The sequence below is a fragment of the Parasaccharibacter sp. TMW2.1890 genome (assembly GCF_023337645.1).
Lineage (GTDB): Bacteria > Pseudomonadota > Alphaproteobacteria > Acetobacterales > Acetobacteraceae > Bombella > Bombella apis.
This window is the reverse complement of sequence record NZ_NWUV01000005.1, coordinates 1-57,671: the sequence shown is the minus strand read 5'-3', so window position 1 is coordinate 57,671 and position 57,671 is coordinate 1. Positions and strand designations below refer to the sequence as shown.

46 protein-coding genes, 3 tRNA genes and 1 riboswitch (1 of these 50 running past the window's edge) are annotated in these 57,671 nt (G+C 60.3%); of the genes, 34 read left to right on the top strand and 15 right to left on the bottom strand.

Translation table 11 applies throughout. The features are described from left to right. The 7 genes from CPA54_RS09020 to CPA54_RS08990 all read left to right on the top strand — a co-directional run. Positions 1-104 carry the 3' portion of a peptidase domain-containing ABC transporter gene (locus tag CPA54_RS09020; protein ID WP_154981322.1) on the top strand. 2,047 nt of this gene lie to the left of the window's left edge, so 104 of the gene's 2,151 nt are visible here — the last part of the coding sequence; its start codon lies beyond the left edge, outside the window; its stop codon occupies positions 102-104. Beyond that, positions 101-1,591 carry an HlyD family type I secretion periplasmic adaptor subunit gene (locus tag CPA54_RS09015; protein ID WP_086442227.1) on the top strand — a complete coding sequence of 497 codons (1,491 nt, stop codon included), beginning with the start codon at positions 101-103 and terminating at the stop codon, positions 1,589-1,591. Before CPA54_RS09020 ends, CPA54_RS09015 begins: the two co-directional genes overlap by 4 nt. Before the next feature lie 22 nt (positions 1,592-1,613). Beyond that, positions 1,614-3,443 (top strand): tetratricopeptide repeat protein, encoded by a 1,830-nt coding sequence (locus CPA54_RS09010; protein WP_249080545.1) that lies wholly within the window; start codon positions 1,614-1,616, stop codon positions 3,441-3,443. A gap of 2 nt (positions 3,444-3,445) precedes the next feature. Beyond that, entirely contained in the window at positions 3,446-6,427 is a 2,982-nt protein-coding gene (locus CPA54_RS09005; RefSeq protein WP_249086183.1) for a glycosyltransferase, read from the top strand. 134 nt (positions 6,428-6,561) lie between these two features. Continuing rightward, positions 6,562-7,452 carry a hypothetical protein gene (locus tag CPA54_RS09000; protein ID WP_103765337.1) on the top strand — a complete coding sequence of 297 codons (891 nt, stop codon included), beginning with the start codon at positions 6,562-6,564 and terminating at the stop codon, positions 7,450-7,452. Between the two features lie 49 nt (positions 7,453-7,501). Next, positions 7,502-8,755, top strand: a complete 1,254-nt coding sequence (locus tag CPA54_RS08995) for a glycosyltransferase (protein ID WP_227449782.1) — start codon at positions 7,502-7,504, stop codon at positions 8,753-8,755. Then, the gene (locus tag CPA54_RS08990; protein ID WP_086431843.1) at positions 8,752-9,291 is read left to right on the top strand and encodes a hypothetical protein; all 540 of its coding nucleotides are present in this window, start codon (positions 8,752-8,754) and stop codon (positions 9,289-9,291) included. The genes CPA54_RS08995 and CPA54_RS08990 overlap by 4 nt, the downstream gene beginning before the upstream one ends. Positions 9,292-9,454: 163 nt before the next feature. Here CPA54_RS08990 and dps read toward each other — a convergent pair whose 3' ends face one another. After that, positions 9,455-9,961 carry a DNA starvation/stationary phase protection protein Dps gene (gene dps / locus CPA54_RS08985; protein ID WP_043559660.1) on the bottom strand — a complete coding sequence of 169 codons (507 nt, stop codon included), beginning with the start codon at positions 9,959-9,961 and terminating at the stop codon, positions 9,455-9,457. 156 nt (positions 9,962-10,117) lie between these two features. Continuing rightward, positions 10,118-12,622, bottom strand: coding sequence for a glycosyltransferase (locus tag CPA54_RS08980; RefSeq protein WP_248630869.1), 2,505 nt, complete (start codon positions 12,620-12,622; stop codon positions 10,118-10,120). 255 nt (positions 12,623-12,877) lie between these two features. Here CPA54_RS08980 and pstC point away from each other — a divergent pair, with 255 nt between their 5' ends. Genes pstC through phoU form a run of 4 tightly spaced genes read left to right on the top strand, consistent with a single transcriptional unit; the run spans position 12,878 to position 16,300 of the window. Next, positions 12,878-13,822, top strand: coding sequence for a phosphate ABC transporter permease subunit PstC (gene pstC / locus CPA54_RS08975; RefSeq protein ID WP_081562574.1), 945 nt, complete (start codon positions 12,878-12,880; stop codon positions 13,820-13,822). After that, positions 13,819-14,727: a phosphate ABC transporter permease PstA gene (gene pstA / locus CPA54_RS08970; RefSeq protein ID WP_043559651.1), complete on the top strand. Its 909-nt coding sequence runs from the start codon at positions 13,819-13,821 to the stop codon at positions 14,725-14,727. The genes pstC and pstA overlap by 4 nt, the downstream gene beginning before the upstream one ends. Before the next feature lie 20 nt (positions 14,728-14,747). Beyond that, entirely contained in the window at positions 14,748-15,554 is an 807-nt protein-coding gene (gene pstB / locus CPA54_RS08965; protein ID WP_198027217.1) for a phosphate ABC transporter ATP-binding protein PstB, read from the top strand. Positions 15,555-15,574: 20 nt separating this feature from the next. Beyond that, positions 15,575-16,300 (top strand): phosphate signaling complex protein PhoU, encoded by a 726-nt coding sequence (gene phoU, locus CPA54_RS08960; protein ID WP_249086161.1) that lies wholly within the window; start codon positions 15,575-15,577, stop codon positions 16,298-16,300. Positions 16,301-16,408: 108 nt separating this feature from the next. Here phoU and CPA54_RS08955 read toward each other — a convergent pair whose 3' ends face one another. Continuing rightward, positions 16,409-17,827: an amino acid permease gene (locus tag CPA54_RS08955; RefSeq protein WP_043559646.1), complete on the bottom strand. Its 1,419-nt coding sequence runs from the start codon at positions 17,825-17,827 to the stop codon at positions 16,409-16,411. Between the two features lie 172 nt (positions 17,828-17,999). Next, entirely contained in the window at positions 18,000-18,629 is a 630-nt protein-coding gene (locus CPA54_RS08950; RefSeq protein ID WP_052349008.1) for a TetR/AcrR family transcriptional regulator, read from the bottom strand. A 264-nt stretch (positions 18,630-18,893) separates the two neighbouring features. On the opposite strand from CPA54_RS08950, the gene CPA54_RS08945 reads away from it, so the two are divergent. From CPA54_RS08945 to CPA54_RS08930, 4 genes are read left to right on the top strand one after another with little or no spacing between them, the layout of a single operon-like run. Beyond that, positions 18,894-20,069, top strand: coding sequence for an efflux RND transporter periplasmic adaptor subunit (locus CPA54_RS08945; protein WP_081562571.1), 1,176 nt, complete (start codon positions 18,894-18,896; stop codon positions 20,067-20,069). 6 nt (positions 20,070-20,075) lie between these two features. Further along, complete coding sequence (locus tag CPA54_RS08940) at positions 20,076-23,219, top strand: efflux RND transporter permease subunit (protein WP_283162748.1); 3,144 nt, start codon at positions 20,076-20,078, stop codon at positions 23,217-23,219. Positions 23,220-23,221: 2 nt separating this feature from the next. After that, complete coding sequence (locus CPA54_RS08935; protein WP_408902124.1) at positions 23,222-24,709, top strand: efflux transporter outer membrane subunit; 1,488 nt, start codon at positions 23,222-23,224, stop codon at positions 24,707-24,709. A gap of 26 nt (positions 24,710-24,735) precedes the next feature. Next, positions 24,736-25,089 carry a hypothetical protein gene (locus tag CPA54_RS08930; RefSeq protein WP_052349007.1) on the top strand — a complete coding sequence of 118 codons (354 nt, stop codon included), beginning with the start codon at positions 24,736-24,738 and terminating at the stop codon, positions 25,087-25,089. A 25-nt stretch (positions 25,090-25,114) separates the two neighbouring features. On the opposite strand, the gene pnuC is transcribed toward CPA54_RS08930, so the two are convergent. The 3 genes from pnuC to CPA54_RS08915 are packed head-to-tail and all read right to left on the bottom strand — an operon-like array spanning position 25,115 to position 29,049. Continuing rightward, positions 25,115-25,690, bottom strand: coding sequence for a nicotinamide riboside transporter PnuC (gene pnuC / locus CPA54_RS08925; RefSeq protein ID WP_249086159.1), 576 nt, complete (start codon positions 25,688-25,690; stop codon positions 25,115-25,117). 3 nt (positions 25,691-25,693) lie between these two features. Then, on the bottom strand, positions 25,694-26,818 hold the full coding sequence (locus tag CPA54_RS08920) for a phosphotransferase enzyme family protein (RefSeq protein ID WP_249086157.1): 1,125 nt from the start codon (positions 26,816-26,818) through the stop codon (positions 25,694-25,696). A 2-nt stretch (positions 26,819-26,820) separates the two neighbouring features. Next, positions 26,821-29,049: a TonB-dependent receptor domain-containing protein gene (locus CPA54_RS08915; RefSeq protein WP_249086156.1), complete on the bottom strand. Its 2,229-nt coding sequence runs from the start codon at positions 29,047-29,049 to the stop codon at positions 26,821-26,823. 250 nt (positions 29,050-29,299) lie between these two features. Continuing rightward, positions 29,300-29,414, bottom strand: a riboswitch (TPP riboswitch). Positions 29,415-29,573: 159 nt separating this feature from the next. On the opposite strand from CPA54_RS08915, the gene rpe reads away from it, so the two are divergent. Continuing rightward, positions 29,574-30,248, top strand: a complete 675-nt coding sequence (gene rpe / locus CPA54_RS08910; RefSeq protein WP_081847690.1) for a ribulose-phosphate 3-epimerase — start codon at positions 29,574-29,576, stop codon at positions 30,246-30,248. A gap of 3 nt (positions 30,249-30,251) precedes the next feature. Then, the gene (locus CPA54_RS08905) at positions 30,252-31,895 is read left to right on the top strand and encodes a heparinase II/III family protein (protein ID WP_052349005.1); all 1,644 of its coding nucleotides are present in this window, start codon (positions 30,252-30,254) and stop codon (positions 31,893-31,895) included. A 72-nt stretch (positions 31,896-31,967) separates the two neighbouring features. Here CPA54_RS08905 and tyrS read toward each other — a convergent pair whose 3' ends face one another. Both tyrS and CPA54_RS08895 read right to left on the bottom strand, forming a co-directional pair. Further along, positions 31,968-33,218, bottom strand: a complete 1,251-nt coding sequence (gene tyrS, locus CPA54_RS08900) for a tyrosine--tRNA ligase (protein ID WP_043559705.1) — start codon at positions 33,216-33,218, stop codon at positions 31,968-31,970. Positions 33,219-33,263: 45 nt separating this feature from the next. Beyond that, on the bottom strand, positions 33,264-33,956 hold the full coding sequence (locus CPA54_RS08895) for an alpha/beta hydrolase (RefSeq protein ID WP_043559620.1): 693 nt from the start codon (positions 33,954-33,956) through the stop codon (positions 33,264-33,266). Between the two features lie 323 nt (positions 33,957-34,279). On the opposite strand from CPA54_RS08895, the gene CPA54_RS08890 reads away from it, so the two are divergent. The 5 genes from CPA54_RS08890 to putA all read left to right on the top strand — a co-directional run bounded on the left by CPA54_RS08890 (position 34,280) and on the right by putA (position 41,989). Continuing rightward, entirely contained in the window at positions 34,280-35,488 is a 1,209-nt protein-coding gene (locus CPA54_RS08890) for a cysteine desulfurase family protein (RefSeq protein ID WP_249086155.1), read from the top strand. A 7-nt stretch (positions 35,489-35,495) separates the two neighbouring features. Beyond that, positions 35,496-36,629, top strand: a complete 1,134-nt coding sequence (locus CPA54_RS08885; protein WP_081563366.1) for a cysteine desulfurase family protein — start codon at positions 35,496-35,498, stop codon at positions 36,627-36,629. 32 nt (positions 36,630-36,661) lie between these two features. Then, positions 36,662-36,976 (top strand): ferredoxin family 2Fe-2S iron-sulfur cluster binding protein, encoded by a 315-nt coding sequence (locus CPA54_RS08880; RefSeq protein ID WP_043559617.1) that lies wholly within the window; start codon positions 36,662-36,664, stop codon positions 36,974-36,976. A gap of 11 nt (positions 36,977-36,987) precedes the next feature. Beyond that, positions 36,988-38,064: a tRNA 2-thiouridine(34) synthase MnmA gene (mnmA, locus tag CPA54_RS08875; RefSeq protein WP_043559613.1), complete on the top strand. Its 1,077-nt coding sequence runs from the start codon at positions 36,988-36,990 to the stop codon at positions 38,062-38,064. A gap of 289 nt (positions 38,065-38,353) precedes the next feature. Then, entirely contained in the window at positions 38,354-41,989 is a 3,636-nt protein-coding gene (gene putA / locus CPA54_RS08870; protein ID WP_086431851.1) for a bifunctional proline dehydrogenase/L-glutamate gamma-semialdehyde dehydrogenase PutA, read from the top strand. Positions 41,990-42,136: 147 nt separating this feature from the next. Here the strand turns inward: putA and CPA54_RS08865 are convergent, their stop codons facing one another. Next, positions 42,137-43,084 carry a hydrogen peroxide-inducible genes activator gene (locus CPA54_RS08865; RefSeq protein WP_043559608.1) on the bottom strand — a complete coding sequence of 316 codons (948 nt, stop codon included), beginning with the start codon at positions 43,082-43,084 and terminating at the stop codon, positions 42,137-42,139. Between the two features lie 233 nt (positions 43,085-43,317). Between CPA54_RS08865 and ahpC the strand changes: the two genes are divergently transcribed. Beyond that, entirely contained in the window at positions 43,318-43,890 is a 573-nt protein-coding gene (gene ahpC, locus CPA54_RS08860; protein WP_043559605.1) for an alkyl hydroperoxide reductase subunit C, read from the top strand. Positions 43,891-44,037: 147 nt separating this feature from the next. Continuing rightward, positions 44,038-45,603, top strand: coding sequence for an alkyl hydroperoxide reductase subunit F (gene ahpF, locus CPA54_RS08855; RefSeq protein WP_043559602.1), 1,566 nt, complete (start codon positions 44,038-44,040; stop codon positions 45,601-45,603). A gap of 91 nt (positions 45,604-45,694) precedes the next feature. Here ahpF and CPA54_RS08850 read toward each other — a convergent pair whose 3' ends face one another. After that, entirely contained in the window at positions 45,695-46,564 is an 870-nt protein-coding gene (locus CPA54_RS08850; protein WP_249086154.1) for a restriction endonuclease, read from the bottom strand. Positions 46,565-46,593: 29 nt separating this feature from the next. Beyond that, positions 46,594-46,668 (bottom strand) — tRNA-Thr (locus CPA54_RS08845). A 116-nt stretch (positions 46,669-46,784) separates the two neighbouring features. Between CPA54_RS08845 and CPA54_RS08840 the strand changes: the two genes are divergently transcribed. The 3 genes from CPA54_RS08840 to CPA54_RS08830 are packed head-to-tail and all read left to right on the top strand — an operon-like array spanning position 46,785 to position 50,569. Next, complete coding sequence (locus CPA54_RS08840; protein WP_081562561.1) at positions 46,785-48,227, top strand: paraquat-inducible protein A; 1,443 nt, start codon at positions 46,785-46,787, stop codon at positions 48,225-48,227. After that, positions 48,224-49,906: an MlaD family protein gene (locus CPA54_RS08835; RefSeq protein WP_249086153.1), complete on the top strand. Its 1,683-nt coding sequence runs from the start codon at positions 48,224-48,226 to the stop codon at positions 49,904-49,906. Before CPA54_RS08840 ends, CPA54_RS08835 begins: the two co-directional genes overlap by 4 nt. 3 nt (positions 49,907-49,909) lie before the next feature. Further along, positions 49,910-50,569 carry a membrane integrity-associated transporter subunit PqiC gene (locus CPA54_RS08830; protein WP_086442251.1) on the top strand — a complete coding sequence of 220 codons (660 nt, stop codon included), beginning with the start codon at positions 49,910-49,912 and terminating at the stop codon, positions 50,567-50,569. A 162-nt stretch (positions 50,570-50,731) separates the two neighbouring features. Here the strand turns inward: CPA54_RS08830 and nusG are convergent, their stop codons facing one another. The 3 genes from nusG to CPA54_RS08815 all read right to left on the bottom strand — a co-directional run bounded on the left by nusG (position 50,732) and on the right by CPA54_RS08815 (position 51,675). Further along, positions 50,732-51,265 carry a transcription termination/antitermination protein NusG gene (gene nusG / locus CPA54_RS08825; RefSeq protein WP_043559594.1) on the bottom strand — a complete coding sequence of 178 codons (534 nt, stop codon included), beginning with the start codon at positions 51,263-51,265 and terminating at the stop codon, positions 50,732-50,734. A 9-nt stretch (positions 51,266-51,274) separates the two neighbouring features. After that, positions 51,275-51,529: a preprotein translocase subunit SecE gene (gene secE, locus CPA54_RS08820; RefSeq protein ID WP_081562558.1), complete on the bottom strand. Its 255-nt coding sequence runs from the start codon at positions 51,527-51,529 to the stop codon at positions 51,275-51,277. A 69-nt stretch (positions 51,530-51,598) separates the two neighbouring features. Beyond that, positions 51,599-51,675 (bottom strand) — tRNA-Trp (locus tag CPA54_RS08815). A 189-nt stretch (positions 51,676-51,864) separates the two neighbouring features. On the opposite strand from CPA54_RS08815, the gene CPA54_RS08810 reads away from it, so the two are divergent. The 7 genes from CPA54_RS08810 to atpC all read left to right on the top strand — a co-directional run bounded on the left by CPA54_RS08810 (position 51,865) and on the right by atpC (position 57,207). After that, positions 51,865-51,939: transfer RNA gene (locus tag CPA54_RS08810), tRNA-Gly, on the top strand. 27 nt (positions 51,940-51,966) lie between these two features. Further along, complete coding sequence (locus CPA54_RS08805) at positions 51,967-52,251, top strand: hypothetical protein (protein WP_143539988.1); 285 nt, start codon at positions 51,967-51,969, stop codon at positions 52,249-52,251. A gap of 15 nt (positions 52,252-52,266) precedes the next feature. Further along, positions 52,267-52,842: an ATP synthase F1 subunit delta gene (gene atpH / locus CPA54_RS08800; RefSeq protein ID WP_081562556.1), complete on the top strand. Its 576-nt coding sequence runs from the start codon at positions 52,267-52,269 to the stop codon at positions 52,840-52,842. Further along, positions 52,842-54,377 carry a F0F1 ATP synthase subunit alpha gene (atpA, locus tag CPA54_RS08795; RefSeq protein ID WP_043559586.1) on the top strand — a complete coding sequence of 512 codons (1,536 nt, stop codon included), beginning with the start codon at positions 52,842-52,844 and terminating at the stop codon, positions 54,375-54,377. Before atpH ends, atpA begins: the two co-directional genes overlap by 1 nt. 12 nt (positions 54,378-54,389) lie before the next feature. After that, positions 54,390-55,286 (top strand): F0F1 ATP synthase subunit gamma, encoded by an 897-nt coding sequence (locus tag CPA54_RS08790; RefSeq protein ID WP_043559583.1) that lies wholly within the window; start codon positions 54,390-54,392, stop codon positions 55,284-55,286. Positions 55,287-55,308: 22 nt separating this feature from the next. Then, positions 55,309-56,772, top strand: coding sequence for a F0F1 ATP synthase subunit beta (atpD, locus tag CPA54_RS08785; protein ID WP_043559688.1), 1,464 nt, complete (start codon positions 55,309-55,311; stop codon positions 56,770-56,772). A 3-nt stretch (positions 56,773-56,775) separates the two neighbouring features. Continuing rightward, positions 56,776-57,207 (top strand): ATP synthase F1 subunit epsilon, encoded by a 432-nt coding sequence (gene atpC, locus CPA54_RS08780; RefSeq protein WP_043559580.1) that lies wholly within the window; start codon positions 56,776-56,778, stop codon positions 57,205-57,207. Positions 57,208-57,671 lie beyond the last annotated feature (464 nt).

The following is a 57,671-nucleotide window of genomic DNA, read 5'->3' as shown; positions in this document are numbered from 1 at the left end:
TGGAACGCTGCGACGTGTACCGTACCTTGTGGCTCCAGCAGAACCGGCATCTTTCGCAGGATGCACAGGCAGGTGATGGTCCGTCTTCAGGAGGGCAGGAATGATGAGCGAGAGCAGGCATACCGGGTCTGGCCCCGCACAGGAGACAGAGCAGCAGGCTGCCCCCAACATGGATGAGGACAACCACAAGGGGCCACGCAAGGCGGATGATCCGTTTGCCCCGGAGGACATGCCCATAGCCCTGCTGGAGTTCCATTCTCCTACGCTGGGGATGGTCAATCTGCCCATGACGGCCTCGGCACGCTACATCACGTGGCTTGTAGGGTCGCTGGTGCTGGCCAGCGTGGCGGCCATGGCGCTGTTCCCGCTCAACAAGGTCGTGACCGTCACGGGGCGGATCATCTCGACCGCTCCCATCGTGGTGGTACAGCCTGTGGCCCAGGGGCGTGTCAGATCGATCAATGCCCGGGTTGGCGAATATGTCCATAAAGGGCAGGTTCTGGCCCGTCTGGATCCGACACTGAGCAATGTGGACATGGAGAATCTCTCCGCCCAGATGCAGTCCCTTCAGGCGGAGGTGTCCCGGCTCAAGGCGCAGGCCTCCGATGGGGACTATCAGGCAGACATGAACGTGCCAGCCTCCATCCAGCAGGCGCAGGTCTTCATGCAGATGAAGGTGGATTATCAGTCCCACGTTGCGGATTTTGACCGTCGCATCGCCGGAATGCAGAACGACCTTCAGGCGGCCAGGGCCAGTGCGGCCATGTATGCCAGCAAGCTGAAGGTCACGCAGGCCGTGCTGGACATGCGGGAACGGGAGCAGAAAGAAGCCGTGGGGTCCCGTCTTTCCACCCTCGGGGCACAGGACGCCGTGATGGATACGGAGCGGGCGCTGATCTCTGCCCAGCAGACGGCTGGTGCTACGGAAAACCGTCTGAGCGCCCTCAAGGCCCTGCGGGAAAGCTATATCCAGTCATGGAAGACGAAGATCTATGAAATGCTTGTGGTTGGCGAGCGGCGGCTGGATCAGCTGAGGAGTGACTACCGCAAAGGGCGTGTCCAGCAGAAGGAAATCGATCTGCGGGCCCCACAGGATGGTGTCGTGCTGACCATAGCCCCCATTTCTGTCGGAGCGACGGTGGAACCCACCCTGCGGGTGATGACGCTGGAGCCGACCGACAGCGGGCTGGAGGTGGAGGCTCTCATGAGCCCGCAGGACAGCGCCTACGTACGGCAGGGCCATCATGCCATCATCAAGTTTGCCAGCTTCCCTTATGTCCAGTATGGCGGGGCGAAGGGAACGGTCAGCATCATCAGTGCCGATACGTTCCTGCCACCTGAAATGGTCGAGGGGAACATCAGGGCCGGGATTGATCCTTCTGCCATGATGAAACAGGGTGATTCTGTCATCTTCTATCGTGTCCGGCTAAGAATTGACAAATATACCCTTCATGGTCAGCCTTCTTTCTTCCATCCCAGTGCGGGTATGCCAGTGACGGCCGATATTGATGTCGGCAAGCGGACGATCCTGAAATATCTGTTCAGTCGCGTTGTACCCGCAGCAACAGAGGGTATGAGAGAGCCCTCTTAAAGGCGGAGGTTGGCTCATGGCCATGGCACGCAGGCTTGCCATTTTTGACACCAAAGCTCGCAGGCTTGCCCGGGCAACCCGGTTGCTGGAAGAGGGGAAAACGCCACAGGCTTTTTCCCTCTTCGCAAAACTTGCAAATGCGGGCGTTCCAGAGGCGGCATACAGGGTTGGGCAGTGTTATCTGTCCGGTCAGGGGACGCCTTCTTCGTTGGAGGAAGGTGCCCGCTGGACGTTTGTTGCGGCGGAGGCTGGTCTTGGCGAGGCCAGTTTTACGCTGGCCACGCTGTTCGCCATGGGTGTGCCGGACGGATTTGACCCGGCCAGGACCGTTCCCGCAGGCAGTGGTCTCTATGAGCGTTTTGATACGGATGCCATGGATGCCCACAAGCCGGATTTTGCCCGGGCCCGCATATGGGCGGAAAAAAGTGCCGCCGCCGGGCATGTCGAGGCCCAGGCCCTTTTGGGGCATATTTTCAATCATGGTCCTGATGACCTGCAGGACAGGCAGGCTGCACGTCACTGGTATGGCGAAGCTGTGCGGGGCGGGTCATTGCAGGGGGCGCTCGGGTTGGGACTCATCCTGTTGGATGAGGCTGAGGATGACAGTCAGCGGGCGCAGGCTGTGGAGCTTCTCCAGCGGGCCGCAGAGGGTGGCATCGGTCTGGCCAATGCTGCCATGGGGTGGATTTACGAGCATGGTGCCAGTGGTCAGGCCCGTGATGCCGGGAAGTCTGCCAGTCATTATCTGAAAGCCGCCGAGCAGAACATTCCGTCTGCCCAGGCCCGGTACGGGCTGATGCTCCTGAAAGGCGTTGGGGTAGAGGTCAATGTCATCCAGGGGGAAAGCTGGCTGCGCCGGGCAGCCTATGGCGGGGATGCCGAGGCAGCGGCCCTGCTGGGAGACCTGTACATCCGGGGGGAAGAACTGCTCCGGCGCCCGATGGAGGCCGCCCGCTGGTATCAGCTTGCTGCTGAACAGCATCATACCCCTGCGGCCCGTGTGCTGGCCGTGCTGTATCTGACAGGAACCGGCGTCCCACGGGATGAGAGAAAAGCGGCCCAGTGGTTCAACCATGCTGCCATGCTGGGGGACCATATGGCCGATGCAGACCTTGGCAATCTGGTGCTGGCCGGTGTGACCCGCCCGGAAGATGAACAGCGCAGCCTCCAGCAGCGTCTCAGGCAGCAGGCGGAAGGTGGAAATCTGCTTGGTGCCTTCAATCTGGGCGTCTGTCTTGCGCAGGGTGTAGGGGGCACGGCAGATGAGACGGAGGCCTTCTACTGGCTGGGTCTGGCACGGGAAGGTGTCGTCAACGCACAGTACTGGTATGGCCGTATGCTGTTTGAAGGGCGTGGCGTGGCACAGAACAGGGAAGATGGTTTTCTCTGGATGGACAAGGCCGCCCGCCAGGGTATGCCGGAAGCCTGTGTCAGTGTGGCGCAGCTGCTCGTGACAGGGCAGGTGGGCGGAGGCCGGGACCATGCAAGGGCGCTGGAGCTGTACCAGAAAGCCGCCGAGGCCGGGTTGCCAGAGGCCTATTTCTCCCTTGGTGCCATGCATGGGGGTGGTCACGATGTGCCGGTCGATCTGGAGCGGGCCCGTGAATGTTTCGAGGAGGCCGCACAACGGGGGCATGGTCTGGCCCAGATGATGCTGGGGCGCTACCTGCTCCGGGGGCTGGGTGGGCCTGAGAATGGCGAGCAGGCCCGGTATTGGCTGGGGCAGGCTGCACGGCAGGGAATTGAACAGGCGCAGACCCTGCTGGACAGTCTGGCAGACCCTTCTGCTGAGGCCTCGCAGGACCCCGCCTTGATGGACATGGCGGCAGTGGAGACCGGGATCAGCCGGTGAAGATGCAGGCCAGCTTCATCCCGGGTTATGGTCGTCTTCTCCGGGTACAGGATGAGGCCCGTTGGACAGCCCGGCATATGCAGGCCATCCAGACTGCGTTTGATGAAGGCCGGGCCTGCCTGACCCAGGGCAGGCGGGAGGATGGTCTCTTCTGGCTGAAGCGGGCCGAAGCGCTGTCCGGGCGGGATGACAATATCAGCTTTACCTGTGCCATGGCTCTGCTGGAGAGTGGTGCCATTCCGCAGGCCCTGCCGCGGCTGGAACGTCTGTGGGCCCGGTATGGGCTGCGGGAAGCCGGGCTGGCTCTGGCAGGAGGGTATCTGCGATGCGGGGCCACCGGGCCAGCGGCCCGCATCATGGGGCAGGTCCTGTCCCGGAACAGTCTGACGGTGGAGCATCATGCCCTGGCGGACAGCCTGTCTTTTCCTCTCGGGGTGCCGGGCTGGGCCGTGCTGTCCAATGCGGGGGCTCTGCGGCTGCGTGCAGTTGGCCCGGTGGACCTTGTGCTGGATGGCCGACGTTTGGGAACAGTGACAGCCGGTGTGCATGATCTGGCCCGGCTGGTGCCGGAGGAGGCCGGACCATGGTGGCGGGGTCAGCAGCTTGTCGTGTTGTGTCATGACCGGCCGGTATTGGGGAGCCCGATCGACATACAGGCCCTGATACGTTGCCAGTCGCTGGTCATGGCGGAGGCGGAGGGTGTCCGGGGCTGGTTGTGGTATCCTGGTGAGCCGGACTTTCTGCCATGGTTGTGGGTGGAGGGGCATGAGGATCCGCTACGGGTGGACCGTCCTGCGGAAGCCTTCAGCAGTACAGCCCTGCTGCAACGCCCCCGGGGTTTTTACCTGCCTTATGCGGACTGGCCCCGCCTGCTGCACCGCCCGACCGGTTTTCAGGATCAGTATGACCGCCTGCTGAAGGGCGCTCCGCTTGATCCCGCCTTGGTACAGCTGATGCGTACGCCAGAAGAGGGGGGAAACAGGAGGAAGGGCTGGACGAAATCGGGGTGCCGCATGGTCCGGAAGCGCAGCGGGGCCGACAGGCGGAAAGACGCTGTGGGGACAGGCTGTGCCATCATTGTGCCGGTCTATCGGGGGGAGGCCGAGGTGCGGGCCTGTCTGGCCTCCGTTCTGGCCACCATGCCGGACTCCTGTCGCCTCATCATCGTGGATGATGCGTCCCCGGATGCCGGGATTCGGGATCATCTGGACAGGCTGGCGGCGGCGGGCCGTATCACCCTGCACCGGCAGATGACGAACCAGGGGTTTGTCAGCAGCATCAATGCTGGAATGGCCCTTGTGCCAGCCGGGTGGGATGTCATCCTGCTCAATAGTGATACGCTCGTTTCTGGCAATTGGGTGGAGCGCCTGTGCCGCTGGTTGCGTCTTGAGCGGGCAGGGACGGTCACGCCTTTCTCCAATGCGGGGGGGCTGACATCCTATCCGTCGCATGAGCGTGACAACCCGGCGCCTGATCCCGCAGCCTTGGCCGTCATGGACAGGCTTTTGCAGGAACAGGCGGAAAGTGTCCGGCCGGTGGTGGAGCTGCCGACGGCCAACGGGTTCTGCATGGGGATTGCAGCAGCCTGTCTGGCCGAGGTGGGGCAACTGAGAGGGGCTTATTTTGCCCAGGGTTATGCTGAGGAGAATGATTTCTGCCTCCGGGCTAGCGAGGCTGGCTTCCGCCATCTGGCCGCTGTGGATGTCTATGTCCTGCACCATGGGCATGGGTCTTTCGGGCAGGAGGCAGTGCCTCTCCTGCGTCGCAATCTGGACATACTGAATCGCCTGTATCCCGGCTATGATGCGGCCATACAGCGGTGGAAGAAGGTGAATCCGTTGCGGGATTACCGCCGGCTGCTGGACGGGCGGCGGCTGCGCCAGCACAGGGAGCGTTTTGTCGGAGCGGTGGCCCTGTTCCAGCATCGTGGGGGCGGAGGGGTGGCCCGTGCTGTGAGAGAGCAGGCGGCCCTGCTGGGGCAGGCGGGGCTTCTGCCCATCATTCTGGAGCCCACGGAAACAGGCTGCCGGGTGGTCAGCCCCGTGGAAGGGCTGGAGGCCCCCAATCTGGTGTTCACCCTGCCAGCAGAACAGCCTGTGCTGCTGGCTTTTCTGCGCCAGCTCGGCGTCCGTCTTGTTGTGTGGCACCATATGCTGGGCCATGAGCCGGGCCTGCGTGACCTGCCGCAGCAGTTGGGCGTGCCGTATGATGTCCATGTGCATGACCATGTCTGGTTCTGTCCCCGCATCGCACTGCTGGACAGGCACGGCCGCTATTGCGGGGAACCCTCCATGGCGGGCTGCATGGAATGTCTGGGGCGGGGCAGCGTGCTGGCGGATGATGGGCTGACACTGCCTGCTTTTCTGGCCCGCTCGGACAGGGAGCTGCGTCAGGCCCGCAGGATCGTGGCCCCGTCCATGGATGCGGCCTCTCGGTTGAGGCGGCACATGCCCGGCCTTGGGGATATCAGCATCGAGCCGCTGGAAGATGACTGGCAGATCAGGGCATCAGGCCCCCTGTTGCGCAGTGAGCGCCTCCCAACGCCGGAGCGGCCTCTGAAAATACTGGTTCTGGGGGGAATCAGCCGCTGGAAAGGTCATGATGTGCTTCTGGCGCTGGGGCAGCACATTCAGAGGGAAGGGCTTCCCCTGCAACTCATAGTTGTTGGAAGTACGCATGATGACACGGCCAGCCTTGCGGCGGGCATCAGGGTGACTGGCTCTTATGAGGACAGGGATGTTCTGCCCCTGATAGAGGATGTGAAGGCGGATGTTGGTTTCGTGACATCCATTGCCCCCGAGACATGGTGCTATGCGCTGGGCTGGTTGTGGAAGGCCCGGCTGCCGGTCGTGGGCTTTGATATCGGTGCTTCTGCGGAACGTCTCAGGCAGGCGGGGCCAGCCTGGGGACAGGTTCTGCCGCTGGGGCTTCCGGTGGAACGGCTGGCTGGTGTTTTCCTGCGGGAAAAATGTCGCCAGGAGTGAACCGTGCCCATATATGACGATGACATTTTGCAGAATATTATCAAATCAGTTATGATTACAGGGAGATTTTAAGATGTTCTGTGCAGTGTGGGCGCCTTGCGCTTGACGCATGGAAGATGATCATCGGAGATAGCATGCCAGAGATGGACACAGAACAGCCTCGTCATCGTGTTGTGGACCTGAAGGCGGGAGCCCACGTGATGACGCTGGACGCCGGCGTTTTTTGTGTGTTTCACGCCCCGGGCCAGGTGGAAGCTGGGCCGAGCGGACTGCCGGGTGTGCGGATATCCCGGGCACCGGGTGTGCCGGAGGATGCTGTCGAGGTTGTCACGTTTGCTGCCGATGGCTGGATGGGAGCTGCCAACAGCGCTGCGCTGGTAAGGGTGAGGCGTGGTCCTGCCGGTGTGATGGTGACGACCTATCAGGATGGTCAGGCAGGAAGTGAAACGCCCCGTCTTCAGGTGATCAGCCTTATCAGTGGGGTACCGGCGGACCCGGCTGCGGGCGCCATGGCGGAAGGGAACCGGGTTGGTGGCAGCAAGGCTTCCGTCTCTGGTGCTGTTGGTGGAGCAACCCGGGATGTTGTGGCCCATATCCAGCGTCGTGGTGATGTGGGCGGTGCTCTTGGTGAATGGATCGGGCAGGTCGACAGCAAACGCTGGATCGAGGGTTTCGCCGTTCGTCCCGAGGGGCCTGTCCGGGCCAAGGATATTGAATATCAGGCCGTTCTGGGGCGTGGTTGGCTGTCTCCCTGGTCCGAGGGAGGGCAGTTCTGTGGTTCACGGGGGATGTCCCTGCCGATTCTGGGGCTGCGGGTCCGCCTGAAGGGTGAGGCTGCCCATAAATGGACGGTCAGGCTGGCGGCCAGCTTTACGGATGGCACGAAGGTGGGGCCCATCGAGGGGGGAGAGGAGGCTCTTCAGGCTGAGAGTCTGGCCCCGCTGGAAGGGTTCCAGCTTGAGTTTGTCCCGGTGAAGGGGCAGGGGAAAAACCAGGCTGCGGCGGCTTCTGGCAAGCGCAAATAAGGCCGTAGAAGGGGGTTGCAGGCAACGGCCCTGACAGGGCGTCAGGGGCATGATCAGGCCGGGGGAAGTGGTGCGTTTTCTTTTTGTTCATCAGAGCTTCCCAGCGCAATATGCCCATATGGTGGCTCATCTGGCCCGCAGGCCGGAGCATGACGTTGTGTTCATCACGGCGGGCAAGGGGCCGGATATTCCCGGTGTCCGCCGGGTGCTCTATCGTCCGCCGGAGGTGAGGCAGGATGGGGCGCATCCGTTCGTCCGGGAGATGGACCACGCCATCCATCGGTCTGAGGCCATTGCGACAGTGGCCCGGTCGTTGCGGGATCTTGGGTTCCGGCCAGATATTATCATTGGGCATCATGGCTGGGGGGAGCTGCTGAATATCGATTCAGTCTTTCCCGGTGTGCCCGTGCTGGGTTATTTCGAGTTCTATTATGGGCTGGAAGACCGGGACATAGGGTTTGACCCGGAGTTCCCCATGCCGCAGGAAGCGGGCCTTCTGATCCGCTGCAAGAATGCCATCAATCTTCAGGCACTGGCCGGGCCGGGGGAGGGGCAGACACCGACCCGTTTCCAGCTGGGAACGTATCCGGCCTGGGCGCAGGAGAAGATCACCCTGCTGGATGAGGGGGTTGACCTCACCCAGTATCGGCCTGACCCTTCGTTGCGGCAGAAGCCATTCCGGCTGGGAAGCATCAGCGTTGCCCCTTATGAGACGCTGGTGACCTATGCTGCCAGGAATCTGGAACCATACCGGGGGTTCCACAGCTTCATGCGCTCTCTTCCTGCCCTGATGAAGGCTCGGCCGGACTGCCGGGTCATTCTGATGGGGCAGGAGGATGTCAGCTATGGTCTTCCCCCGGCGGGTGGCGGCACCTGGCGGCAGACCATGCTGAGGGAGCTTGAGGGCAAACTTGATCTTTCCCGCATCCATTTTGTCGGCTGGCTGGAGAGGGAGCAGATGGTCCGGGTTCTGCAGCGTTCGGATGCCCACATCTATCTGACCTACCCTTTTGTCCTGTCATGGTCGCTCAGGGAGGCCATGGCCGTGGGCTGTCCGCTTGTGGCCAGTGATACGGCCCCGGTGCGGGAATATCTGACGCACGGGGAGACGGCTCTTCTGGTTCCCTTCCTGCAACCGGATGCCATCGGTGATGCTGTCCTGCACCTTCTGGAAAACAGGACACTTGCCGAGACGCTGGCTCATAATGTACGGCGCCATGCAGAAAATGTGCTGGATGTAAGGCAGTACCTTGCCCAGTATGAGGTCTTGATAGGCAGAATGACAGGTCGTGAGGGAATATGAACATGCCGGAGATGGACAGGGCTGCCTTTCAGGCATTGGTGGCTGGCTGGATTGTCAAGAAATCCCCGTCTTCTGCGCCGCAGCGGCTGACGGAAGAGGACTTTGCCCAGCTGGAAGATGCTGCCTGGCGGAGCTGGTGGGCCGGGCAGGCTGGGGCTGAGGAGAATCCGGCAGAGAAAGCCATGCTGAAGAGCGTGACCGAGGGCTGGATCGTGCAGCGGGAGCGGGGGGGCATACCGGGGCCTCTGGGGGAAGAGGATTTCAGGGCGATCATGAATAGCCTGAAGCCCGAGAGAGTTCCGCCTGCCGTGCCTGAACCTGTTGTGGAGGCCGAGCCGGAGGCCGTGTCCGAACCGGACCAGCCTGTTCTTCAGCCTTTGCCTGCAGATGCCAACATCAAGGACTGGCGTGCCGATTACATGCCGGATGATCTGGGGGCCGGAAACGATGTCCTGCCGGATGGTCGTGCTGTCAGGGATGTCTTGAAGGAAGATCCTTTCTATTTCGCACGGCTTCATCTGGCTCTGTCCCTCTGAGGGCAGATACAGTGCGGAGATCGGGAAAGGGTGGCTGTGGCCACCCTTTTTTCATGCCTGAAAGGGATGCGGGTGTCGGGCAAAGAAAAAGGCATGCCCCTGTGGGAGACATGCCTTTTCCCGGTCAGCACGAAGCCCGAAGGCCCCGGTGTGGCCCAAACCCTTAGCGGGGGCCTGCTTCAGCCTGGAGGTGAGCCTCGAGGAACCAGAGGTTCTTGTCCAGCCCGCGGGAGATCTCGGTGAAGATGTCGGATGTATCTTCATCGCCAGCTTCGGCCGTCACCTTGATGGCTTCACGGACCTTGTTGGCCACGACGCCATAACGCTCTGCCAGAGCCTTTACGTGGTCATGCACGGTGTAGATGTCCGTGGGGTACGGAGCGCAGTTGGTGTTCTTCTGCACTGTCTGCACGGTACCGAGAGCCACGCCACCCAGCTGGACGGCACGCTCTGCGGCGGTATCGACAAAGCCATCCAGCCCGCTGCGGAAGCCGTCCAGCATCTCGTGTACGCCGATGAAGTTGACACCCTTGAGGTTCCAGTGGGCCTGCTTGGTCACCAGTGCCAGGTCGATCAGGTCAGCCAGACGAGCATTCAGTGTCTCGATGGAAACAGCCTTCGTGTTGTCCGGTGTGTTGTTGCTGGTGTGATAATGATTGATCTTGCTCATCATAGTGCTCCTTCGTGTTTTCCCGTCCTTCACTAGATCGGCAAAACGCCATCCATCTCCAGGCATCATAGTGCTCCTTCGTGTTCTCCCGTCCTTCATTGGAGGGGAGAAAACTTTTTCAGAAACCGGGAGGGACTCCTCCGGGCCTCGTCACCCTCAGGACCATAAATCCTCTGGGTTGCGGAGGTCAAAGAAGGTCCTCAGGTCCTGCCGGAAATAATGTGGGTATGCCGGATCATTTTTAAAGAGCGGATTGTCTTTCCATCGTTCCAGCATGATCTGTTTTTCGTTGAAAAAACGGGCCTCATGTTCCGGGCGGTCGTCACTCCCCCGGGAGAAGCTCTCATGATGGACGGCTTCCGCCTCGGCGCAGAAGAGGATGCGGTACCCGTTGTCGCGGATTTTCAGGCAGAGATCGACATCATTGTAGGCAACGGTCAGGCCGACTTCATCAAATCCCCCCATGGCATCAAAGAGCGGGTGGGAGACCAGCATGGCAGCCCCGGTGATGGCCGTCACCTCGTGGCTGATACACAGGCGCCCGATGTAGCCGAAAGCTTTCGCCGGCTGGAGACGATGGACATGGACCCCGATGATGTCTGGCCCGACAGCCACACCAGCATGCTGGATGGTGCCATTGGGGTAGAGGAGCCGGGCCCCGACGGCGCCAACATCCGGTGCGGCCTGTGTTTCCTGCACCATCCGTTTGAGGAAATCCGGCTGGGTGACGATGACGTCATTATTGAGGAAAAGCAGCAGGTCGCTGTTGCTGTGTCTGGCTGCCAGATTGTTGAGCCGGGCGTAGTTGAACGCTTCTTCTACATGCAGGATGCTGATCCGGTCATGGTTCCGTATTCCGTCCAGCCATGCCAGCGTTTCCCTGTTTGTAGAGAAATTGTTCACAAGGATGATGTCGAAGGCACTGTAGGTCTGGGTGTCCAGGAGGGATTCAACACAGCGCCGTGTCATGTCCAGCTGGTCCCGGAAGGGGATGATGATGCTGACGGCAGGCTGCTTCCGGAACGGCCAGCGAATGGAATAGAGGCTGAGATGCTCCACGGAAGAAACGGTCGCCTTGATGCCACGGCGTTTCAGATGCTCGGTGATACAGGCTTCACCGGCCCGGATGGCATTGCCCTTGTTGCTGACACTGCTGGACGTGGAGTTGGGGCTCTTGCGCCAGTGGTACAGAATTTCCGGTACGTGGTGGATGGCCTCGCGCGGGATGATCTCCACGGCACGGAGGAGGAAATCATGGTCCTGTGCCCCGTCATGGCGGCTGTCCAGTGGGCCGGTCTGGCGGACAGTGTCTGCCTCCATGAAGGTGAGATGGCAGATATAGTTGCAACCCAGAAGGTAGCGGTAGTCATAGTCGGGTTTCAGGTTTGGTTCGAGGAAGTGCCCTCCAGCATCCACCTTGTCCTCGTCGCAGTAGAGCAGCCTGGCGCCGGTCTCCAGCGCAGCCCGGACCATGTTCTCCAGGGCGACATCCACCAGCAGGTCATCATGGTCGAAGAAGGCAATGTAGGCGCCCTTTGCGTGGCTGATGGCCTTGTTGGTTGCCCCGGCAATGCCCCGGTTCACTTTCAGTGAGAATGTGCGGATTCTTCTGTCTTTCCGGGCATATTCCCTGAGGAGCGCTCTGGTCCGTTCACACTGGCTGCCATCATCGACAAGGATGAGCTCCCAGTTTTCATAGGTCTGGTCCAGGACGGATTCGACAGCAGCGCGGAACTCCGCCTCATCTGGCCGCCATGTCGGGCAGAGGACGGAGACGAGAGGTGTTTCCTTCAGCGGACGGGCCTTGCGCAGCAGGGCTGTCTGTTCCCGCAGGAGGGGGTAATAGCTTTTTGCCCAGCGGTCATAATGCTGGAGGCTGAGCGGCTTGCGGGGAATCAGCGAGCGTGTGGTGTTGCGCAGGGCTGTCAGCTGCTGGTGCAGGGCGGCGATGCTGTTTTCAATCTGTACGAGTTTTGCCGTCAGCTGGTCATCGGCCAGGGCCGTGACCAGCGGGCTGCCGACAAGCGGGATTTCGTCAGGCAGGCTGGTAATGGTGATCTCGTGGGGAAGGCCATCATGATAGCGCTGGGGGATGGGCAGCTCGAATCCGCAGTTGGGGGCGCTTTTCAGGAACTCGACAACATCGCCCCGGTAGCAGTCGGCCCGGACAGTCCCGACCGGCACACCATCCACCCTGACAGACACGACAACATGGCCGGACCAGTCAGCCCCCGGATGATTGCGGGAAACGACCCAGCCCCGCAGCAGCCCTTCGAACATGCCATCAACGCAGCTCTGATATTCGGTCTGGGGCGGGCGTGAGAAGGTGAGGGTCTCATGCGCCCTGTCGGGCTGGTCCTCATCGGGGAAGAGAAGGGCGGTGCGGTCATCAAAGCGGATGGAGATGCCGTGCTGTGCGCCATCACAGGCTTCCGGGGGGAGCCTGAAGCGGAAGCCCAGCTTGTTGCTGGGAATACGCAGGATCTGGCGGACATCCTCCCGTTTGAGGTCGCAGAGAACCTGCATGACTTCCTGGCCATCCACCAGGACATGCAGCAGGACAACACGGGACGGCTCGTGCAGGTTGACAGCCCAGCCTGCAATGATGCCGTTCTGGCTGTCCACCGTATCAACAAAACCCTGGAACTGATGTGCAGGCATTGTCCTCTCCTGAAATCAAGGTCTGGTGAAAGAGGTCTGTTTCATAATTGTGAAATATTTCCGTGCCAGACACATGGCATTTTTCATTCCGAAATGAGGAATACAGAAAAAAGCGGGTTCTTCCACCATCAAAGTGGGACAATCGCTTTTTCTGACGGTTGTTCTTTGCGGGCAGGGACGGTAATGCACGAAGGCGAGGCATCCTTCATCATGAGGGCAGGCCTCTGAAGGTGAAACGGTCAAGGCTTCGGATACATGCGCATGACGCCCGTATTGCGTTCATCACACCGTAGAGCGGGGTTCGACGCCGTTTTCCATGGGTTGCTCCTGCTCTGCTCACTGCTGGTGCTGGCCATGCTTGGCGGGCTGATCCTGCTGATGGCCACAGGCGGCTGGCAGGCTTTCACAAGGTTTGGCCTTTCCTTTTTCACGACAGTCTCGTGGAATCCCGTCAAGGATACATACGGGGTTCTGGCCCCTCTGCTGGGGACACTCGTCAGCACGCTCATTGCCATGCTGATTGCCGTCCCCATGGCCTTTGGTACGGCCTTCTGGCTGACCTACATCGCCTCGGGGCGGTTTGCCTCCATCGTCGGGACGACCATCCAGCTTCTGGCGGCCGTGCCTTCCATCATTTTCGGCATGTGGGGGTTCCAGACCATCGTCCCGTTCATTGCCCGTGATGTACAGCCTTTCCTGAACCATCATTTCCGGCATGTGCCTGTTCTGGGGTCCGTGCTCTCCGGTCCTCCGGTTGGTACGGGGCTTGTGACGGCCGGTATCATATTGGCGGTGATGATCGCTCCATTCATCACGGCGGTGATGGTGGATGTGTTCGGGGCGGTTCCCCCCATGCTGCGGGAAAGTGCCTACGGGCTGGGGGCAACACGCTGGGAGATGATGCGCAAGATTGTCGTGCCCTGGTCCCGCAATGGCATGATCGGGGCGATTGTGCTGGGCATGGGGCGTGCACTGGGTGAGACCATGGCCGTGACTTTCATCATCGGTAACGTGACGACCGTGGGCTGGTCCCTGTTTGCGCCACGCAGCACCGTGGCCTCGCTGATTGCTCTCCAGTTCCCGGAAAGCCCGGAAGGCTCCCTGCGTCTCTCGTCTCTCATGGCGCTGGGCTTCATCCTCATGCTCCTTTCCTGTGTCAGCCTGGCGCTGGCACGTTGTCTCAGAGGGAAACGTCAATGACGGAACCTGTGATCTCTCCGGCATCTTCCAGCGAGGCCGACAGGGCCGGTTCTGAGTCGGGGCGATGGCGTCCGGGGCGCAAGGCCCTGCGGCGGCAGATGCTGGATTATGTGGCGACAGGCGTCAGTATTGTGGCGGGGAGTGTCCTGCTTCTGGTTCTGGTCTCCATCCTCTGGACGCTGCTGAGCCGTGGGCTGGTAGGTCTCTCATGGGCAACACTGACGCACAGGATGGGGCCTCCCGGTTCTGGTGGCGGGTTGGCCAATGCCATCGTGGGCAGCCTTTTACAGACGGGTCTTGCCCTGTTGATGGCGGCCCCGGTCGGGCTGATGTGCGGCATCTATCTCTCCGAATATGGGCGCAAGGGCAATCATTTCGCCAGCGCCGTGCGGTTTGTGGCGGACATGCTGATGTCGGCCCCGTCCATTCTGATCGGCCTGTTCATCTATCAGCTGCTTGTCGTGCCATTCGGTCACTTTTCCGGGTTCTCCGGTGCTGTGGCGCTGGCCGTGTTGGCCCTGCCTCTCATCGTGCGGACAACGGAGGACATGCTCCGCCTGGTACCAACGGCCATGCGGGAGGCGGGAGCGGCCCTGGGAGCGGCCCGCTGGCGGGTCATCCTGTCCCTTTGCCTGCGTTCGGCCCGCAAGGGCGTGACGACCGGCATTCTGCTGGCCCTGGCCCGCATGGGGGGGGAGACGGCTCCGCTGCTGTTCACATCGCTGGGCAATCAGACCATGTCCACCGACATGACCCGGCCCATGGCCAGCCTGCCCATCGCCATCTACCAGTATGCCGGTGCCTCTTATGAGGACTGGGTGCAGCTGGCCTGGACGGGTGCCCTGCTGGTGACGTTCGGCGTACTGCTCATCAACATCACCGTGCGGCTTTCATCCCGTCACTGAAATCAAGGGAAGAGAATTTCATGCCTTCTGCCTCGATGTCATCTGCCAGCCTGTCGGGCAGGGAACCTGTACAGGATGTCGCCCTTTCAGTACGGGACCTGAACTTCCATTACGGGACGCACCATGCCCTGCATGGCATTTCGCTGGATTTCCCGGCCCGCTGCGTGACGGCCATGATCGGCCCCAGCGGGTGCGGCAAGTCCACCCTGCTGCGTGTCTTCAACAAGATTTACGCCCTTTACCCCGGCCAGCGGGCCACGGGTGAGGTGATGTTCGATGGACGCAACATCCTTGATGATTCCATCAATCTGGACATGCTGCGCTCCCGCATCGGGATGGTGTTCCAGAAGCCGACGCCGTTTCCCATGTCCATTTATGACAACATCGCTTTTGGCGTGCGCCTGCATGAGAAGCTGAACCGTACGGAGATGGACGAGCGGGTGCAGGACGTGCTGACCCGTGTCGCCCTCTGGAACGAGGTGCGGGACCGGCTGAATGCCCCGGCGACCGGGCTTTCCGGCGGGCAGCAGCAGCGTCTCTGCATTGCCCGCAGTATTGCGACCAGGCCGGAGGTTCTTCTGCTGGATGAGCCGACCTCCGCTCTGGACCCGATCTCCACAGCCCGGATTGAAGAGTTGCTGGATGAGCTGAAAGAAGAGTTCACCATTGCGATCGTGACGCATAACATGCAGCAGGCTGCACGTTGTGCCGACCGTGTCGCTTTCTTCTATCTCGGCAGGCTGGTGGAGGTGGATACGGCAGACCGTATCTTCACCAACCCTCGTGAGAAGCAGACACAGGACTACATTACCGGCCGGTTCGGATAAGCGGGAAGGGGAGAGAGATCATGCCACACGAGCGTTCTCATATCGTCTCGAGTTTTGAGCAGGAGCTGGAACAGCTCCGGGCCATGATGGTGAAGATTGGCCGTATCGTGGAGGAGCAGGTGGGGCTTGCCCTTCGTGCCATTTCCGACCATGACGAGTCTGCCGCTGAAGAGGCCACGAGGCTTGACCCGGAGGTGGACGAGCTGGAGCGGGAGGTCGAGAGTCTGGTCATCCGTCTGCTGGCCCTGCGCAGCCCGATGGGGGCGGACCTGCGGGAGATCGTCGCAGCCCTGAAGATTACGGGGGACCTGGAGCGTATTGGTGACTATGCCGCCTCCATTGCCCGCAAGGCCATCAAGGCGGCATCCGGTGACGGGCAGATTTCCCTGTCCGGCCTGCGGAGTATGGGGCGTCTGGTGAAGGAGAATCTGGGCCGGACGGTGGATGCCGTCATTGCGCACGATGCCAACCAGGCGATGGAGGTCTGGCACGCCGATCGGGGCGTGGACGAGCATTATGTGACCGTGTTTCGTGAGCTGGTCACCTACATGATCGAGGATGCCCGGAACATTCGTGCCTGTACGGAGCTTCTCTTCATTGCCAAGAATCTGGAGCGTATTGGCGATCATGCCACCAATGTGGCCGAGCGGGTCTACTACGCCGTGACGGGTGAGAACCTGCCCACGACCCGCCCTCGCGGAGGAAGCCCAACCCGCTCACTCGGGCAGGGTGAAGACATGGACTGATCTGCTCCTCCTACCGGCTCCCGGGAGGGCCGGCCAGCAGACATGAAAAACCCCCGGCAGGCTCAGGCTCTGCCGGGGGTTTTGTGTGATGGCGGGATGCCGGGTCCCTCAGGACTCGGCCTCGTCATCATTGCGTTTCAGGAGCAGCCAGCCGCCATAGAAGATCAGGGCCAGAACAGGGATGGAACCAACCGTGATGGTGCCGGATGGATAATCAAAAGCCATCATGATCAGGACCATCACCAGGAAGGCCAGTGTCAGCCAGCCTGTATAGGGGGCTCCCGGCATGGCGAAGCCCGTCCTGGCGATGCGCCCCTGTTTTATGGCTCTGTGCAGGCGCAGCTGGCAGAGCAGGATGGTGGCCCATGTCCCCAGAATCCCCAGAGAGGAGATGCTCAGCACGATCTCGAAAATCTGCGTGGGGTACAGATAATTCATCAGCACGCCAATGAGATAGATGAAGAGTGTTGCCCCGATCCCCACATAAGGGACGGCATTGCGGTTCAGCTTGCTCATGGCCTGTGGGGCAGAGCCACCAAGGGCCAGGGCACGCAGGATACGCCCTGTGGAATACAGGCCGGAGTTGAGGCTGGAGAGGGCGGCCGTCAGCACCACGAAATTCATGATGCTGTCAGCAGCAGGCAGGCCCAGCTTGTGGAAGAAGGTGACGAACGGGCTTTCTCCGGCATGGTAGGCCGACCATGGCATGAGGCAGACCAGCAGGGCGACAGACCCGACATAGAAAACCACAATGCGCCAGATCACGCTGTTGACGGCATTGGGGACGACCTTGCGGGGGTTTTCACACTCACCGGCGGCAATGCCGATCAGCTCTGTTGCAGCATAGGCAAAGACGACACCCTGGATCAGCATCAGCGAGGCAACGACTCCGTGCGGGAAGATGCCGCCGGACTCGGTAATGAGATGGAGACCCGGCGTGTATGAGCCGACGTGCGTGCCGCTCAGCAGGACATAACCGCCCACGCTCAGAAAGATGACCAGCGTGAGGACCTTTACTAGTGAGAACCAGAATTCAATCTCACCAAAGTACCGCACGCCTGTGAGGTTCACCGCTCCGACCACAACCAGAGCTCCCAAGGCAATCAGCCACTGGGGAATATGGCCGAACATCGGCCAGTAATGGATGTAAAGCGCAATGGCCGTGATGTCGACGATGCCGGTCATGGCCCAGTTGAGGAAGAAAAACCAGCCAGCCGCATAGGCGGCGCCTTCTCCAAGAAACTCACGGGCATAGGTGACGAAGCTGCCGCTGCTGGGCCGGTACATCACCAGTTCCCCCATGGCCCGCAGGATCATGAAGGCACAGATACCGCAGATGGCATAGGTGATGGCCAGCGACGGCCCAGCAATCTGGAGGCGGGACCCCGCCCCCAGGAACAGACCGGTGCCGATGGCTCCACCGATGGCGATCATCTGCACATGCCGCCGGCTCAGATCTTTCTGGTAACCTTCATCCGTGGCGCTGGCCTGTCTGGGTCTGGTCTGGTCGGAGGGAGATGTAGTCATGCGATGATCCTGCAATGGTCGGTCTAGAAGGCCCATGGCCCGGCAGGGTGATACCTTTTCGCTTCCGTCTGGTCTGCCATGTGTTTTACGAATAGATTCTATAACTAACACTAAAGGCTTTGCCAATGCGCAGCGGAAGGAAAGAAACTTTTAACAACCTATTATTTTGCGGTTACTGGTCTGCCATGCCTGTCATGCTGGCTCTGGTGCGGCATCCATGCAGGAATATGCGGAGTCCTTCTTCCAGATAATGGTGCAGGTTTTCCCTGTCACGTGCCGGCCCGCAATGGGCAAGCCGGGACAGGATGGGGCCGCCGATGGTCAGGCCGAAAAGGTGGTCTGCGGCATCGGCAGCATTGCCAAAATGCAGCAGTCCGGCCTTTTTCTGTACCTCAAGCCAGTTCTGGATGTTTGTCTTGCTGCCGGCGTTATGGAAGAGCTCTGTCATGAGCTGCTGGATGGAGGGGGAACGGTTTGTTTCACCGATGATGGTGCGCATCAGGCCGAGGCGTTTTTCGCAGAGGAGAATTTCCGCCATCTGGAACACCATGGCACGGAGCTGGTCTTCCATCCCGGTTTCCGGGATGGGGGAGGGGGTAAGCGGGACGAAAAGCTCGGAGAGCAGGAGCTGTTCCAGCAGGTTCCGTTTGGAGGGGAAAAAGAGGTAGAGCGTCTTTTTCGACATTCCTGCATGGTGGGCGATATGGTCCATCGTGGTGTGATGGTAGCCCTGCTGTTGCAGCAGCGTGCAGGCGACCCGGAGAATGGTGCTGCGGCGGTCCGTGTCATCATGAGGCTGCATGGCACCACGCTCCTTGCGAGATGGAAGAAGAAGTTTTGCCTTGTGCCCGATTCCGGCATGGGTCTGTCAAGCCCTGCATGAAAAGAGACCGTTTTCATGATCTTTTTGTGAGAAGAGAGCAGGGATGGGATTGACCGGCGGGGAGGAAACTGGATAGTTTCCTCCTCCACTACGTTTTTTTCATGGCGTGATATGGTGCAGGCGGTCTTTTTTGCCTGTAGCTTTGTTGCCCCATGTCCATTCCTCAGAGAGGCCGTCACGTTTATGCTCATGTTCCGCCCGAAACTGGCTGTGCGTCTGTCCCAGACGGTCATTTATGGCAGTACGGCCCTGCTGGGTTTTGGGGTTCTGGCCGGATGTCAGAAGAAAACGCCCCCAGCACCGCCGCCCCAGTCCGTTGCTGTCATGACACTGCACAGGCAGAGCGTTCCGCTGGAAACATCACTCCCGGGTCGGACGGATGCCTACGAACAGGCACAGATTCGCCCGCAGGTCAGTGGCGTGCTCGTTTCCCGCACCTTTGAGGAGGGCAAGGACGTACAGGCCGGGCAGCCTCTCTATCAGATTTACATTGCACCGTTTCAGGCGGCGTATGACCAGGCCCGCGGGCGGTTGATGGAGGCCCAGGCCAGCGCCATCCGTGCCCATGCCCAGCTGAAGCGTTACAAGGCTCTTGTCGGGCCCAGGGCCATCAGCCGTCAGGAATATGACAATGCGCTGGCTACGGCCCGTCAGGCGGATGCCGAGGTGGTGCAGGCACAGGCCGCCGTCGAAACGGCCCAGGTCAATCTCAACTACACTCATGTGCAGTCACCAATTGATGGACGCATCGGCCGGACGCTTTACACGGCAGGCACACTGGTCACGGCCAATCAGAGTACCCCCATTGCCGTGGTTACACGGCTGGACCCGATCTATGTGGATGTCAATCTGGCGGCAGAAGACATGATCCGCCTGCGGCGTGAGCTGGCATCTGGCCAGCTGGAGCGGAACGGCAGCGAGGCCGCCGTGACGCTGGAACTGCCAGATGGCTCCACCTATGGTCAGACAGGTCAGCTGAAACTTTCTGAAGTGACGGTCGATCCCGGTACGGGGACGCTGGTGATGCGTGCTGTCATGCCCAACCCGGACAAGCTGCTTCTGCCGGGCATGTTCGTCCATGCCCACATCAAGGAGGGCAGCGACCCGAATGCCCTGCTCCTGCCGCAGGTTGGCGTGCAGCGGACGCCCAAGGGTGAGCCTTATGTCATGGTGGTGGATGGGCAGAATCACGTCCATCTGCGCATGGTCGGGCTGGGGCAGACAGTTGGGGCCCGCTGGATGGTTACCAGAGGCTTGAAGGATGGGGAAAGGGTGATCGTTGAGGGCTTGCAGAAAGTTCATCCTGAAGGGGAGGTCAGACCCCATGAGGTCAGTCTGGCTGATCTGGGGATGGAGTAACGGCCCATGTCACTGTCACGTTTCTTTATCGACCGCCCCATCTTTGCCTGGGTGGTCGGGCTGATCATCATGCTTGTGGGTGGTGTGTCCATCACACAGATGCCAATCGCCCAATATCCCACCATTGCTCCGCCGCAGATTGCTGTCAGTGTGGATGATCCCGGTGCCTCGGCCGATACAGTCAACAACACGGTGGTACGGCCCATCCTCCAGCAGATGTCTGGTCTGGACCATCTGGAGTATCTGTCTGCCCAGTCCTATGGCAGCGGCCATATGGAGATCGACCTGACCTTCGAGCAGGGGACGAATCCCGACATCGCCCAGGTGCAGGTACAGAACAAGCTCCAGCTTGCCCAGCCCCGTCTGCCGCCCGAGGTGGTCAGCCAGGGGCTGAGTGTCACCAAGGCAGCCAAGAACTTCATGCTCGTCATCGGCTTCATCTCCACTGACGGGAGCATGAACGGGAAGGACATTTCGGATTACGTGGCGTCCAACGTGATGGACCCGCTGTCCCGCATTTCCGGTGTGGGGGATCATACGCTTTTCGGGTCCGAATATGCCATGCGCATCTGGATGGACCCGGACAAGCTGTACAAATATGGCCTGACCGTGAGTGACGTGCAGAGTGCCATCCAGAGCCAGAACATCCAGGTGGCATCCGGTGAGCTGGGCGGCCTGCCTGCCCGCAAGGGGATCGGGCTTGATGCCAACATCATCGGTCCTGTCCGCCTGACGGAACCGGAACAGTTCAGCAACATGCTGCTGAAGGTCCAGCAGGATGGCAGCCAGGTCCGCATGAGAGATATCGGGCACGTTGAGCTGGGGGCACAGAGCTACAATTTCACGTCCCGTTACAACAACAAGCCGGCCACGGCCATGGCCCTGAAGCTGGCCCCCGGTGCCAACCAGCTTGTGACGGAAGATGCCGTCCGGGCGAAGATTGCCCAGCTGTCGCAGTTCTTTCCCAAGGGGTTGAAGGTCGTCTACCCGCTGGATACGGCACCGTTCATTACCCACTCCATCGAGGAGGTGATCGAGACACTGCTGGAGGCCATTGCGCTGGTCTTCATCGTGATGCTTGTCTTCCTCCAGAATTTCCGGGCGACCCTGATCCCTACCATCGCTGTTCCGGTGGTGCTGCTGGGAACGTTCGGCATCCTGTCGGTGCTGGGTTATAGCATCAACACGTTGACCATGCTGGCCATGGTGCTGGCTGTGGGGCTGCTGGTGGATGATGCCATCGTGGTGGTGGAAAATGTCGAACGTGTGATGAGCGAAAAGGGCCTTTCCCCACGGGACGCCGCCCGTGAATCCATGGATGAGATTTCTGGAGCGCTGGTGGGTATCGTTCTGGTCCTCAGTGCGGTGTTTCTGCCCATGGCCGCCTTTGGCGGGTCCACCGGGGTGATTTACCGTCAGTTCTCCATCACGGTGGTGGCGGCCATGTGGCTGTCCGTTCTGGTGGCCATGGTCATGACGCCGGCTCTTTGTGCCACCATGCTCAAACCCATGAAACATGAGGTCCATTTCCGTCCGGCAGTCTGGTTCAATGAGCGGTTCGACTGGCTGACGAAACGGTATGTCAGTGGCGTGCGCCGCATGTTGCATTTCCGCACCCCTGCCATGATCGTTTTCCTGGCCCTGACAGGGCTGGTGGGCTTCCTGTTCATGAAGGTGCCAACGGGCTTCCTGCCAGACGAGGATCAGGCCCTCATTTTCGGGCAGGTCAGCATGCCTGCTGGGGCAACCGATGCGCAGATGGGGGCCGTCAACCACCGCATCACCGAATACGTGCTGAAGACCTATGGCCGGGATGTGGAATCCGTCTTCACCATGAATGGCTTCAGCTTCGCCGGGCAGGGGCAGAATGCCGGTGCGTTCTTCATCAGGCTGAAACCGTGGGACAAGCGGCCTGGTTATGCACATTCCAGCATGGCCATTGCCAACAGAATCATGGGGCATTTCTGGGGGGATCCGGCAGCGCAGATTTACGCCCTGAACCCCCCTGCGGTGATGGAACTCGGTAATGCCACCGGGTTTGATCTGGAGCTGGAAGATAACGGCCATATCGGTCATCAGGCCTTCCTTGCCGCCCGGAACAAGCTTCTGGCAGCGGCGTCCAAAAATCCGCTTCTGTCCGCTGTGCGCCCGATGGGGCTGGAAGATGCCCCCCAGTTTGTATTGGACCTCAACCGTGAGAAGGCCAATGCACAGGGCATCAGCAATGCGGAGCTCAACACGACGATCCAGGGGGCCTTCGGCTCGATTTACGTCAACCAGTTCACCCGCAATGACCGTGTAAAGCAGGTCTATATCCAGGGTGAGCCTTTCTCCCGCATGACGCCAGAGGATCTGAACCGCTGGTATGTCCGCAACAATCTGGGGGACATGGTACCCTTCAATGCGTTTGCCACGGGCCACTGGATTCTCGGTGCGCAGAAGGTGGAAAACTATAATGGCCTGAATTCCTATGAGATTCAGGGTGTGCCTGCCGTTGGGGTCAGTTCCGGCCGTGCGGTGGAGGAAATCGAGAAGATCATCAAGACCCTGCCGCCGGGAGTGGGGCATGAATGGACGGGCCTGACCTTTGAGCAGCTGGCGTCCGGCAATGCTACGGGGCCGCTTTATGCGCTGGCGGCCATTGTGATCCTGCTCTGTCTGGCTGCCCTGTATGAGAGCTGGGCCATCCCGTTTGCCGTGCTGCTCGTGCTGCCGCTGGGCGTGCTGGGGGCCATCGGTTCGACACTCTGGCGTGGGCTGAGCAATGACGTCTATTTCCAGGTCGGGCTTCTGACAACCGTGGGGCTGGCCGTGAAGAATGCGATCCTGATCGTGGAATTCGCCAAGGTCTTTTATGAGCAGGGCGACACGCTGGAAGATGCTGTCATGAAGGCCGGGCAGGAGCGTCTGCGTCCCATTCTGATGACCTCCATAGCTTTCGTTTGCGGTGTGTTCCCACTGGCTATTGCCACGGGTGCCGGTGCAGCCTCCCGTGTGGCGATCGGGACCTGTGTGGTAGGCGGTATGCTTACCGCTACCATTCTGGCCATCTATTTCGTGCCGCTGTTCTTTGTGGTTGTGCTGCGTCTCTTCAGGGTCAGGCGGCTTTCGGAACAGCCTCATGCAGGGCAGGAAGGAGATCACGCATGACCATGAAGCAGCACGGCAGGAACAGGGCCGTTCTTGCAGGGATGATGGGGCTGGGCAGCCTGCTGCTGACTTCCTGCAACCTGTCTCCGAAATATCATCGGCCGGATGCGGCCGTCTCGCAGACTTACCCGGCGGATGCAGAGATCAGGCCGGGCCAGCCTGCCCATCAGCAGGTGTCCGATCTTGGTTGGGAAGATTTCTTCACTGATCCACGGCTGAAGGCCCTTATTGGTCTGTCCCTTGCCAACAACCGGGACCTTGCTGCCCAGATGGCCGCCGTGGCGGCCGAACAGGGGCAGTATCAGGTGCAGAATGCCGCCCTGTTCCCGACCATTTCAGTCGGGGGTGGTGCACAGTATATGGGGCCGTCCGATACGGCCGGGTTCGCCTTCGCACCGGGGTCTGGCACATCGGTGTCCACACTGCGTTTCTATCAGACGTCCATCGGATTTTCGTCCTATGAGATCGACCTCTGGGGACGCATCCGCAATCTGAGCCAGGCCCAGAAGGAACAGACGCTGGGCACGGTCGAGAATCTGCGGAACCTGTGGATCACCACCGTCTCACAGGTGGCAAGCACCTACATCCAGTGGCTGGCGGATCGGCGTCTGCTGGACCTCGCCCACCGTACAGCCCGTACGAGGGCGGATACATGGCGTCTCAACAAGCTGGAATATGATCATGGCGAGCTGGATGCCCTGACCTTGGCCCAGAGTGCGACCGAGCTGGAGCAGGCCCGTTCTGACGAGGAGAAGGAAACAAGGGCTGTGGCGGATGATGAACATGCGTTGCAGCTGCTCGTCGGCACGCCCCTGCCTGCAGACCTGCCGCCGCCCCTCCCGATGGGCCGGCAGACGATGATTTCCGACCTGCCAGCCGGTCTGCCGTCCGACCTGTTGCAGCAGCGGCCCGACATCATGGCGGCCGAGCACAGCCTGCTGGGAGCCCATGCCTCTGTCGGGGCGGCCCGGGCCGCTTTCTATCCCCGTGTGACGCTGACGGCGAGCGAGGGGACCAGTTCTCTCCAGTTCCGCCGCCTGTTCAGCCATCTGGCCGAGACATGGGGCGTCTCCCCCAACATCAGCATCCCGCTGCTGACATGGGGTGTCAATGAAGGGAACCTGCGGACGGCCAAGGCCAAGCTGAAGCAGGGCATTGCCGAATATCAGAAGGCCATCCAGTCGGCCTTCCGGGAAGTGTCCGATGCGCTGACAGCACGGGAGACATACCGTCGGCAGGACAGTCATATGATCGTGCTGGAAACACAGGCCCAGCGGGCTTACGATCTCGCCCGGATGCGCTATCATGCTGGCATTGACAGTTACCTGACCACGCTGGTGCAGGAGCGCCAGCTCTATCAGGCCCAGCAGACCCGCATCATGGTCGAGGCGGCACGGTTTCAGAACATGGTAACGCTGTATCGTGCCCTGGGTGGCGGCTGGAGCCGCAAAAGCCAGGGGACATCAAACACACCACCCGGCCATCTGTAAGGGGTCGGGCCGAGGGGAGACGGCATATGCGTTTTATGAAACAGGCTGGCCTGCTGGCAGGAACTGGCATGATGCTGATGGGCGTGGCCGGACTGGCTCCTGCGCAGGCTGATGAGGCTGATTCGGTTGTCAGAAAGCCGATGCCCGGCTCGTCCCTGCCCAGGGTACATGCCGATTATAGCATGTTTCATTTTGTTCCCCGGGGTGATGAGGTGACCGTGCAGCCCGAGCGGAACCGCCTGCTGTTCCGCAAGAAAAGTGGTCAGCCAGATGGCTATGGCGAACGCCGTGGGGCAGCCATCGTCTATTATGATTCCAGCGGGAAACCCGTCCGCATCCAGCGTCTCACGCCGGAAGAGCTGGATCGGATGAACCAGTAGGAACGGTCCTGCCTGTTTCGGGGGGTCAGCGTTTCCACTTCCAGTAGCCGTAGAGGCCGAGGCCGGTATAGCCGGCATAGAGCAGGGCCGTGATGGTGAGAGAGCGGTTGATGAACAGGCCCGTATAGATCACGTCAATGCCGGACCAGAGCAGCCAGCTCACACGGTGGCGCCGGGCTGTCCAGAGCTGGGCAAGCAGGCTGGCTCCGCTCAGCCCTCCATCCAGAAGAGGAGTTGGGTCGTCACTCCAGCGTTGCAGGGCCAGAATCCATAAAATGGAGAGAATCAGGAAGAAGCCCGTCTCCAACATGGCCCGGTTGAAGGCGAGAGGGCGGGCGGGCAGGTCATCTGCCGGGCTGGATGGCCTATCGTGGCGGAGGTTCCCTCCGACCTGTTTTTCTCGTGCCCACAAGGCCCAGCCATAGAGGATGGCGATGCTGAAGACACCTTGCAGCACCGTGTCTGCATAGAGATGGGCCTGGAAGAATACCGTGCCATAAAAGAGCGTTGCCAGCAGGGAGATGGGCCAGCCCATCATGAGGCGTTGTGCTGTCAGCCAGACGCCGGAGGCACTGAGCAGTGCGGCGATCAGTTCCGTCATGGGTCAGTCTCTTTCCAGCATGGCCAGCAGGGCCCGGCCACGTTCCGTCTGGAACCAGCGTGCATGGCCGATGAGGTAGTCCCGCCGGGATATGTCGGCGGCGTTCCTGTTGCCGAGGACATGGCCGTAATAGGCAACCTCTGAAAGGGCAAAGGTGACGTGGCAGAGGGGCAGCCAGCAGGCGGTGAGGTGTTTCTCGGCAGGGCTGCGGGGCCGCTGGACATCATAGGCGTGCAGGAAGGCCCTCAGCTGCTCCTCATGCACGGTCGGGCAGCCATCCGGGTCCAGCCAGCTGATGAAGCTGCGTTCCATGGCCACGGCGAGGTCGAAGCTGGCACTGGTCAGGTCACACATGCCGAAATCGAAGGCACGGGCAGCCACGAGCCCATTACTCTCCCTGTGCCAGAGGAGGTTGGCCCCGTGCCAGTCCCCATGCCCCCAGAGGGGGCGGTCTTCTGGCAGCAGGGGGAGCAGGGCTTCATGGAACGGGGCCAGAAGGGGCAGGACATCCCGTTGCAGCGATGAGAGGGGATATGTGTCTGTCAGCCCTTCCTGTCGGGTGATCCACGGGATCAGGCTGTCCGCCAGTCTGTCGCCCAGCAGGGGATGCCGGGCGGAAATGAGGGGTGGGTCATGGCGTGGTGGGGCCTGATGGCCCTCGCTGGCCTGATGCAGCCGTGCCAGAAGTGTTCCGCTGGAAGCCGCCTGTGCCGTGTCGTGATAGGGCCGCCATGAGTCCAGCCCCCGATAGGCGTCCTGCTCCGTGTAAAGGGGGAAGGCTTCGTAGGTATGCTCGGGCGTGGCCAGGGCGGTCCGGCCATCCAGCATGGGCAGTGGGGCGGCGGCTGGCAGGCCCCGCTTTGCCAGATGGCTGGCGAAGCGGTGTTCTTCCGTCAGTGTTTCCACAGAGCGCAGGGCACGTCCGTGGCGTTTGAGGAACAGCCGCCCCCCATCTTCCAGCGCCACGATGGCCGAGGCGGAGAAGGGGCGCCGGCTGTGCCAGAGGAGGGGATTCCGGGCGGGCCGGACGCCCCAGTGCGGCAGAAGGGCCGTGACGTCACCGTCTGTCAGGGGAGGCCAGACGCAGCCATTGTAACCGCTTTCCAGACCAAGAGGGCGTGCCGACATGCTCAGAATCCAGCCGTCAGGCTGGCAAGGGCGGCGAAGGGGGCCCCGATATAATAGCCCGGGGCCGAGCCGCTGATCCGCCCGCCATGAAGGCCGGTCGTGTCATGGGCATTCAGGGTGGTGGAGTTGATGCCCGAGAGATAACGCTGGTTGCTGATGTTGCTCAGGTTCAGCCGCAATGTGGGTTGATGCAGGAAGCCCACATTGTTGAAGCGGTAACCAAGGGTCAGGTCGGCTGTCATGATGGCAGGGATGCGCTCGTCATTCATGAAGGTGGAATATTGATGGCTCATGTAATGCATGGAGATCATGCTGAAGAAGTGCCCATCATCATAGCGCAGGCCTGCTCCTGCCTGAAAATGGGGGCTGCGGACGGCTGTTTTGCCCGCTGTGGGCAGGATGTCGCTCCCGGCGGCGATGTTGTTGTCGATGGTGGCATGGAGATACTCGAAGGACGCATAGGGGCTGATATGGTGCCATGGGCGTGTACCGAGCTCCACATCCACACCACGGGAGGTCTGTTTCCCGGCATTGATGGTCGTGGTGATGTTGGGGTTGCTCGCTTCCCCGGTCTGTACCTGCCGGTTGCGGAAATTATAGTTGAAGAAGGTCAGGCTGGCTGTCAGCCAGTCTCCCGTGCGGCGGTAGCCGAACTCTTCGGAGACGGAATATTCATTCTTCAGGCGGTTGGTTCCGGCCTGACTGATGGAACCGTTGGGTACGCCATTGGCATCCACACCGGCATAGCTGTTGTAATAAGTGGGAACAGCCGGTGTCCGGAAGTTGGTGTTCACGTTGAGGAAGAGTTGATCCTGTTTCGTGAAGTTCCAGCGCATTCCGAAACGGGGCAGGGGTTCCTGCCTGTTGCTGGAGATGTTGCGCTGCGGGCCGGGTACGTCGTTGGTTCCCCAGCGGTGCATCATGACCTCCTTGAAGCCGATGTCCATGACCAGCCTGTCCTGCATCAGGGAGATGTGATCCCCCACATAGAGGGCGTTGGTCTGGGACATGGTGTGGAAGCCCCCGGCCAGATAGGGGTTGCCATCCGGCATGAGGATGCGGCTGCGTTTCCTGTCAGCCCAGATGCTGGCGGCAGAGCCGTCATTTCCGACGGCCGTGAAGGGCTGTGGTTCGTTGTCGTCTGAATAGTCGTACCAGTAGCCCATGACGAAGTCGTTCCATTTGTAACGGGCATGGAGGGCCATGTTCACGCCAGAGCGGTAGCTGCGCTGGGTGTAGTCGGCCCGTACGGTCTGGCCGTCCGTCACGGGCAGGGAGGTGACGGGCTGGGTGCCGTAATAGTTCCCCGTGCTGGAAAGTGTGGAGCCGGAGGGGAAGTTGCCATAGGCACGCTGGGCATAGGGCGTGATGTCGAAGGACAGACGCTGGCTGAAATGCAGGTGCACCGGTGCCCCGACATAGAGCGTTTCTTCCGGATCACGGGAAAGCCGCCAGTAGTTCGTGCTGTTCTCCCCGGGTTCGAAATGCCTGGTCAGCCGACCGCTGCGGGTGCCGGAACTTCTCCAGTCCTCGAGGGAGGTGAAAGGGTAGTAGCTGGTGTCGGCCCTGTTCCATGACCCCAGAATGCCCGCCTGGTTCCCCTGTCCCCATTCCTTGAGGAGCCGGAAATCAATGTGCTGGCGGGTGTCATGGCCGCCGCTGCGCCAGTTGTCTGTATGGGTGTTGGAGTAGGAGACGAAGCCTCTCATGCCGCTGTTGCCCATTTCCCCGGTTTCCAGCCGGATGAAGCCCCGCCGTGTGTTGAAGGACCCGTAGGAGAAGGAGGCGAGGCCGCCGGGTTTCAGGGACGGGTCGAGAAAGGAGAGTTTCATCAGCCCACCGGCGGCGTTGAGAACCGGGCTATCCAGATCGGCCGATCCCTGCTGGAGACCGACCTTGCTGTAATTCTCTGTATCGGCGAACTGGTTGGGGTATCCGCCATAGGAGGCGATGTCATTGAGTGGCATTCCCTCCAGCACATAGCCTAGGGCATCACCGTTCAGGCCACGGACGCTGATGTTGGTGTTGGGCGAGATGCCGAAGGGGTCGGATGTCATGACATTGGCACCCGGCAGGACGGACACGAGCTGGAAGGCCGAGGCCGTAGGCGCCTGTATGTCCATGTAGCTCCGGCCCACCTCGCTGATGGATTGCGTGCCATGCTGGGGCTGGATCAGTCCGCCGCCCCGCTGCACGGTTTCCGGGGCCGCCCGGGTAGTGATGTATTCCACCTTTTTGGCCTGTACGGCTTTGGCCGGTCTGGCATGGGAAGGCTGTTGGGCCGGGTGGTGGTGTGCCGCCGACGGATGAGTCGGTTTTCCTGAGTCTGCCAGTGCCAAGCCGGGGCTGCACAGGAGCAGAAAGAGAGGGGCCTTTTTGTGGCTGGAAAAAAATAAGCGCATGGAATCTTCGCCTTCGGAGCACGATGGTGAAGGTTCGCTGTGCAGGCGTCAGTTCAGGGGAGATGACGGGGACATCCCGTTCCGTGCTGTTTTCCTGTCCCTTCGCCGGTACGAACCGGATCAGGTTCAAAGGGTTGGATGGGCCGGACCCATCCTCTCAGCCTTGTATGGTGAAGGCACCCCTCGGAACATTGCCCCCTGTTAGCAGAGAAGGCAGATCGTGTCCATTTTCTGTCATCTCTGTACAGATGAATGGCCATGTACCGGCGCAAAATGGGCTTCTCTTGTAAAAAAGCCTTATTCTGCCAATATCGGATGAAAATATGCATCTTCAGTTTTCAGAGAGAGGTTACATGCCCATCATCGCACCGAGCCTGCTTGCCGCCGATTTCTCCAATCTGCGTCATGAAATGGGCAGTGTGGCGGAGGCACCATGGCTGCATCTTGATGTCATGGATGGGCATTTTGTTCCGAACATTTCCTTTGGTATGCCCGTCATCAAGGCGCTGCGCCCTCACAGCAGGGCGCGCTTTGATGCCCACCTGATGATCGAGCCGGCAGATCCCTATCTGGCTGCCATGGCAGAAGCGGGAGTGGACCACATCACCGTGCATGTGGAGGGGAATGCCCATCTTCACCGTACTCTCCAGAGCATCCATGCGCTGGGTTGCAAGGCAGGTGTGGCCATCTGCCCTGCCACGCCGCCGGAGGCTCTCTCCGAGGTCATGGACATGGTGGACATCATTCTGGTCATGACGGTCAATCCTGGTTTCGGAGGGCAGAAATTCCTGCATGGCCAGTTGGCCAAGATACGGACCCTTGCCGGGATGATCCGGCAGAGCGGCCGTGACATCGTGTTGGGTGTGGATGGTGGTATTGATGAGACCACCACCCCACTGGTGACAGAAGCCGGAGCAACCATGCTGGTGGCTGGTTCAGCCATTTTCGGCAGGGATGACCGGGCGGCAGCGATCCGGGGCCTGCGTGCGGCGGCCAAGCCTGCCACACTGGCCCCATCAGGGGAATGATGGTTGTTTAGGTCCTTCAGGCGGTATTTCCGGTTGCTGCTCGTCTCCCTGCCCCAGCGGCAGCATGAGGGGACAAGCCCTGTCTGTCTCTATCAGGACAGGGAAGAGGGCGATGTGGACCAGGGCGCCCTGCTGACGGGGGGTGTGTTCCGTTTTGCCCAGAAAACCTACAGCTTGCCCCTGCGGGGGGTCTGGCAGAGCAATAGCTGGCCGGAGGATGTCCGGCGCTGGTTCTATGGGTTTGACTGGCTGAAGGACCTGCGGACCTTTGGTACGAATGGAGCCCGGCTTCTGGCGCGCTCCATGGTGGCATCATGGGCAGACCGCCCCCCGGCTGATCCTGTCGCCCGGGAAAGCAGCGTGATGGGGCGGCGGCTGGCCAATTGGCTGGGGCATTATGAGTTCTGCCTTTCCACGGCTACGGAAGGGACGCAGCAGCTGGTGCTGGATGCCGCCGTGAAGGAGGCCCGTCGTCTTTCGGCCATGCTGCCTCTGCCTCCCATGGGGTGGGAAGGGCTGGCTGTTCTGCGGGGCTTGCTGGCCGTCTATATGGCCGTGCCGTATTATGATGGGTTCTTCAAACGGTTTGAGCAGCAGCTGCCGCTGGAGCTGAAGCGCCTGCTGGGTGATGAGGGCATTGTGGCCGAGCGCAGCCCGGAGGCCCAGTATCGTTGCGTGCAGGAGCTGACAGCCATTCAGGGCATGTTCACCACGTTGCAGTGGATGCCGCCGGACTGTGTCCCGGTGATGCTGGGGCGGGCCTGTGCCGTGTTGCGGGCCTTCTGCCATGGGGATGGGGGGCTGGCCCTGTTCAATGGGTCGCAGGAGCGTGGTGCGAAAGCCGTGCAGGCTCTGCTGGAGCAGGCAGAGCGATACAAGGTAGTGGCCTCCAGCCTGAGCCGGGGCGGTTTTGCCCGCCTGACAGCCGGAAGGGCCCTGCTGCTGGTGGATGCCGCCGCACCACCGCCGCAGGGGATGGACGGTATGGCCCATGCCGGTACATTGTCTTTTGAGTTCTCCCACGACCGGCAGCGTCTGTTCGTCAATTGTGGGGCAGCGGAGGGCGGCCCCTGGCGGCGGGCCCTGCGCAGTTCGGCAGCGCATACGATTCTGGTCGTGGATGGTGAATCCTCGTCCGATTTCGGGAATGATGGCCACGTGACCCGCCGTCCCTCACAGGTACGCTGCGAACAGAAACGGCAGGGTCGTGTTCAGGAACTCCATCTGTCGCATAATGGGTACTACCCGTCCTACGGTGTCCTTTGGTCCCGTTCCCTGTTTCTGGAACCATCCGGGGAGGAGCTGCGTGGCAGTGAAACGGTGGAGGGGGAGCGGGATGTGTCTTTCATGCTGCGGTTTCACATCCATCCCGATGTCCGTGTGGAGCGGGAGGATGATGATATCCTGCTTCATGCGCCCTCAGAGCTGTGGCGTTTCCGTCAGACAGGTGGGGTGATCATGCTGGAGGATGATCTTTACATGGGACGGGGCGTGCCGGAACAGACAGCCCAGATTGTCGTCCAGTCCTGCCCTGGCCGTCCCCTGCCGCCTGCTGAGGAAGAGGCAACTGAAGCCGGGGGCAGGGCCGCCAAAGCGTCCAGACGCCAGCAGAAGGTGGACTGGGTGCTGGAGCATGTCCCACTATAAGGGTGTCAGGAACGCTGAACACGACAGGTATCGTGCTGTCGTGTCTGTTCTGTTCCGCCTGCCGGGGGGATGTTACCCCACCCGGATGAGGATGTGCTTCTTCTTGCCGGAGGACAGTTTCAGCGTGCCGTCCGTCAGGTCGGCGGGGGTGACGGTCTGGTTCTCATCCTTGATGACGACGTCATTCAGCCGGGCACCACCGCCACGGATAAGACGGCGTGCCTCGCCCCCGCTGGCGGCCAGGCCTGCCTCTGCAAAGAGCCTGAAGGCAGGCACACCCTCGGCAAACAGGCTGGCGGGCACGGCAACTTCTGGCAGGGCGGCCTGGACGCTGCCCTGCTCGAACACCTTGCGGGCGGTTTCGGCAGCTTCCTCGGCGGCTTCACGGCCGTGGCAGATGGCCGTGGCCTCGGTGGCCAGAATCTTCTTGGCCTCGTTGATCTCTGCCCCTTCCAGCGCACCGAGGCGTTCACATTCCTCCACGGACAGGTCCGTGAACATCTTCAGGAAGCGGCCCACGTCGGCATCCTCGGTGTTGCGCCAGAACTGCCAGTAATCGAAGACAGGCCGCCGCTCTTTGCGGACCCACACGGCTCCGTTGGCGGACTTGCCCATCTTGGCCCCGGAGGAGGTGGTGACAAGCGGCGTTGTCAGCCCGAACAGACGTGCCCCATCCGTGCGGCGGGCCAGGTCGATGCCGGAGACGATGTTGCCCCACTGGTCGGACCCGCCCATCTGGAGAATGGCCCCGTGGCGGCGGTACAGCTCCCGGAAGTCGAACGCCTGAAGGATGGAATAGTTGAATTCAAGGAAAGTCAGTCCCTGTTCCCGGTCCAGCCGCTGCTTCACGCTTTCGAAGGAAAGCATCCGGCTGACGGAGAACTGCACCCCGACATCCTGAAGCAGGCTGATGTAGGAGAGCCTGTCCAGCCAGTCCGCATTGTTGACGAGACGGCACGCCCCATCCTCAAAATCCAGAAACTGTCCCAGAGAGGCCCGCAGCCCGGCAAGATTGTGGGTGATGGTCTCGTCCGTCATCAGGGAGCGGGCCTCATCACGGAAGGATGGATCACCGATCTTTGCCGTGCCGCCGCCAATCAGGGCGATGGGGTTGTGCCCGTGCTTCTGGAGCAGCCGCAGCATCATGATCGACATGGCATTGCCCACATGCAGGGAGTCTGCCGTGGGGTCAAAACCGATATAGGCCGTAACGGGACCTGCCAGCATCAGCTCGTCCAGCGCCTCGAAATCGGTGCACTGGAAGATCATCCCACGGGCCTGGGCTTCCCGCAGGAATGGGCTTTTAAGTGATGTATCGGTCATGAAGGGCATCTTTCCTGATGGCTGTCCTGTCGGGGCGGAGCGGGCTTAGCCCACGGCCTCTGCCGCAGGCTGGATCATGGCGTCTTCAGGGGCGAAGAGATTCCGCTGGCGGGTCGTCACATGGTCCTCCAGCGCATCGGCAATCAGTTCTGCCTGCTGGGAGAAGATATGATCGGCCTCGGGGAAAACACGGTAATCCACCGTGACATTCTTCTGCGTGTTCAGCTTGTCCACCAGCTTGCGGATGACAGGCTCGGGGGCCATGCTGTCCTTTCCACCGGCGATCATCAGGCCGCTGCACGGGCAGGGAGCGAGGAAGTTGAAATCGTAATCGTCAGCCGGAGGAGCGACGCTGATCCAGCCACGGATTTCTGGCCGACGCATGAGCAGCTGCATTCCCACGAAGGCACCGAAGGAATAACCGGCGATCCACAGCTCCGAGGAGTTGGGGTTGATCATCTGCATCCAGTCCAGCGCAGCGGCGGCATCGGAGATTTCCCCGATTCCACCATCATACCGCCCCTGGGAGCGGCCAACCCCACGGGAGTTGTAGCGCAGGACAGAAAAGCCCATGGTCTGGAAACGGCGGTACATGGTGTAGGCGATGCGGTTGTTCATCGTCCCGCCATGCAGCGGATGTGGATGGATGATCAGGGCGAGAGGGGCGTTGGGGTCTTCAGAATGATGGTAATGGCCTTCGAGCCGCCCATCCGGGCCGGCAAACATGACTTCAGGCATGTGTCTCTCATCTCTTTGTCCACCCCGTTGCCTGCTGAAGGCCCAGAGCGGTTATGCGAACCGATAATGCCCGGGTCCCTGTCCGGGCCCGGGCATGATTTTACGCCCCGGGCAGAAGGCACAGCCCCAGTCCGGGAAGAACATACCGGCGTTGTATATCGGTTCCATCCTCGTGATTTCTACCAAAATCGACTCTTCTGCGCTGGTTTTTTCAAAATGGTAAAGAAGATTGTATCTATCATCCTGTTTGGGCAGGGTTTGTCATGGGGCTTGCGGGAAAGGCCCTGTCCCGGATGTGCATGAGCGGAGCAGAAGGTTTTTTCATGGTTCAGGATACAGCTGTGCAGCAGGGCCCTGTCTATCTCGATGCCAATGCAACCGAACCCCTGCGGCCTGCTGCACGGGCTGCCATGCTGGCCGGGCTGGAGCAGACAGGGAATCCGTCTTCTGTCCATGCCGCAGGACGCAGGGCCCGCATCATGCTGGAAGAAGCCCGCCAGACGATGGCCTCCGCTTTTGGCAGGGAGGCTGACTGCTGTGTGTTCACGTCAGGGGGAACGGAGGCGGATACGCTTGCCCTGCATGGCTTTGGTCGGGCGGAAGGCCGTGCCATTCTCATTGGTGCCACCGAGCATGATGCCATCCGCAAAGCTGCCCCGGAGGCGTCCCTCATTCCGGTTGACGGGCAGGGGGTGATCGACTGCATGGCGCTGGAGGAGATGCTGGCAGCCCATACTCCCGGAACAGGTGATCGGCCGGGGCCGCTGGTCTGCATCATGGCGGCGAATAATGAGACGGGGGTATACGCTCCCCTGCGGGATGTAGCCTCTCTCTGTCGCCAGCATGGTGCCTTTCTGCATGTCGATGCCGTACAGGCTGCAGGCCGGATGCAGGAGCGGGACGAGTTCTCATTGGCTCTGAAAGACGGGTCCCTGGCGGGGGCCAGTCTGGCCCTGTCCGCCCATAAGATGGGTGGTCCCAAGGGGGCCGGTGCCCTGCTGCTGCCGGAGGACAGGCCCATGGCTCCCCTGCTGCCCGGTGGCGGGCAGGAACGGGGACGGCGGGGTGGCACACCGGCCCTTGCATCCCACATGGGTATGGCCGCCGCCCTTGAGGAGAGCCGGAAGCAGGACTGGACCCTCCTGGAGGCGCTGCGGGATGAGCTGGAGGGTGTCATGGTGCAGGCTGGAGCCCTCATCATGGGGCATGGTGTGGCCCGGCTGTCCAATACCATCAGTGCGGTCCTGCCCGGTGTGGCGGCCCAGATGCAGCTCATGGCGCTGGATATCGAGGGATATTGCGTTTCAGCCGGTTCGGCCTGTTCATCCGGCAAGGTGGCCCGATCCCATGTGCTGGAGGCCATGGGGCAGGGGGAGGCAGCCGGGCAGGCCATCCGTGTCTCGCTGCCGTGGAATGCCGAAGCTGGAGCTGTCAGGGCATTTGGGCAGGTTTATGCTCTCATGGCCCAGCGTTTTGCCGGACGTGGCCTTCTGAAACGCAGCTCTCTCCAGGGAGGTGGCCGTGCAACCTGAAGCTGATGTGATCTATCTGGATTACCTTGCTACGACTCCGTGTGATCCAGCCGTGCTGGAGACCATGCTGCCATGGTTCACACAGTACCCCGCCAATGCAGGGAGCCTGCATCTGCCGGGGCAGAAGGCCAATGCGGCCGTGGAGCAGGCCCGGGAGGAGCTTGCCGGGGCTCTCGCCGTCAGCCCGCAGGAGCTGATCTGGACCTCCGGGGCAACGGAGGCCAACAATCTGGCCATCAAGGGAGCCGCACGTTTCCTGAAGGAACAGGGTGATGGGCGACGGCGCCTTGTCACCGTGGCAACGGAGCATAAATGTGTGCTGGAAGCTGTACGGTCACTGGAGGGTGAGGGGTTTGAGCCTGTCATCCTGCCGGTGGAGCCGGATGGCCGCCTGTCACCGGATCGTCTGGCAGAGGCCCTGAAGACACCCGCGCTGCTGGTCAGCATCATGGCAGCGAACAACGAGACAGGCGTGGTGCAGGACCTTGGGCGCCTCATGCCGCTGGTGAAGCAGGCCGGCACCCTGCTGCATGTGGACATGGCCCAGATGTTCGGCAAGCTGCCCTGCACGCTGGAGGGTGTCGATCTCGCTTCATTTTCGGCACACAAGATATATGGTCCCAAAGGCGTGGGAGCGCTGTATGTCCGGCGGCGGCCCCGTGTGCGGCTGCTACCTTTGTTTTCAGGCGGCGGGCAGGAGCGCAGCCTGCGTTCTGGCACGTTGCCGGTCCCGCTGATCATCGGCATGGGGAAGGCCGCCCGGCTGGCCGTGGAGAGCGGGAAGGAGGAGGCTGACCGTCTTGCGGGCTTGCGGGAGAGGCTGTGGCAGGGTATGCGGCAGCTGTTCCCGGTGGTGCGTCTCAATGGTGCGCCTGCCCCACGGCTGCCGGGCGTCTTGAATGTGTGCCTGCCCGCCGGGCTGGAGGCCCAGCAGGTCATGGCAGCAGTGCCGGGGGTTGCTTTTTCATCCGGTTCGGCCTGTTCAGCGGCATCTGGGGCACCATCCTATGTCCTCAGGGCGATGGGATTGACAGAGGCGGAGGCACGCAGGAGCTTGCGCCTGTCGGTGGGACGTTTTACCTCGGCAGGTGATGTGGAGTGCGCAGTGGCCCGTTTTGGGCAGGGCCTTGCCGGGAGGTGAGACCGCTGCATGGATACAGGGAGTAGGGACTTATGCCCCGGATGGTTTTTGTTGAGCGTGATGGTAGCCGCCACGAGGTGGAGGCACAGGCAGGTCTCTCCGTGCTGGAGATCGCCCATGAGAATAATATCGACCTTGAAGGGGCCTGCGAAGGCTCGCTCGCCTGTGCGACCTGTCATGTGATCGTGGACCCGGCCTGGGCGGACAAGCTGAAAAGCCCGACTGATGATGAGGAAGACATGCTCGACCTCGCTTTCGGGCTGGAGAAGACATCCCGTCTGGGTTGCCAGATCGTCATGACGGAAGAGCTGGACGGTCTTGTCGTCCATCTTCCCAAGGCTGGCTGAGGTTTCCAGTCATGCGCATCCTTGTGGCCATGTCTGGTGGGGTGGACAGTTCCGTGGTGGCAGCCCTGCTGAAGCGGCAGGGCCATGAGGTCATCGGAGCAACCCTCCAGCTTTACGACCATAGCGGTCCGGCAAAGCCTGGGGCCTGCTGTGCTGGACGGGACATCATGGATGCCCGCATGGTCGCCGAGCGTATCGGCTTTCCCCATTACGTCATCGATGCGGAGAGCCGCTTCCGGGAAAGTGTGATCGAGAGTTTTGCCGATTCCTACGCTCGGGGGGAGACCCCCGTTCCCTGTGTGGCCTGCAATCAGGGGGTTAAATTCACGGACCTCCTGAACATGGCCCGGGACCTCGGCTGTGAGGCCATGGCAACCGGTCATTACGTACGTCGGCTGGAAGGCCCGGAAGGTGTGGAGATGCACCGTCCGGTGGACCGGGACCGGGACCAGAGCTGGTTCCTGTTTGCCACGACCCGTGAGCAGCTGGAGTTCCTGCGCTTCCCGCTGGGCGAGATGCCCGACAAAGCCCATGTGCGTGCTCTGGCGGAGGAGCTGGGGCTGGATGTGGCCACCAAGCGGGACAGCCAGGATATCTGCTTTGTCACGAACGGCTCCTATGCCGGGCTGGTGGAGAAGATGCGGCCGGAGATTGAAGGGCCGGGTGACATTGTGGCTGAAGACGGGACCGTGCTGGGCCGTCATGAGGGCATTGCCCGTTATACGGTTGGCCAGAGCCGTCGTCTGGGGGATATTCATACGGGGACGGGGGAGCGCCAGATGGTCACGGCCATTGATGTGCCCTCCCGCCGCATCATTGTTGGCCCCCGCCGGAAGGTGACCAGTGATGAAGGCCGCCGGACCGTTCGCCTGCGGGATATGAACTGGTTGATTGACGCCCCGGCAGAGGGTGTGCGCTGTGGTGTACAGCTGCGGGCACGGGAAGGGCTGCGGCAGGCCCTGGTGCGGCCCCTGGAGGGGAACCGGGCCGAGGTGCAGCTGGATGAACCCGCCCTGCCAGCCCCTGGTCAGGCCTGCGTGATGTATGAGGGTGACCGTGTTCTGGGGGGTGGTTTCATCCTTGCCTGAGGGGATGAAACATACTGTTTCCCCAAGCCTTCACACAATATTTATCCAGCCCTTCGGGAGGGTTGTTCCGTCTTGCAGGGGCGGTCGATTGAAGCGGAGGGACGGACATTCCTTGCCGTGCTGCCTTTCTGACATTCGGAAACGTTTCGTAACCCGAATATAATTTGTGCGAATCGCATTTTTGGATATGGACAACACCCCATGTTTCATGGTCTGGCTGGAGATAGAGAAGTTCCTTCTCCTCTAACAACAGGAAGTGGTTGTCACGCGATCAGCTTGAAGGTTTGCTATGGCTTATTTTGCACGTCATTTTGGTTCATTGCCGGAACGTTCTGCTCTGCGGAAGGCCATCGCCGAGAAGATCCGGTATCCAGAGCAGGAGTGTGTGGAAGCGCTTCTTCCCGCCGCTGAACTGAAACCTGACGAGGAGATCGTGGCTGGCAAGGTGGCCCTTGCTCTGGCCCGCAATCTGCGTGACCACCGTCGGCCCGGTCTGGTTGAGACGCTGGTGCAGGAATTCAGCCTTGGTTCCGCCGAAGGTGTGGCACTGATGAGCATGGCCGAGGCCCTGCTGCGTACTCCTGATCACGCAACCCGGGATGCTCTGATCCGGGATCAGGTTAGTGTCGGTGACTGGCTGTCCCATATGGGGCGTGACAGTGGGCTGATCATCAATGCTGCCTCTTGGGGGCTTGATGTCACGAGCCGTCTTGTATCCCCCAAAAAGCGCATGGGGGCGATTCATGACCTGCTGCGCAAACGGGGTGAGCCGGTTGTCCGCAAAGCCGTGCAGTTTGCCATGCAGATGATGGGCCAGCAGTTCGTGCTGGGCCAGACCATCGAGGGGGCGCTGAAGGATTCCCACAAGCGGCAGGCCCAGGGCTTCAACTACTCTTACGACATGCTGGGTGAGGCAGCGCTGGACCGTAACGATGCCGAGAGGTATCAGGCCTCCTACCATGCCGCTCTGGAGGCGATCGGCTCCATGGCCAGGGGCAACACGGTTTATGAGCGCCCCGGCCTGTCCATCAAGCTGTCTGCCCTGCATCCTCGCTACGAGCGTGCCAAGCGTGAGCGTGTGATGGGTGAGCTGCTGCCGACGGTCAAGGCACTGGCCGTACGTGCCAAGCATTACAATCTCGGCCTGAACATTGACGCTGAAGAAAGCGAACGTCTGGATCTGTCCCTGGATATTCTGGACGCACTCTGCCGTGACCCGGAGCTGGCCGACTGGGATGGCATCGGTTTTGTTGTGCAGGCCTATGGCCGCCGTGCCGCTGCCGTATTGGATTACATCATCGCTCTTGGCCGTGAGACGCACCATCGCATCATGGTCCGCCTCGTCAAGGGGGCCTATTGGGATACCGAGCTGAAAAAGGCCCAGATTGATGGTGTGCCGGATTTCCCGGTTTTCACCCGCAAATGTCATACGGATGTCAGCTATATCGCCTGTGCCCGCAAGCTGCTGGCCGCTGGTGATGCCGTTTTCCCCCAGTTTGCCACGCATAACGCCCGCACGGTGGCGTCCATCTACGCCATGGCTGGCCGGGACTTCCACGAGGGGCAGTACGAGTTCCAGTGCCTGCATGGCATGGGCGAGGCTCTTTATGAAAGCGTCGTAGGGCAGAAACATCTGGGTCGCCCCTGTCGCATTTATGCCCCGGTCGGAACCTATGACACGCTGCTGGCCTATCTGGTCCGCCGCCTGCTGGAGAATGGAGCCAATTCGTCCTTTATCAATCTTCTGGGAGATTCGAAGATTTCCCTGGAGAAGCTGGTGGAGGACCCGGTCAAGACAACCCGGTCCTACACTCCGGTTGGGGCCCCTCATGCCGAGATCAGCAAGCCGCTCGACATGTTTGAGCCTGACCGCCACAATTCGAAGGGCATGGACCTGAATGATGATCTCGTTCTGGCCCGCCTTGGAAAGGGGCTTGAGGGACTGCCGGAGCATTATGAGGCGGCTCCGCTGGTTCCGGGCCTTGGCAAGGCCGAACGCCCTGTCCACCCGGTGACGAACCCGGCGGAGCGGAGTGACCAGGTCGGGACAGTGACATTCGCCGTGCCAGAGGATGTCACTCGTGCTGTGGATGTTGCTGAGGGAGCTTTCGAGGAGTGGGCAGCCCGGTCCCCTGATGATCGTGGCGCCATTCTTGAGCGTGCGGCCGACCTGCTTGAGGAACGCTACATCGCCTATATGGGGCTGGCTGTCCGGGAGGCTGGCAAGTCCTATCCCAATGCCGTAGCTGAGGTACGGGAAGCGATCGACTTTCTCCGGTACTATGGCGGGACGGTCCGGCGTGAGTTCAGCAGCAAGACCCACCTCCCATTGGGGACAGTTGTCTGCATCAGCCCCTGGAACTTCCCGCTGGCCATTTTCCTTGGGCAGGTCTCTGCCGCTCTGGCCGCTGGTAATACCGTTCTGGCCAAACCGGCAGAAGAAACGCCGCTGATCGCCATGGAGGCCGTCAAGCTTCTGCATGAGGCTGGCGTGCCGGAAGAGGTCCTGCAACTCCTGCCGGGTGAGGGTGATGTCGGTGCTGCCATGGTGGCGGACAAGCGCATCGCTGGTGTGCTCTTTACCGGTTCCACGGTTGTGGCGCAGATCATTGCCCGCCAGCTGACTGGCCGTCTCGGGCGCAATGGGCAGCCTGTGCCGCTCGTGGCGGAGACGGGTGGCCTGAACGCCATGGTGGTTGATTCTTCGGCCCTGCCGGAACAGGTGGTGAAGGACATCGTTGCCTCCGCTTTCGACAGTGCCGGCCAGCGCTGTTCCGCCCTGCGTGTTCTCTGCGTGCAGGACGATGCAGCCGATCGCATCATTTCCCTCCTGAAGGGCGCCATGGAAGAATTGCGGATCGGCATCCCGGCCAAGCTGGCCACGGATGTCGGGCCGGTCATCAGTGAAGTGGCCCGCAAGGGAATTGTCGATCACATTGAGGCGCTGCGTGGCCGTAACCATCCGGTCTTCCAGGCGCCGGTCGTGAAGGACGAAACGGCTGACGGCACCTTTGTTCCGCCGACACTGATCGAGGTCAATGCGATCGCTGATGTGGGGGGTGAAATCTTTGGCCCGGTGCTGCATGTGCTGCGTTACCAGCGTGAAGAGCTGGAGGCCCTGATCACCCGTAGCAATGCGGGCGGCTATGGGCTGACCTTCGGCGTGCATAGCCGTGTTCCGTCCCGGATCGACTATCTGGTCGAGCGTGTCGAGGCTGGGAACATCTACGTCAACCGCAACATTGTCGGGGCGATTGTCGGTGTCCAGCCGTTTGGTGGTCATGGCCTCTCAGGGACTGGCCCCAAGGCAGGTGGTCCTCTGGCCCTGCGTCGGCAGCTCGCCCATGCGCCCCGTACGCTGCTGGCCAAACCGGACGCCATGCCTGCCATGGCACGGTCCTGGCTGTTGTGGCTGGGAACGGATGACCGTGAGCTGGTCCGTGAGGTGACGCCATGGATGGATCATGGCCTGCTGGATTGCCGTCTGGAGCTTCCTTCTCCTGTAGGTGAGCGGAATACGTACAGGCTTGAGCCCCGTGGCCGTGTGCTGGTTGTGGCAGAGACACCTACCGGCCTGAAGCGTATGATCAGCTATGCGATCAGCTGCGGGAATGAGGTCGTGGCGCTGGCTGCTCCTGCGGTCATTGCCTCTCTGGATACGCTGCCTGATGTTCTGCGGGAGGTGATCAAGCCGGCAAATTCTCTGGGGGATGTGGAAAAATGTTCCGTCATCCTGACGGAGACCATCAATGAAGGGCTGTGGCAGATCGTTGCAGACCATCTGAAGAACCCGGATGCACCTGTTCCGCTGGTCTATTGGGCTGACAGTGTGACGTTGCAGCCGGAAGCCCTGTTGCAGGAGCGGGTGGTCAGCGTCAATACGGCAGCTGCCGGTGGCAATGCCGAGTTGATGACACTGAGCTGACAGGCTGAAAGGGAGCCGGGCTGACAGGGTCAGCCCGGTGTTCCGGGCATGTTGTGTCTGTAAATGAAAGAACGGGTGGAGGAGCCATGCTCTTCCACCCGTTCTTTCATGTTGGGATATGGAGTCTGCCTCGGGGAGAAGAGCCCTTCAGGTCGGGATCTTCGTTTTGGGCAGCGGCAGGCAGCCATCTGGTGTGGTAGCCCGCAGGAAATTGGCCAGCTCCCGGAAGGATGTTGCCCGTGGGTCGGATGGACGCCAGACGAGGCTGATGGTCCGGCGGGCTTCGCTCTCACTCAGCTCCCGGACTGTCACAAGGCCGTCAAATTCCTGCCGGTTGTTCAGGGCCAGACGGGGAATGAGGGAGAAACCTTCTCCGGCGCCGATCATGTGCCAGAGCATTTCCAGACTGGTGGCCAGACGCTGGTCCTGCGAGCGGAAATTGCTGGGGCAGAGGGAGAGGGCCTGGTCCCGCAGGCAATGTCCGTCTTCCAGCAGCAGCAGGTCCGGCCGAGCCAGGTCGGCAATGGACAGATTCTTCTTGGTGGCCAGCTCATGGTCTTTGGGGAATACCGCCAGGAAAGGTTCCTGAAAGAGCGGTGCATGTTCCAGTGTTTCGGTAGCAGCCGTGGGTGCCATGAAGGCAACATCCAGATCGCCCTGCCGGAGAGCCTGTACCAGATTGGGCGTGGTGTTCTCATTCAGCCTCAGGCCCAGCTGGGGGTACTTCTGGCGCAGGCGGGGCAGAAGGCCGGGGATGTAGTACGGCCCGAGAGTGGGAATGACGCCGATATGCAGGAGGCCGTCCAGCGGTCCTGTATGGGCCCGGGCGACTTCCAGCAGATTGCGGGCTGAGGCCAGCACATCCCGCCCCAGGGCGATGAGGCGCTCACCTTCCGGTGTGGGAGCCACATGCCGACGGGAGCGTTCGAACAGGGTGACATTGAGAAGCTGCTCCAGCTTTCTCACCTGCTCGGACAGCCCCGCCTGACTGACCCCGCAACGCTCAGCTGCACGGGAAAAGTTGCGCAGGTCATCAACTGCGACGACGTACTCGATGTCCCGAAGGGACAGACCGGAAAGAGGAACGTAGGACATAAGGATACCAATAAGCTGAGTTGGAGGCAGGGCCAAGGGAAAAAGACTGGAATCGCATAAGGATTGATAATGATTCTCAATTATACTGATAACAACCCTCAATTAGACGGTTTCAGAGCCGTGGGCTAGAAGGTGAACATGCTTGACATTCCCAAGGTTGGGCTGTCCCTTTGAGGGGACATCCGCAGGCCCTGCGGAAGTCTACAATTCTGAAAGTGAATGAGGAGGTTTCCATGCCTGCTATTGGTTCCGAGATTAAGCCGTTTACTGCCCAGGCTTTCCGTGATGGCAAGTTCCTTCAGGTCTCTGATGCAGACCTGCGTGGCAAGTGGTCCGTCGTGTTCTTCTACCCGGCTGACTTCACCTTTGTCTGCCCGACAGAGCTGGAAGACCTCGCCGAGAACTATGAGACCTTCCAGAAGATGGGTGTCGAGGTCTTCGGTGTCTCCACAGACAAGCACTTCACCCACAAGGCATGGCACGACACGTCCCCGGCCATCGGCAAGGTGCAGTACACCATGATCGGTGACCCGTCTGGCGACATCGCCCGCAACTTCGATGCTCTGCGTGCCGATGGCAGCCACACGGCTGACCGCGCCACGTTCCTGATCGACCCGGAAGGCAAGATCCAGTACATCGAGATCACCTCCGAGGGTGTGGGCCGTAGCGCTGCCGAGCTGCTCGACAAGATCCGTGCTGCCCAGTACATCGCTGCTCACCCGGGTGAAGTCTGCCCGGCCAAGTGGAAAGAGGGTGGCGACACGGCAACCCTGAATCCGTCCCTGGACCTAGTCGGCAAGATCTGATCACGTCCTGAAAACGGGAAGTATGGTGGGGGGCCTCTCCCCACCGTTGAGGGGAGGCGTGCTGCGTTGTGGTGCGCCTCCTTTTTCATGGGGCCGATTCCCCGGTCTGCCAGACCCTGAGCACCAGAGATTCTGGAGAGAGAATTCATGCTGAACGACGAACTCAAAGGCCAGCTGAGAGGGTACCTCCAGCATCTGCGCCACAACATCATTCTTGTTGCCTCCCTTGATGAGGGCGACAAGTCCCGTGAGATGAAAGAATTTCTTAACGAAATTTCCGAACTCTCTGATAAGGTTTCCTATCAGGAAGGTGGCAATGACGTCCGTCGCCCGTCTTTCCTGATCCGTGCCGCAGATTCAGATGTTCAGGTCTGCTTTGCGGGCATCCCGATGGGCCACGAGTTTACGTCTCTGGTACTGGCCCTGCTTCAGGTTGGTGGTCACCCGCCGAAGGTCGAGGCTGAACAGGTTGCGCAGATCAAGGCCCTGAAGGGTGATTTCCATTTCGAGACCTATTTCTCCCTGTCCTGCCACAACTGCCCGGATGTCGTTCAGGCCCTGAACACGCTGAGCGTGCTCAACCCCAACATCCGCCACACGGCCATTGATGGTGCCCTGTTCCAGGATGAGGTGAACGAGCGTGATGTGCGTTCCGTCCCTCAGGTGTTCCTGAACGGTGAGCGTTTCTCCACCGGTCGCATGGAACTGCCGGAGATTCTGGCCAAGATCGATACTGAAGGTGCTGCCAAGGCTTCCGAGAAGCTGAATGACGAGGCGCCGTTCGACACGCTGGTGATCGGGTCTGGTCCGGCTGGCTGTGCCGCCGCCATCTACACGGCCCGCAAGGGTGTCCGCACTGGTCTGCTGGCTGAGCGCTTCGGTGGTCAGGTCATGGATACGGCTGGCATCGAGAACTTCATCTCCGTACCGGAGACCGAAGGTCCGGCCCTTGCCAAGAATCTGGAGCAGCATGTTCGCAGCTATGATGTCCGTGTCATCACGGCACAGCGTGCTGCCAAGCTGATCCCGGCCGAGAAGGAAGGTGGCCTGCACGAGATCGTGCTGGAGAGCGGTGCCCACCTGAAGGCCCGTACCATCATCGTGGCAACAGGTGCCCGCTGGCGTCAGCTGAACGTGCCGGGTGAGGAAGAATACCGCACACGGGGCGTCGCCTACTGCCCGCATTGTGATGGTCCGTTCTTCAAGGGCCGTCCGGTTGCTGTTGCCGGTGGTGGCAACAGTGGCGTGGAAGCCGCCATCGACCTCGCCGGTATCGTGTCCCATGTGACGCTGCTTCAGTATGACCCTGTGCTGACGGCTGATGAGGTCCTTCAGAACAAGGTCCGCAGCCTGCCGAATGTCGATATCGTGGTGAACGCCCGCACGACCGAGATCCGTGGTGATGGCCGCAAGATGACCGGCCTGAGCTGGCAGGATGTCAAGGATGGCAGCGAGCACAGCATCGACGTGGACGGCATCTTCGTCCAGATCGGCCTGCTGCCGAACACGGATTGGTTGAAGGGTGGCATCGAGATGTCCCGCATCGGTGAGATCGGCATTGACGAGCGTTGCCGTACCTCCATCCCCGGTGTGTTTGCTGCCGGTGATGCCACGACGGTGCCGTACAAGCAGATCATTGTGGCGATGGGTGAGGGTGCCAAGGCTGCCCTGTCTGCCTTTGACCACATCATCCGTGTCCCGGCTGCTTCCTGAGGGAACATCTGATAGGCCCGGGCTGCTTCTGATGCGGCAGTCTGGGTGACTGGATGAAGAGACCGGCCTGTTTCAGGCCGGTCTTTTTTGTTTATGGTTGAAAAAGGTCCGGCTGGGGCTGGAGGTCCATGAGGCCCAGTGTTGAAAGCTGGCTGTGATGCAGCAGATGGACACCGGTGGCATGGGCCAGCTGCCGGGCTGGGCGGGTATAGCCAGCGTTGGAGACGACAGCTGCATACTGGGCCTGACGGTGCTGCCGGGCTGTGAAAATTTCCTGGACAGCCTTGTTCCCGACCGGCCTGCCATAGAGTTTGCATTGTATGACGAGCCGGACTCCGCTCTGCTCGGCAATGATGTCCATGCCCTGGTCTGCCCCCGGTGGTGTGGTGCGTGCCTGCCATCCGGCCTGGCGCAGCAGTCCGGCGCAGAAACGTTCATAATCCAGCGGGTCCATGGTGGCGGTGAACTGCCGTGGTGTGGTGCTGCTCCCGGCGGCGGCTGGGGGAGGAGATGTCCTGTTGTGTTTGAGAAGGATTTTTACCACACGGCTGATGCGGCGGAGGGTCCGCCGCCGCAGGGAGGGCCATATGTCAGCCAGATTTTCCTGCATCAGGCAGGTGAGAAGGATGCTCTGGCAGAAATAGTCCAGCTCCCTGTGCCAGCGTTGTTTGTCCACGACGCCATAATGGTTTTCGGTCAGGCAGGCCTGTTGGCGTTGCGCCAGTGTATGCTGATGCCGGGCAATGAGCTGGCAGAGAAGCTGCCAGGCCTTGCGCCTGCGTCGCACACGATGGCGGTACTGGAGAAACAGGACTAGGAAAAAGCCGAGGAGAAGTGCATCCGCGGGAAGGATGGCAATACCATGCCCGGGCAGGAAGGAGGGTGTTACGCTGCCGTGGTGAAGTGCTGGGGGCAGTGGACCGGAGCGGGGAAAAAAACCACCATCCGGTTGTCCCGCCATGTCCGCCTTCGATCCTGTGTAGGGGAAGCTGGTGCCGACACTCGGAATTGAACCGAGGACCTACTGATTACGAATCAGTTGCTCTACCCCTGAGCTATGTCGGCATCGGGTTGAGCCTATACAGAAAAATGAGGTGACAGGCAACGGTGTATGTAAAATATTTATGGATAACGGCCTGAAAGGGGTTGCAGACCCCTCTCTGGCGGCGCAAGAGGGGTGGATGTTCAGAAAAGATCATTTTCACAAAGGATTGTGGAGCCAGGGCGGAGCCTGTTCCTTCTTGCGGCATGATGTGGACCAGCCCGCACTCAAGGTGGTGGCCGGGGTGGATGAATGTGATGTCTGTGGTCTCTTCCAGCATGTTCCTCACCTGCGGCCAGGACATGTTCTGAGCTGCGCCCGTTGCGGAAATACCATGGCACGACGGCGCAGGACTTCGGAGATTGGCGGCCCGCTGGTCTTCTGCCTTTCAGCTCTGGCGCTGTATATCGTGCTGCTGGTCAGCCCGCTCATGACGCTCAACATCTACGGGCGGGAGAACATGGTCACCCTCATGAGCGGCCCGTTGGAAATGGCCCGGCAGGGTTATGGGAGCATTGCCATACTGGTGGCTCTGGCCAGCGTGCTCATGCCTGGCATCGTGCTCGTCTGCATGACGCTGATTCTTTATGGTGCGTCCCGGGATGAAATGCCCCGTTGGGTCCGCCCCCTGCTGGCCTGGTATGAAAAGCTGCGCCCGTGGTCCATGGTCGAGGTGTACGTCATCGGCCTGCTCGTGGCCTATACCAAGCTGGTTGATCTGGCCCTGGTCATCCTGCAACCGGGTGTGTACCTGCTCGGGGGGCTGATGGTGATGATGGCAGCCATGGATTCGGCCTTTGATGCCGACATGATATGGAGGCACAGGTCCGTCACCAGGCGCCCTGGTCTGGGCATATACATGGCGGAGGGGCGTGCCCTGCCGCCGGAGAAGCACATGCTGTCCTGCCATGCCTGTGGACTGGTTTTTGTTGCCCGTGGCCCGGTGGATGATGAGCGTGACATGGGGGATTGCCCCCGTTGTGGGCAGATACTGCGGCGGCGCAAGCGGAACAGCCTTCAGGCGGCCATGTGTTTTCTGGTGGCGGCTTTCATTTTCTACATTCCGGCCAACATGCTGCCGGTCATGGCCTTCGTGAAGGTTGGGCACGGACACCCCAGCACCATCATTTCTGGAGTGATCCAGCTTTGGGAGGCTGGCCTTTACTTTCTGGCTCTGCTGGTGCTTTTTGCCAGCATCACCGTGCCGGTCCTCAAGGTGTTCCTGCTGGCCCTGATGATTGGCTGTGAATGTCGGGGCAGGGCCTCTCACAAGGCGCTGAAGCGTCTGACAGGCCTTTACAAGGTCGTGGTGTTCATTGGTCGCTGGTCGATGATTGACGTGTTCATGATCTCCATTCTGGCGGCTGTGGTCCGGTTCGGCTTCATGGCGAGCGTGACGGCCGAGCTGGGTGTGGTCTTCTTTGCTCTTGTGGTTGTGTTAACTATTTTTGCCGCAGACCTGTATGATCCCCGGCGTATGTGGGATGCTGCAGGCTATAACCGGCAGGGTCTGGGCCACTCCAGGCAGGGTGGAGAAGAGGATGTGACGGAATTACGGGATATGGAGCCTGAAAAAGCGTGAGAGATGAGCATCTGAAGCGACATTCCGAAGGTGGACATGGGGCAGAGGCCAATGTCCGGCTGCCACGGTTTTCCGTGCTCTGGATCATTCCCATCCTTGCTCTGCTGATTGCCGGATGGTTGGCCTGGAGGCACTTTGCCACCATGGGGCCGAGCATTGTCGTCTCCTTTGATGCTGCTGATGGCATTGTTCCGGGGCAGACGCAGGTCAAGAACAAGGCGGTGAACCTGGGTGTGGTGCAGGGCGTAGCCCTGAGCCCGGACATGACCCATGCTGATGTGACCATCCAGATGAGTGGCATCGATCCTCGGGCGCTCAATGAGCATACCCGGTTCTGGGTTGTCAGCCCGCGCATCAACGGGGCCAGCATCACGGGGCTGGATACGCTTTTTTCTGGCGCCTATATCGCCATGGACCCGGGCAAACCGGCGGGAGGCCATTACCAGACCCATTTTAAGGGTCTGGAAACGCCTCCCGGTATCCGCTCGGACAAACCGGGCAGCACATATTGGCTGGTTTCGTCCACCTTGGAATCCCTCGGGGCCGGGGCTCCCATTTTCTACCGGGACATACAGGTGGGGGAAATCCTTGGCTATACCATGCCGCCTGGTGGAGAGGGGCCTCTTTTGATCAAGGCCTTCGTGAAGGCTCCCTATGATCGTTATCTGAGGGCTGACAGCCGGTTCTGGAATGTATCGGGGATGCAGATAGGTTTTGGAGCCGGGGGCATGAATGTTCGCCTCCAGTCATTCCAGGCTCTTCTTTCCGGTGGGGTGGCGTTTGGTCGTCCTGACAGTGCACAGACTGAGGATACGCCGCCTGCGGTGGCCAATTCCGTTTTCCATCTCTACAAGACAAAGGAGGATGCGGATAATGCCCGTTATCGTCACAAGGTCCCTGTTCTGACCTATGTCGATACAGCTGTGGCTGGTCTGACGGAAGGCAGCAAGGTGACGATGTTCGGTCTTCAGGTCGGACAGGTGACAGGTGTGCATCTGGAGTTGGGAGGTAATAAACGTGGTCACGCTCCCCGTGTCCGGGTGGAGATGCAGCTTGAACCTGAGCGTGTGATTGCTGACGATGAGCAGGATTCCGCCCGGAAGAGCGATCTGCTGGGCAGTTTTGTGGCTGAAGGGATGCGTGCATCTGTCCAGAATGTCAGTTTTCTGACAGGGGAGGCCATGATTGCCCTGTCTTTTGCGCCTGACAAGACGCATGACGGGCAGCAGATAACGTTTGAGAATGGTGTAGCCGTGATTCCAAGCCAGCCCGGCGGCATGGACAGCATCCTCCAGTCAGTGTCCACCATCACGGACAAGATTGCGGCCATGCCGCTGCCCCAGATCGGTGACCATCTGAACGAGATTCTCGCTCATGGTGATGAACGTCTCAGAAGCCCCGAGGTCACACGGGCCATGGCCGGCCTGAGTGGCTCTCTGGTCTCGCTGAACCATCTGCTGGACCATGCGGATGAGCATCTTCCAGAGCTGATGGTCAATCTGAATGGCACACTGGCGCAGGCCCGTACGATGCTGTCCTCCTATGGGGGCAATCCGGACTTCCGCAGAAATCTTGAAGAGCTGATTGTCCAGCTGACACGGATGTCCCGCTCTTTCCATCTTCTGGCGGACTATCTGGACCATCATCCATCATCTCTCATTACCGGTCGGGGGCCCTGATCCATGAAGCGTTTTTTCCACCCTTCCTTCGTGCGTTCATGTGGGCTGCTGGGAGCTGTCTGCCTGGGAGGTGTTCTGTTGGCCGGGTGCAGCAGTACACCTACGACCTATTATGTTCTGGCACCGCAGACCGGGCCAGTGGCGTCCCCTGTGATACAGGCGGCCCTGCCACAGGCCATTGAGGTGCTTACCCCATCCATCACCTCCCGGCTGGATCGGGATGGTCTTTTGAGGGTGATGCAGGATGCCCAGGATCATATGGTGCCTGCTGCTGCTTGGAGTGAGCCGCTCGGCGAGATGCTTGGTCATGCCCTGGCAGCCAACCTGAGGCAGCGCCTGCCCGGCCATGTGCTGTTTTCCCAGAATGATTCTGTGGCCGTGACGGCTGGAGCCTATCTGGAGCTGAGCCTGTCCCGGTTTGAGCAGGATGTATCTGGTCATGCTGTCATTACTGGTGTGCTGTCTGCCCACAGGGCAGGGGCGCCAGATTCACAGGCTCGTGCAGTGAATGTGCAGTGGGTATCTCCGCAGCCTGTCGGAACGAAGCCAGCCGACATGGTACGGGTTCTGGCGGAAGGTGTGGGAGTACTGTCCGACCAGGCCATCCAGCTTCTGTATTCGCTACCGGCACTGCCGGTCCATGAGGAGGCCTCCAGCCTGTAACGGAACAGGGCTTCTGCCTGATGGGGAAACCCTGTACGGCCTCTGGAAGGCTGTACGGGGTTTTTTCATGCCTTCATGAATGAGAAGGGGAAGCCATAAAAAAACCACCCGCTTCAGACCATGAAGGGGTGGTTTCTTTGGAAAGGAACGAAGGCCCTTCCTTCAGAGTTTTTCGACCTGATTGTAGTCCAGATCCACCGGTGTGGAGCGGCCAAAGATGGAGACGCTGACCTTGAGGCGCTGGTTCTCCGTATCGACTTCTTCGACACTGCCATTGAAGGATGTGAAAGGCCCATCGGAAACCCGCACCTGCTCGCCAATCTCGAAAGACAAGCTGGAGCGGGGACGCTCGACACCTTCCTGAGCCTGCTGGAGAATCCGCTTGGCTTCAGCATTGCTGATGGGCGTTGGCTGGTTGTTGCGTGTACCCAGAAAGCCCGTCACTTTCGGTGTGTCCTTGACGAGATGCCAGGCACGGTCCGTCAGTTCCATTTTGACCAGAACATAACCGGGGAAGAATTTGCGTTCCGTGTTCACCTTGCGGCCACGACGGACCTCGGTCACTTCCTCGGACGGTACCAGAATTTCTTCGAACTGATCGCTCAGCCCCTTCTTTTCGGCCTGTTCACGGATATGATCGGCAATCTTCTTCTCGAAGCCTGAATAGACATGCACAACGTACCAGCGTTTTGCCATGATGCTGCTTTAGCCTCCGATGCCTAAGATTTTGCTGATCCCCAGGCCGATCAGCTGATCGACGACGAAAAAGAAAATACAGGTGGCGACGACCATGGCCAGCACGGCACCTGTTGTAATGATGGTATTGCGACGCGTCGGCCACGTAACACGTCTGGCCTCGGCACACACATCTGAAAAATATCTACGAAGGCTGAATCCTGGGCCTTTCTGGGCCGGAGGCATCTTCGGTGAATTGCCTTTCGGCTTTGTGACCGACACCATTATCCTCAAATCTATCTCGGCCCGAGCCCTGTCACCCGGGTAAGGCAGTCAGGCGGGCAGGGTATGACGTGGCAGGGGTGGAGGGTCTCGAACCCCCAACCTCCGGTTTTGGAGACCGGCGCTCTAGCCAATTGAGCTACACCCCTTCAGGGTCGAATCGACCTGCGACCGTCCGCCCCTCAGGGCTTGACGATGGGCAGGAAAAGATAACGACAGGCCCATAAAGTCAAGCACTATCTCCAAGAAAATGAAAAAACCTTTCACATCTGCAGGGTGGGGTGAATCCCCCCTTGTCTTGCTCTGGGAGAGCGGTTATATCTCCAGCCCGAAACAGAGCGGGCGTAGCATAATGGCTAATGCAGTAGCCTTCCAAGCTTCTGATGAGGGTTCGATTCCCTTCGCCCGCTCCAGTCTCCTGAAAAATTGACACTCTGCGCATGGGCCTCGCCATCTATCCATCTAGTAAATGGATGGAACGGGGGCTGCTTGGTGCTGGAGTCCGCGGGCATTGCATCCCTGCCATGCTGGCCGGTTCCACCGGTGTTGTGGGCCGTGGCCCGGTTGGTCCTCTGGTTGCGCTGGAGGGCCCCGCCGTGTTAGTGGACATGGACGAAACACTGGCCGGGTTCCGGCTCTGGGACGCCGTGCTGTCACGCAGCATGTTCCGGGGCATGCCGGTTGGGTTGTGCCGGGAAACCGGTCGTGAAAGCAGAACCTCATGAAGACGGAATGAACCCGTGACGGTTGCACAGGAAAAGCAGATCAGGGCGCCAGGCGAAGTGGCGCAGCGTTATGCCCGGGCCTTTGAGGACTATCTCTCGGACAGCAGACAGGACAAGGCCACCGTGCTGGAGCAGGTGCGGGCGCTGCGAAAGGCCATCGCCCAGCTGCCGGACCTGCGTACCGCTCTGGCGGATCCCCGGCTCGACATCAGCCAGACGGAAAAACTGGTGAAAGCCCTTGGCTCCGCTCTCGGGCTTGGTGAGGCCCTGCAGCGGTTTGTTGGCTTCATTGCCCATCAGCGCCGTCTGTCTGGCCTGGATGAAATCCTGTCAGCCGTCCTTCTTCTGGACGCCCGCCAGCGTGGCGAGGTGCGTGTGGAAGTGACGACTGCCCGTCCAATGGAAGATGGGCAGCGTGAAAGCCTCCGTGCCAGCCTCCAGCAGGCCGGGTATGCCAATATTGCCATGACTGAACATGTTGATCAAACCCTGCTTGGGGGTATGGTTGTGCGTGTTGGTTCAGTTCTTTTTGATACATCGATCGCCGGGCGTCTGGCCCGTCTGCAGAACGCCATGAAGGGAGCCGCGTGATGGAGATCCGTCCCGCCGAGATTTCAGAAATTCTCAAGCAGCAGATCGCGTCCTTTGATCAGCCTGCCGCTGTTTCAGAGACAGGGACCGTTCTGTCCATTGGGGATGGGATTGCCCGCGTTTATGGTCTGACCAATGTTCAGGCCGGTGAAATGGTCGAGTTCGAGGGGAGTGGCGTGCGTGGCATGGCTCTCAACCTCGAGAGCGACAGCGTTGGTGTCGTCATTTTCGGTGAGGGTGACCTCATCAGCGAAGGTGATACCGTGCTGCGCACCGGCAAGGTTGTGGAAGTTCCCGTCGGCAAGGGGCTTCTGGGGCGTGTCGTGGATGCTCTGGGCAACCCGATTGATGGCCGTGGTCCGCTGGAGAATGTCGAATATCGTCGTGCTGATGTCCGGGCTCCGGGTATCATGCCCCGTCAGTCCGTCAGTGAGCCGATGCAGACCGGCATCAAGGCCATTGATGCCCTCGTGCCGATCGGGCGCGGGCAGCGTGAGCTGGTGATTGGTGACCGTCAGACAGGTAAGACCGCCATCCTGATCGACACCATCGTGGCCCAGAAGGGTGTCAATGCCGAGGGTGACCCGAAGAAGTCCCTGTACTGCATCTATGTTGCTGTCGGGCAGAAGCGGTCCACGGTGGCCAACCTTGTGCGCAAGCTGACAGAAGCTGGTGCGATGGATTACTCCATCGTCGTGGCTGCCACGGCCTCCGATGCTGCCCCGATGCAGTATCTGGCTCCTTATTCTGCTTCTGCCATGGGTGAGTATTTCCGGGATAACGGGATGCACTCCCTGCTCTGTTATGATGACCTCTCCAAGCAGGCTGTGGCCTATCGCCAGATGTCCCTGCTGCTGCGCCGTCCGCCGGGGCGTGAGGCTTTCCCGGGTGACGTGTTCTACCTGCACTCCCGCCTGCTGGAGCGCTCCGCCAAGATGTCCGAAGAGTTCGGTGCCGGGTCCATGACGGCCCTGCCGGTGATCGAGACACAGGCTGGTGACACGTCCGCCTACATTCCGACCAACGTTATTTCCATTACGGATGGTCAGATCTTCCTTGAAACTGACCTGTTCTACAAGGGTATTCGCCCGGCCGTGAACGTGGGTGGGTCCGTGTCCCGCGTGGGGTCGGCTGCGCAGATCAAGGCCATGAAGCAGGTTGCCGGTACCATCAAGCTGGAGCTGGCCCAGTATCGTGAGATGGCTTCCTTTGCCCAGTTTGCCTCTGACCTTGATCCGGCAACACGCCGTCAGCTGGATCGTGGTGCCCGCCTTGTGGAGCTGCTGAAGCAGCCGGAAACCTCCCCGCTGGCTGTTGAGGAGCAGGTGGCTGTTCTGTACGCTGGAACCCGTGGCTATCTGGATTCCGTGGCAGTCAACCAGGTGACGTCCTATGAGGCTGCCCTCCTGGAGGAGCTGCGCAACGGTGGCAAGAGTGTTCTGGCCAGGATCCGTACCGAGCAGAAGCTGACACCGGAGATCGAGGGTGAGCTCAAGTCCCTGCTTGAGGCCTTCAGCAAACGTTTTTCAGCCTGAGGGTTGTAGCTCATGCCTTCATTGAAAGAACTGCGCGGAAGGATTGCGGGGGTCAAATCGACCCGCAAGATCACGAGCGCAATGAAAATGGTCGCTGCCTCAAAGCTGAGGCGCGCCCAGAATCAGGCCGAGGCAGCCCGCCCCTATGCTGATACCATGCGGCGTATGATGAGCGAGCTGGCAGCGGCATCGCAGGGGATGGACCCTTCCACCCTGCCGCCGCTTCTGGCTGGCACGGGACGGGACAATGTGCATCTTCTCATTGTTCTGACGTCCGATCGTGGACTGGCCGGTGGCTTCAATGCCAACATCATCCGTGCTGCCCGTCAGCAGATCGAGGACCTTCTGGCGCAGGGTCGTACCGTGCGTCTGCTGCCCGTTGGCCGCAAGGGCGCTGAGATCTTCAGGCGCTATTATCCGGACATGGTTGTGGATTCGCTCCACAACAAGGCGGGGACCCAGCAGGATGCTTATGCCCTTGCCCAGGATCTGGCGAAACGTGTTGCCGATCTGGTCGAGGGTGGGGAGATTGATGCCTGCACCCTGATGCGCAACCGCTTTGTCAATGCGATGACCCAGACGCCACAGGCCCTAGGTCTTGTTCCTCTGCCTGTTGCGGAGAATGACAATGCCGGGGAGAAGAGGACAGACGGCGCTGTCTACGAGTTTGAGCCTGATGAAGGCCACCTTCTTGCACAGCTTCTGCCACGCAATCTGCTTGTGCAGTTTTATGCTGCCGTGCTGGAGAGCGCTGCCGGTGAGCAGGGTGCCCGTATGACGGCCATGGATAATGCCAGCCGCAATGCGAGCAAGGCCATCGAGCGTCTGTCGCTCCGGTATAACCGGACACGTCAGGCCAATATTACTAACGAGCTGATCGAAATCATTTCCGGCGCAGAAGCCGTCTGAGATCATGCAGGAGAGAAATCTGATGTCTGAGGAACTCAACCGCTCTGCTGAAAATGCCGGTGTTGGTGTTGGACGGATCACCCAGATTCGTGGCCCGGTGGTGGATGTCCAGTTTACGGACAAGCTGCCGCATATTCTGAATGCCCTTCATGTCATGAATGGTGATCAGACGGTCGTGCTGGAAGTTGCGCAGGAAATTGGTGAGCGTCAGGTCCGTTGCATCGCCATGGAAGGGACTGATGGTCTCGTTCGTGGTGCTGAGGTGACCGATACGGGCAGCCAGATCACCGTGCCGGTTGGTCCGGCTACTCTGGGCCGCATCATCAATGTCATTGGTGAGCCGGTCGATGAGAAGGGGCCGATCAAGACGGAAACCCGCTTCCCGATCCACCGCCCCGCTCCCTCCTTTGAGGAACAGGCTGCCAATACCGAAATTCTGGTGACAGGTATCAAGGTGATCGACCTTCTCTGCCCGTATCTGAAGGGTGGTAAGATTGGTCTGTTTGGTGGTGCCGGCGTGGGTAAGACCGTCATCATTCAGGAGCTCATCAACAACATCGCCAAGGCGCATGGTGGTGTGTCCGTGTTTGCCGGTGTGGGTGAGCGTACCCGCGAGGGGAACGACCTGTATTACGAAATGCAGGGTGCCGGTGTTATCAAGATTGATGAGAACGGTCATACTGACGGTTCCAAGGTGGCACTGGTCTATGGCCAGATGAACGAGCCGCCGGGTGCCCGCGCCCGTGTGGCCCTGACGGGTCTCTCCGTGGCCGAGTACTTCCGTGATGTGGAAGGTCAGGACGTCCTCTTCTTCGTGGACAACATCTTCCGCTTCACGCAGGCTGGTTCCGAGGTCTCCGCTCTTCTGGGTCGTATCCCGTCTGCTGTGGGCTATCAGCCGACACTGGCAACGGAGATGGGTGCCCTTCAGGAGCGTATTACCTCCACGAAGAAAGGGTCCATCACCTCCGTTCAGGCCGTGTACGTGCCAGCCGATGACCTTACCGATCCGGCTCCAGCTGCTACCTTCGCTCACCTTGATGCCACGACGGTTCTGAACCGTTCCATCGCTGAGATGGGCATCTATCCGGCTGTGGATCCGCTGGATTCGACCTCCCGCTCTCTGGACCCCAAGATTGTGGGGCAGGAGCATTACGAGGTGGCCCGTGCTGTCCAGAGCACGCTCCAGAACTATAAGGAGCTTCAGGACATCATCGCCATTCTCGGCATGGATGAGCTGTCCGAGGAGGATAAGCTGGTGGTGGGCCGTGCTCGCCGCATCCAGCGCTTCCTGTCGCAGCCTTTCCATGTGGCGGAGGTCTTCACGGGGTCTCCGGGCAAGCTGGTGTCTCTGGAAGATACCGTGCGGTCCTTCAAGGCCGTTGTAAACGGTGAGTGCGATGACCTGCCTGAGGGTGCCTTCTACATGGTTGGCGCCATTGAAGAGGCGCAGGCGAAAGCCGAGAAGATGAAGCAGGAGGGCTGATCCATGCCGCTTCGCACCGAAATCGTCAGCCCGGAAAGACGCTATACGGACCGTGAGGTCGATATGGTTGTTGTTCCGGGTACGGAAGGGGACATTGCGGCCATGCCTGGCCGTGCCCCGTTGCTGTTGCAGCTTCGTGGTGGGGTGATCACTCTCTACAAGGACGACCAAGTTCTGGAACGCTGCTTCGTCACGGGTGGTTTTGTCGACATGACAGCGGATCACTGCACGATTCTTGCCGATTCGGTGCGGGCGCTTGAAGACCTGTCCATTGATGATGCCAGCCAGACGCTGGATGAGCTGAAGAATCAGTGGACAAGGGTTGGCCCTGATGAGGTTGAGCTTCAGGAAAGCTTGGGACGTCAGATTCAGGCTGCCCGTGCGGAGATTGAGGTTGCTGAAAAGGTGAAGCAGCACGATCTCAAGTCTCTTTGAAGCCTTCTTGGTCTCAGACTGTTTTGGGAAAGCCGGTCTCCTTTCAAAGGGGACCGGCTTTTTCTTTTCCATGTTCGATTCTTTTTGGTGGGGTGATTCGCCGGGGGGTGTGTTTTTGGGGTTGGGTGGCGGTTTTCTGGGGTTTTTGGGGGTTATGTGAAGAAACTTTGAGAAAGTTTCGGGAATCGTGTTGACCGTATGGGGGTGGGTGCGTATAAGCCCATTCACCGGCGGCGCTGGAGCGGAAGTTTCGGGGCGGCTGGGGTGGTCATTGACAAGAGAATATGGGTTATAAAGTAGAGACTGGAAGGGATATGTTGGCGGCGTTTTCGTTAGCGAAGGCTGATGGAAGACGGAAGCTGATGTATCTGACTTTAAGTTTGATGCGTTGAATTAAGCTGGATGTTTTATTCTGTTGGTCTGGATTGAACCTGAGAGTTTGATCCTGGCTCAGAGCGAACGCT

What these genes read in the sequence shown, in the direction of transcription:
- pstC (WP_081562574.1), top strand. Translation starts at nt 12,878, where the DNA reads ATGCGCATGACGCCCGTATTGCGTTCATCACACCGTAGAGCGGGGTTC.
- CPA54_RS08880 (WP_043559617.1), top strand. Translation starts at nt 36,662, where the DNA reads ATGCCCCGGATGGTTTTTGTTGAGCGTGATGGTAGCCGCCACGAGGTG.
- ahpC (WP_043559605.1), top strand. Translation starts at nt 43,318, where the DNA reads ATGCCTGCTATTGGTTCCGAGATTAAGCCGTTTACTGCCCAGGCTTTC.
- CPA54_RS08840 (WP_081562561.1), top strand. Translation starts at nt 46,785, where the DNA reads ATGTTCAGAAAAGATCATTTTCACAAAGGATTGTGGAGCCAGGGCGGA.
- pnuC (WP_249086159.1), bottom strand. Translation starts at nt 25,690, where the DNA reads ATGACGGAACTGATCGCCGCACTGCTCAGTGCCTCCGGCGTCTGGCTG.
- CPA54_RS08950 (WP_052349008.1), bottom strand. Translation starts at nt 18,629, where the DNA reads ATGCAGCCTCATGATGACACGGACCGCCGCAGCACCATTCTCCGGGTC.
- CPA54_RS08995 (WP_227449782.1), top strand. Translation starts at nt 7,502, where the DNA reads ATGATCAGGCCGGGGGAAGTGGTGCGTTTTCTTTTTGTTCATCAGAGC.
- atpC (WP_043559580.1), top strand. Translation starts at nt 56,776, where the DNA reads ATGCCGCTTCGCACCGAAATCGTCAGCCCGGAAAGACGCTATACGGAC.
- dps (WP_043559660.1), bottom strand. Translation starts at nt 9,961, where the DNA reads ATGAGCAAGATCAATCATTATCACACCAGCAACAACACACCGGACAAC.
- CPA54_RS08865 (WP_043559608.1), bottom strand. Translation starts at nt 43,084, where the DNA reads ATGTCCTACGTTCCTCTTTCCGGTCTGTCCCTTCGGGACATCGAGTAC.
- CPA54_RS08990 (WP_086431843.1), top strand. Translation starts at nt 8,752, where the DNA reads ATGAACATGCCGGAGATGGACAGGGCTGCCTTTCAGGCATTGGTGGCT.
- CPA54_RS09000 (WP_103765337.1), top strand. Translation starts at nt 6,562, where the DNA reads ATGCCAGAGATGGACACAGAACAGCCTCGTCATCGTGTTGTGGACCTG.
- CPA54_RS08935 (WP_408902124.1), top strand. Translation starts at nt 23,222, where the DNA reads ATGAAGCAGCACGGCAGGAACAGGGCCGTTCTTGCAGGGATGATGGGG.
- putA (WP_086431851.1), top strand. Translation starts at nt 38,354, where the DNA reads ATGGCTTATTTTGCACGTCATTTTGGTTCATTGCCGGAACGTTCTGCT.
- tyrS (WP_043559705.1), bottom strand. Translation starts at nt 33,218, where the DNA reads ATGACCGATACATCACTTAAAAGCCCATTCCTGCGGGAAGCCCAGGCC.
- secE (WP_081562558.1), bottom strand. Translation starts at nt 51,529, where the DNA reads ATGGTGTCGGTCACAAAGCCGAAAGGCAATTCACCGAAGATGCCTCCG.
- CPA54_RS08955 (WP_043559646.1), bottom strand. Translation starts at nt 17,827, where the DNA reads ATGACTACATCTCCCTCCGACCAGACCAGACCCAGACAGGCCAGCGCC.
- CPA54_RS08805 (WP_143539988.1), top strand. Translation starts at nt 51,967, where the DNA reads ATGGGCCTCGCCATCTATCCATCTAGTAAATGGATGGAACGGGGGCTG.
- CPA54_RS08980 (WP_248630869.1), bottom strand. Translation starts at nt 12,622, where the DNA reads ATGCCTGCACATCAGTTCCAGGGTTTTGTTGATACGGTGGACAGCCAG.
- CPA54_RS08930 (WP_052349007.1), top strand. Translation starts at nt 24,736, where the DNA reads ATGCGTTTTATGAAACAGGCTGGCCTGCTGGCAGGAACTGGCATGATG.
- CPA54_RS08890 (WP_249086155.1), top strand. Translation starts at nt 34,280, where the DNA reads ATGGTTCAGGATACAGCTGTGCAGCAGGGCCCTGTCTATCTCGATGCC.
- atpA (WP_043559586.1), top strand. Translation starts at nt 52,842, where the DNA reads ATGGAGATCCGTCCCGCCGAGATTTCAGAAATTCTCAAGCAGCAGATC.
- CPA54_RS08945 (WP_081562571.1), top strand. Translation starts at nt 18,894, where the DNA reads ATGCTCATGTTCCGCCCGAAACTGGCTGTGCGTCTGTCCCAGACGGTC.
- CPA54_RS08895 (WP_043559620.1), bottom strand. Translation starts at nt 33,956, where the DNA reads ATGCCTGAAGTCATGTTTGCCGGCCCGGATGGGCGGCTCGAAGGCCAT.
- CPA54_RS09005 (WP_249086183.1), top strand. Translation starts at nt 3,446, where the DNA reads ATGCAGGCCAGCTTCATCCCGGGTTATGGTCGTCTTCTCCGGGTACAG.
- phoU (WP_249086161.1), top strand. Translation starts at nt 15,575, where the DNA reads ATGCCACACGAGCGTTCTCATATCGTCTCGAGTTTTGAGCAGGAGCTG.
- CPA54_RS09015 (WP_086442227.1), top strand. Translation starts at nt 101, where the DNA reads ATGATGAGCGAGAGCAGGCATACCGGGTCTGGCCCCGCACAGGAGACA.
- CPA54_RS08790 (WP_043559583.1), top strand. Translation starts at nt 54,390, where the DNA reads ATGCCTTCATTGAAAGAACTGCGCGGAAGGATTGCGGGGGTCAAATCG.
- rpe (WP_081847690.1), top strand. Translation starts at nt 29,574, where the DNA reads ATGCCCATCATCGCACCGAGCCTGCTTGCCGCCGATTTCTCCAATCTG.
- pstB (WP_198027217.1), top strand. Translation starts at nt 14,748, where the DNA reads ATGCCTTCTGCCTCGATGTCATCTGCCAGCCTGTCGGGCAGGGAACCT.
- CPA54_RS08830 (WP_086442251.1), top strand. Translation starts at nt 49,910, where the DNA reads ATGAAGCGTTTTTTCCACCCTTCCTTCGTGCGTTCATGTGGGCTGCTG.
- CPA54_RS08850 (WP_249086154.1), bottom strand. Translation starts at nt 46,564, where the DNA reads ATGGCGGGACAACCGGATGGTGGTTTTTTTCCCCGCTCCGGTCCACTG.
- pstA (WP_043559651.1), top strand. Translation starts at nt 13,819, where the DNA reads ATGACGGAACCTGTGATCTCTCCGGCATCTTCCAGCGAGGCCGACAGG.
- mnmA (WP_043559613.1), top strand. Translation starts at nt 36,988, where the DNA reads ATGCGCATCCTTGTGGCCATGTCTGGTGGGGTGGACAGTTCCGTGGTG.
- CPA54_RS08920 (WP_249086157.1), bottom strand. Translation starts at nt 26,818, where the DNA reads ATGTCGGCACGCCCTCTTGGTCTGGAAAGCGGTTACAATGGCTGCGTC.
- ahpF (WP_043559602.1), top strand. Translation starts at nt 44,038, where the DNA reads ATGCTGAACGACGAACTCAAAGGCCAGCTGAGAGGGTACCTCCAGCAT.
- nusG (WP_043559594.1), bottom strand. Translation starts at nt 51,265, where the DNA reads ATGGCAAAACGCTGGTACGTTGTGCATGTCTATTCAGGCTTCGAGAAG.
- CPA54_RS08940 (WP_283162748.1), top strand. Translation starts at nt 20,076, where the DNA reads ATGTCACTGTCACGTTTCTTTATCGACCGCCCCATCTTTGCCTGGGTG.
- CPA54_RS09010 (WP_249080545.1), top strand. Translation starts at nt 1,614, where the DNA reads ATGGCACGCAGGCTTGCCATTTTTGACACCAAAGCTCGCAGGCTTGCC.
- atpD (WP_043559688.1), top strand. Translation starts at nt 55,309, where the DNA reads ATGTCTGAGGAACTCAACCGCTCTGCTGAAAATGCCGGTGTTGGTGTT.